This window comes from Streptomyces gilvus, from assembly GCF_022513565.1.
Taxonomy (GTDB): domain Bacteria; phylum Actinomycetota; class Actinomycetes; order Streptomycetales; family Streptomycetaceae; genus Streptomyces; species Streptomyces gilvus.
Window position 1 is genome coordinate 1 of the sequence record NZ_JAKWBE010000009.1, and the last position, 57357, is coordinate 57357.

A 57357-nucleotide genomic window follows, 5' to 3' on the forward strand; every position below is an offset into this window, starting at 1 on the left:
CCGCTTCCTTCGTACTCACCCGAGAGACTCTCAGGCTTTCCTCCGGGCGCTTCCCTTCGGTGTTCCAAACACTATCAGTGTTTTTCCGTCCCCCTGACCACTCTCCTGCGGGCATGCAGAAGGCGACCCCGAGATTAGGATCTGACAAGTTTGGTTCCTGCTGATTAAGCGCGCTCGTGCGCGTCGCTCGGCCTCAAGCAGGAGTACGACTGTACACGGGGCCTCGAAGGGCGTGCAAATCGATGGGGTTGGTGGTCTAGACCTCTACCCGGTACCTTCGTGCGGAACCGTCACTTCGTCTGACATACGCTGCTGCACAGCGTGCCGTCAGGGACGGACAGTGACGGCCCCTGTATGCAACTCCACTCCGGGAGGCTTCCCATGACCACCGTGACGTCCCCGCTGGCCGGACGCGCCATCGGACTGGCGGCAGTGCCTGATCCGGTCTTCTCCGGGGCCATGGTCGGCCCGGGCACCGCCATCGACCCTGTCCGTGAGCCCTCCGAGGCCGTCGCCCCCGTGGACGGGGTCATCGTCTCCCTCCATCCGCATGCCTTCGTCGTGGTCGACGAGCAGGGACACGGCGTCCTCACCCATCTCGGCATCGACACCGTGCAACTCAACGGCGAGGGTTTCGAGCTGCTCGTGAACAAGGGGGACACCGTGACCCGCGGTCAGGGTGTCGTGCGCTGGAACCCTGCCGCCGTCGAGGCCGCCGGCAAGTCAGCGGTGTGCCCGGTCGTGGCGCTCGAGGCCACGGCGGAAGCTCTCTCCGATCTTCGTGACAGCGGCGAAGTGAAGGCCGGCGACAGTCTCTTCCTCTGGAAGTGACGTCAGTGCCGTCGTATGACGGCCAGTAGGACAACCACCGCGGCGGCGGGACCCGCCGCACTATCGGAGACGGGTGAGATGGAGACAACGCTGCGAGGCGTCGGCGTGAGCCACGGTGTGGCGATCGGCGAGGTTCGGCACATGGGAACGGCGGTACTGGAGCCGCCTGCCAAGCAGATCCCGGCGGAGGACGCGGAGCGGGAGCAGGGGCGGGCCCGTCAGGCCGTGGAGGCTGTGGCCGCCGATCTGATCGCGCGCGGCAATCTGGCGGGCGGCGAGGCCCAGGCGGTGCTCGAGGCCCAGGCCATGATGGCGCAGGACCCCGAGCTGATGGCGGATGTCGAGCGGCGCATCGCCGTCGGCAGCACGGCGGAGCGCGCGGTGTACGACGCGTTCGCCGCCTACCGTGCCCTGCTGGCCGGTGCCGGTGAGTACCTCGCCGGTCGCGTGGCCGACCTGGATGACGTGCGGAATCGTATCGTCGCCCGGCTGCTGGGAGTGCCGATGCCCGGCGTCCCGGACAGCGACGAGCCGTACGTCCTGATCGCGCGTGATCTCGCGCCCGCGGACACCGCGCTGCTGGATCCCGCCCTGGTCCTCGGTTTCGTCACCGAGGAGGGCGGGCCGACCAGTCACAGCGCGATCCTCGCGCGGGCGCTCGGGGTGCCAGCCGTGGTGGCGCTGCCGGGGGCGGGCGAGCTCGCCGAGGGGACGTTGGTCGCCGTCGACGGCAGCACTGGTGAGATCTTCGTGAATCCCAGCGAGGAGAAGAAGGCGCAACTGGAGGCCGCGGCCGCCGAGCGGAAGGCCGCGCTGGCCGCCGCCACCGGGCCGGGTGCCACCTCCGACGGTCACAAGGTGCCTCTGCTGGCCAACGTGGGTGGTCCGGCGGACGTGCCGGCCGCCGTCGAGGCGGGCGCCGAGGGTGTCGGTCTGTTCCGTACGGAGTTCCTCTTCCTGGACGACAGCAAGAACGCCCCGTCGGAGGAGAAGCAGATCGAGGCCTACCGGCAGGTTCTCCAGGCGTTCCCCGAGGGCCGAGTCGTCGTACGAGTCCTGGACGCGGGCGCGGACAAGCCGCTGGACTTCCTCACGCCGGCCGATGAGCCGAACCCCGCGCTGGGCGTGCGGGGCCTGCGGACGCTGCTCGACCACCCGGAGGTGCTGCGCACGCAGCTGACAGCGCTGGCGAAGGCCGCCGACGGTCTGCCGGTCTACCTCGAGGTCATGGCTCCGATGGTGGCGGACCGTGCCGATGCAAAGGCTTTCGCGGACGCGTGCCGTGCGGCGGGGCTGCGGGCGAAGTTCGGGGCGATGGTCGAGATCCCGTCGGCCGCGCTGCGGGCCCGGTCGATCCTGCAGGAGGTGGAGTTCCTGTCGCTGGGGACCAATGACCTCGCGCAGTACACGTTCGCCGCGGACCGTCAGGTGGGTGCGGTGTCCCGGCTGCAGGACCCGTGGCAGCCCGCGCTGCTCGACCTGGTGGCCCTGTCGGCGGAGTCGGCCAAGGCCGAGGGCAAGAGCTGTGGTGTCTGCGGTGAGGCCGCGTCCGACCCGCTGCTCGCGTGTGTGCTGACCGGTCTGGGTGTCACCTCTCTTTCCATGGGTGCTGCGTCGATTCCGTATGTGCGGGCGACGCTGGCGAAGTACACGCTGGCCCAGTGCGAGCGGGCCGCCGCGGCCGCCCGGGCCACGGAGAGCGCCGAGGAGGCGCGCAACGCGGCTCAGGCGGTGCTGTCCGGCGAGTAGCCGGGCCGGACCGGTCGCCGGCTGTCGTCGAGGGGCGCTTCACCTGTGGGTGGGGCGCCCCTCAGGCGTCAGTGGCCGTGGCCCGGTGTCTGTCCTTCCTCTCCGAGGTCGGGCGGTACGCAGTAGTCGACGTCGGATTCCGGGGAGATGATGTCGCCGGATTCGATGTCGGTGCAGTAGGCGTCGAACACCTCGCCGGCGGTGAGGGGGCGCAGACCGTCTCCGCGCAGGCGCCAGCCGTAGACGCGGTCGGTGGTGCCGGGGCCGCTGGTGCGGATGACGAGTCCGCCGGGACTTTGGGTGGCGATGCCGAGGGCGAGGACGGTGGTGAACTCGAGCGCCTCGGCCTCGTCGAGTTGGAGGGCGCCGTGCTCGTCCTCGTCCGCGTGGAGAACGGAGACCAGTGTTTCGGCCGTTGCCGAGACGCTGCACACGAGGTGTCGGTTTCCTCCTCCGGCGGTGTCGAGGATGCGGACGAGCAGGCGGGACGCTCGCGTGAACGCGGCTCGGCCGATGTCCTCGCCGCAGGAGGCGCAGGCTCCCAGTCGGGCGAGGAGCGTCGAGGCGTACTCCCAGGTGGCCTGGCGTACGGCTTCGTCGACGAGGGCGGGGACGAGGTCGGACAGGGGCTGGCCCTCGTAGGGAAGGACGGGGCCCGTGCTCGCCAGTTCGGCGGTGAAGCGGGTGCGGCTGGAAGGGATGTCGGGGTCGAGGTCCGCCTCCGCGCAGAACTCGGCGTATTCCTGCGGGTCGAACAGGGCCACCGTGGTGTGACTGCCCTGGGCGGCGCGGACCTTGAGGAGAGCCTCGACCTGCTGGAGATAGGTCTGGTGGTCGTCGAAGGTGAAGCTGCGGTACCGCCGCATGGCGCGGAAGTCGTGCTCGTCGGTCAGCAGGCCGATGGTGCCCGCGATTTCGCGGCGCAGGACGCGTCGCATGGTCTGGTGGTCGGTGTGCGCCATCTTTCCCCCTGTGCGCGGTCGATCAATGCTCACTCACAGTAACCGGCTGCACTGACAACGGGGTCTGGGCGAGGCGATCGCGGACCAGACCGTGCTGGATGACGCAGGTCAGCGCGATGAAAGCGCCGAAGGCGGTCCAACCGCCCGGGCCGGTGGCGATGGCCGCGCTGACGGCGAGCGGCCCGACGCCGCGCTGGGCGGACTGCCAGGCCGTGGACGCCGAGAAAGGCGCCCTGGGCGGCGCCGGACGCGAGGGCGACGGACAGTTCCCAGGAGACGGTGGCGTGCAGCATCTCGGCCAGAGTGAAGGCGGCTACAGCGGCGATGAGCAGGAGGGGGGTGACGACTCCCGCGCCGGCCGAGAGGGCCATGGCGAGGCCGCCCAGGGCGAAGGCGGCGGACGTCCGACCTTGAAGACCGCGTCGTCAGGAAGACGGTCGCGCCAGGGGGTGACCGGCCTGGTTTCGGGCGTGCGGCGTTCTTCGAGGTGGTGACGATGCGCGAGGCGGCTGCGGCCACCTCCAGCCGGGGTTGGCGACGGTGCGGTGGATGGCCTGGTAGCGGACGGGGTGGGGTCCTGCGAGGCGGGTGGCGTAGAGCCCGGTGAGGACGCTGGCGGCGCGGTCTCCGAGGCTGCCGACGACCGGAAAGGCGAGGAGGAAGGCGTGGTCGCCGGTCGCGAGGAGTCCCAGGGAGGCGCGGCGCGCAGGAGTTGGACGGCGAGCAGGACGCGGGCGAGGGGAAATCGGTCGGCGCGCGGGGCGCGAGCGGGATGAATCTCTGGGTTCCGGTGCGGGACGAGTCGGCCGTCGTGAACGGTCTGCGGTGGTACGGCTGTTGGGGGGCGGCGGGGGCCAGGTTCCGGCCGTCGTCGGCACCGGGAGTACGGATCTCCGTGGCCGAGTCGGAGCCGGCCGACGGGACGCGGCCGGCCTCGGACTTCGCCGCCGTTCTGGGTGAGTCCGAGGCCACCTACGGGGGCTGACCGTCAGGCGCGCTTGCGGGCGAGTTCCTCGTAGAAGTGCAGCAGGTCGAGGTTGTCGATGGAGCCCGGGTTGACCGCCTTCTCCATCGGGGTGCCCTGCAGGAGGCGCTTGACCGGGACCTCGATGCGCTTGCCGGTGAGGGTGTGCGGCACGCCGGGCACCTCGATGATCTCGTCCGGTACATGGCGAGGGGAAAGCTGTTCGCGGATCGTCTGCTTGATGCGGCCCAGAAGGTCCTCGTCCAGGGTCGTGCCGGGCACCAGGTGGACGAAGAGCGGCATCCAGTAGCCGCCGTCGGGCTGCTCGATGCCGATGACGAGGGACTCCCTGATCTCCGGAAGGCGCTCGACGGCCTCGTAGATGTCCGCGGAGCCCATGCGCACACCCTGGCGGTTGAGCGTGGAGTCGGAGCGGCCGTGGATGACGACGGAGCCCCGGGAGGTGACGGTGATCCAGTCGCCGTGCCGCCACACACCGGGATACGTGTCGAAGTAACTGTCGTGATAGCGGCTGCCGTCGGGGTCGTTCCAGAAGTAGATCGGCATGGACGGCATGGGGTTGGTGACGACGAGTTCGCCGACCTCGTCGATCAGGGGCTTGCCGCTCGGGTCCCAGGACTGCAGGTCGGTGCCGAGGCCCGGGGCCTGGAGTTCGCCGATGTGGACCGGGAGGGTGGGTACGGCGCCCGCGAAGCAGGAGCACACGTCCGTGCCGCCGCTGACGGATGCGATCCACAGGTCGTCGCGCACCTCGTCGTGCAGCCAGCGGAAGCCGTCCGGCGGCAGCGGTGATCCGGTGGTGGCGACGCACTCGACCTTGGAAAGGTCGAAGTCGCGTCCGGGGTGCACGCCCGCTTTTCGGCAGGCCATGACGTACGCGGCCGAGGTGCCGTAGAGGGTGGCGCCGGTGCGTTCGGCGATCCGCCACTGGGCCGCCGTGTCGGGGAAGCCGGGGCTGCCGTCGTAGAGCACGATCGTGGTGCCGGTGAGGAGGCCGGAGACGAGGAAGTTCCACATCATCCAGCCGGTGGAGGTGTACCAGAAGAAACGATCCTCGGGGCCGAGGTCGCAGTGCAGGCCGAGTTGCTTGAGGTGCTCGACGAGGATGCCGCCCTGGGACTGGACGATGGCCTTCGGCAGGCCGGTCGTGCCCGAGGAGTAGAGCACCCACAGCGGGTGGTCGAAAGGGACCTGTTCGAAGACGGGTTCGGTGTCCGCACCGGTCAGGGCCGACCAGTCCAGGGCGCCCTCGGGCGCGTCGGTGCCGAGGAGCGGGATGTGGACGACGGCACGCAGCGTGGGCAGTTCGCGGCGCAGCTCGGCGACGATCTCCCGGCGGTCGTGCTCCTTGCCGCCGTAGCGGTAGCCGTCGACGGTGAACAGGACGACCGGTTCGACCTGCTGGAAACGGTCCAGGACGCTGCGGGCCCCGAAGTCGGGGGCGCAGGACGTCCAGACACCGCCCACGGCCGCCGTGGCGAGCAGGGCGACCACGGCCTCCGGGATGTTCGGCAGATAGCCGCTGACGCGGTCTCCGGGGCGAACGCCGAGGGCGCGCAGCTCGGCAGCCAGGGAGCCGACCTGGCGGCGGAGCTGCGACCAGGTGACGGGCCGTGCTTCGTGGGTCTCGTCGACATACAGGAGGGCCGGTTGGTCCGCGCGGGTCGCGGCCGCGCGCAGGGCGTGCTCGGCGTAGTTGAGGCTCGCCCCGGGGAACCACTCGGCGCCCGGCATCGAGCGGTCGCCGAGCACGCGTGCGTAGGGCGTCGAGAAGCGGACGTCGAACCACTCCGTGACGGCCTGCCAGAAGGTTTCCAGTTCGGCCACGGACCAGCTGTGCAGTGCCGCGTAGCCGCCGTCGGCGGGAGCGCCGTGGCGTTCGGCCGCCCAGGCCTGGAACCTGGTGACCTGTGCCTGTTCGATACGTTCCTGATCCGGCTGCCAGAGCGGCTGGGGGTTCACGGTCGACATGGGGGCGGCTCCCGGACTGTGCGCGTCGTGTGCGTCGGTCGCGCACGGGCTGGGGTGTGCGCGTGACGCGGCTGACAGGGACGATGCCATGTGATCGACTTCTACACCAGGGTGCGCCCCACATAGTCCGTGTCGTAAAGATGTGCTCCCACCACGGGTGAACGGCAGTTGAACGGCACGCGCGTGTGGGGCGGTCAGTGGCAGGGTGAGCAGCATGGACGGTCGTGACCTGGTGCGTTCGATAAGGGTGGTCGGTTCGGTGGGGGCGTTCCAGGGGTTGCGGGCCGTGAGGGCGGCATGGCGCAGGAGGCGCGCGGACGCCACCGCGCTGCCCCCACGGGGTGCCGAGCGCGCGCGGGTGCCCGGGCGCGTCCTGGAGGTGGAACCGGCCGCGGGTGGCGGTGTCGTGCGGTTCGGCCGCTCGGAGCTGAGGATCATGGTGACCGTCAACGGGGCGGTGTTCTGGGGCTGGGACGGGGCCGGTCCCGAGCCGTCGTACGCGCTCGCGGGCCGCTGTCCGGAGCCCGATCTCCGGGCGGTCCTGGAGCCCGACAAGGACGGCGGCTGGCGGGTCGTGGCCGAGCGGGTGACGGTCGTCGTATCGCGGCACGGCGCGGTCGAGGTGCGTACGCCCGGCGGAGTGACCCTGCGGCGGGATCTGCCGCCCCGGTGGTGGGAACCGGTCGGAGGAGGGCCCGCGCGCTGGATGCAGCGCTCGGAGGTGGCGGCGGACGCGCGGTTCTTCGGGCTGGGGGGCCGCTCGTCGGGCCCGCGGCTGCGGGAGGGGACGTACCGGCTGTGGAACACGGACCCGGGCGGCAGTTTCGCTCCCGGGGACGATCCGCTGTACATCACCATGCCGGTCCAGATGGTGGTGTCCGACGCGGCCACGCATCTGGTCTTCCACGACTCCTCCTGGGACGGCACGGTGTCGCTGCGGGAGGGCGAGGAGGGCGCCGGTTCCGGGCACGACCGGCCGGGCATGAGCGAGCTGCGGATGGACGGCGGCCCGTTGCGCTGCTGGGTGATGGTGGGCACCCCCGCGCGCGTGCTGCTCGCCTGGGCGTCGTTGACCGGCGCGCCGGCGCTGCCGCCCGCGTGGGCGCTGGGACATCACCACGCGCGCTGGGGCTTCGGCAGCGAGCAGGAGGTCCGGCGGATCGTCGCGGGCTACCAGGAGCGGGGGCTGCCGCTGGACGCCGTCCACCTGGACATCGACCACTACGACGAGCACCAGGTGTTCACCGTCGACCACGAGCGCTTCCCCAAGCTGCCGGTGCTGGCGGAGGAGCTGCGCCGGGACGGGATCCGGCTGGTGTCGATCGTCGACCCCGCGGTCAGCGCGGAAGAGGGCGACGTCGTGTACGACGGCGGCACGGCCGAGGACGCGTTCGTCCGGGACGCCTCGGGACGGGTCGTGCACGGAGTCGCGTGGCCCGGGGAGGCCGTTTTCCCGGACTTCACGCACGCGCGCGTGCGGGAGTGGTGGGGCGGGCTCTACGCGGAGCGGCTGGCTCAGGGGTTCTCGGGTTTCTGGCACGACATGAACGAGCCCACGTCGTTCACCGCGTTCGGGGAGAAGACGCTGCCCCGCTCGGCCAGACACTCCCTGGAGGGGCGTGGCGGCGATCATCAGGAGGCGCACAACGTCTACGGCCTGTGCATGGCCAGGGCGGGCTACGAGGGTCTGCTGGAGCTGGCTCCCCATGAGCGGCCGTTCCTCTTCTCGCGCTCGGGCTGGGCCGGCCTGCAGCGCTACGGGGGCACCTGGTCCGGCGACGTGGCCACGGGCTGGCCCGGACTGCGGGCCTCGCTGTCGCTGGTCCTGGGCCTCAGTCTGTGCGGGGTGCCCTACTCGGGACCGGACATCGGCGGCTTCGACGGAAGTCCGTCTCCCGAGCTGTATCTGCGGTGGTTCCAGCTGGGCGCGTATCTGCCGCTGTTCCGTACGCACGCCGGTCTGCGCGGGGGGCGGCGGGAGCCCTGGGAGTTCGGTCCGGAGGTGCTGGAGCACGCGCGCGTGGCGCTCGAGGAACGCCGGCGGCTGCTGCCGTATCTCATGACGCTGGCGCATCTCGCGCGGCGCACCGGAGCGCCCTATGTACGGCCGCTGTGGTGGAACGCGCCCGAGGACCGCGCGCTGCGCGACTGCGAGGACGCCTTCCTGCTGGGCGACTGTCTGCTGGTGGCACCGGTGCTCGACCCGGGCACGGACCGGCGTGCGGTCCAGCTGCCGCGGGGCCGCTGGTACGACGCGGTCAGCGAGCAGGTGTACGAGGGGCCGGCGCAGGTGCTCGTGGACGCCCCCCTGTCCCGGATCCCGGTGCTGGTACGCGCGGGTGCCGTCCTTCCCGTGCGCGGCAGCGACGGCGGGCTGGAACTGGAGGCGTGGGCGCCGGCCCAGAGCCGCACGGGGGGCGGGCTGGTGGTGCCGGACGCGGGTGACGGGTGGGACGAACCGGAACTGGAGCGCTACGTCACCCGGTGGCAAGGGCCCGGGCTGGTGGTCGAGCTGGAGGGTGAGGGCGGCCCGTCCGAGCCGCCCTGTCCGGTGCGTGTACGTGGCCTCGGGGAGGCCGGGGCTCAGACGTAGCGGCCCTCGAACCAGGCGCGCACGGCCAGCGTGTGCAGGGGGAAGGCGAGTTCCTCCGGCCGGCGCAGCAGGTGCCGGCCCTCCGTCTCGTCGGTGGCGGCCGACTGCGGCAGCCCCTCGGCGGGCCGTTCGGGGAGCAGACCGAACAGCAGCAGATGGCCGTCGGGGGAGCTCATGGCGTCGACGAGGCGGACGTCGCGGCCGGCCGCGTCGATGCCGGTCTCCTCCTTGAGCTCGCGCACGACGGCCTGCCGCCAGTCCTCGCGGTCGTCGATGAACCCGCCGGGCAGGGGCGACGCCCCCGCGCGCGGGAGCGACGGTTCGGGTGATGACGACCAGGGCGGTGCCTTTGGTGTCGTACACGGGCTGGAGTGCGACCGCGACCGGCAGCGGGTTGCGGTAGGCCACGGTGTGGCAGGCCGGGCAGGTACGCGGCCAGCCGGAGACGCCCTCTCCGTAGGGCGCTCCGCAGCTCGAACAGTGTGAGTCGGGCGCGGAGTTGGGGGTGGAGGCTTGAGTTTCGGACACGGAGCGGAATGTATCCGATCGGGTGAAGGGCGTCTCGCGGAGGTTGCTCAACGGCGGCCGCCGAGCGACTTCCAGGACACGGGGAAGTTGAAGTAGGTGTCCGGGTAGGGCTCGGGCCGGTATGTGTAGTGCCACCACTCCTCGGCGAGGTTGACGAAGCCGAGGCCCTCCATGGTGTTCTTCAGGAGGAGGCGGTTGGCGCGCTGTCGGCCCTGGATACGCGGGTCGAGGGTGTGCGCGAGGGTGTCGAAGCAGTCGAAGCCGGTGCCCATGTCGACGGAGTTGTCGGGGAAGCGTTCGTCCTGGGGTGCGAAGCAGGGCACGAGCGGCTCTCCGGGGTGGTAGGGCCGGGTGGGCCTCGCCGGGAGCTTCACGATGGTGAGGTCCATGGTCGAGCCGCGGCTGTGGCCGGATTTCTCCGCGATGTAGCCGTCCGCGAACAGCCGGGTCTTGTCGACGTTCGGATAGAACTCGCCCTTCATCGCCTGGTCGTCGAGGTCCTCGGCCCAGCGCACGAAGTGGTCCACGGCGCGCTGCGGCCGGTAGCAGTCGTACACCTTGAGCGTGTAGCCCTCGCGCAGGAGCTTCCGCTGGACCTTGTGGAGGGCTTCGGCGGCGGGGCGGGTGAGGATGCACACCGGTTGCTCGTAGCCGTCGATGCGTTCGCCGACGAAGTTGTGCGGGGTGAAGTAGCGCATCTCCTGGATGATCGTGGGGTCCACGGTTCTCAGGGCGACGAAGTCCGTCGGCGCCTCGCTGTCCGTCTCGGCCCGGGCGGGTGCGGAGGCGGCGGTCACGGCCAGCAGGGCGGCGAGGGCGGTGACGAGACCGCGTACTGCGCTGGTGAGTCGTGTCATGTCTCCTGCACTGCCCAATTCCGGACGCGCGTGACACACTTCTGACGTTCCGTCAGATTCGGCGTCGGGGAGGGACTGTGACTCGTGCACGAACACCTGTGGTCGACGGATGGTTCACCGGGGACGGTGACGGCTTCAGACTCCTCGGCACCCGCTGCGCCGCCTGCGCCTCGGTGTTCTTCCCCCGCGAGGACGGCCACTGCCGCAATCCCGGGTGTCCCGGCGGAGACCTCGAGGAGGTTCCCCTCTCGCCGCGCGGGCGGATCTGGTCCTACACGGACAGCCGATACCGGCCCCCGTCACCCTATGTGACGAACCCGGAACTTCCCTGGGAGCCGTACGCGTTGATCGCTGTGGAGCTGGCGGCCGAGCGGATCGTGGTGCTGGGCCAGGCGGCTCCCGGGGTCACCGTCGCCGATCTGACGGTGGGCATGGAGGTGGAGGTCGTCCCCGGTGTGCTTCACGAGGACGCGGAGACGGCCTGGACGACGTGGCACTGGCGGCCGACGGGGGGTGGGGCATGACGGGCGAGGTGGCGGTGCTCGGCGCGGGGATGCATCCGTGGGGCAAGTGGGGTCGCAGCTTCGTCGAGTACGGGGTGGCAGCGGCGCGAGCGGCGCTCGCCGACGCGGGGATCGCGTGGCGTGACGTCGGCTCGGTGGTCGGCGCGGACACCGTGCGCGGCGGCTATCCGGGCTATGTGGCCGGCGCGACCTTCGCCAAGGCACTGGGCTGGCAGGGAGCGCGGGTGACGAGCGTGTACGCGGCGTGCGCGTCGGGAGCGCAGGCCGTCAACACCGCGCGGGCGCAGATCCTCGCGGGTCTGGCGGACGTGGTCCTCGTGGTGGGCGCGGACGCGGCGCCCAAGGGGTTCTTCCGGCCGGCCGGCGGCGACCGGCCCGACGACCCCGACTGGCTGCGCTTCCGGGTCCTGGGCGCGACGAATCCGACGTACTTCGGGCTGTACGCGCGCCGGCGCATGGCCGTGCACGGGGACACACCCGAGGACTTCGCGCAGGTCAAGGTGAAGAACGCGGCCCTGGGGGCGCTCAATCCGAACGCCCGCTACCGCAAGCGGGTCACCGCCGAGGAGGTCGCCGGCTCCGCGGTGGTGGCCGATCCGCTGCGGCTGCTCGACATCTGCGCGACGTCGGACGGCGGAGCGGCCCTGGTGCTGTCCAGCATGGAGTTCGCGCGGCGGCACGGGCCGGCGGAGCCGGTGCGGATCAGGGCGGTATCGACGGTGACACCGCGCTACCCGAGCACCGTGCTCGATCTGCCGGACATCGCGACGGACTCCGCGGTGGCCGTCGAACCCGCCGCCGAGACCTTCCGGGCCTCCATCGCGCGAGCCGCCTACGAGGAGGCGGGCATCGGACCGGAGGACCTCTCCCTGGCCGAGGTGTACGACCTGTCCACCGCACTGGAGTTGCAGTGGTACGAGGACCTGGGGCTGTGCGGCGAGGGCGAGGGCGCGAAGCTGCTGCGGGAGGGCGCGACGGCCCTCGGGGGTCGTATACCGGTGAACACGAGCGGCGGGCTGGCCTCCTTCGGGGAGGCGGTACCGGCTCAGGCGATCGCCCAGGTGTGCGAGCTGACCTGGCAGTTGAGGGACCAGGCCGGTGACCGGCAGGTCGCGGGGGCCCGCGTCGGGATCACGGCCAACCAAGGGTTGTTCGGGCACGGGTCGACGGTGATCGCCGTGCGCTGAGAGGCGGGCCGTGAGCGCCCGCGGTGAGGCCGGGCGCAGGTCCGGGCTCCCACGCTGCGTGATCACCCCGAATCCTGCGTGAACGTCTCATGAACTGGGCTTGGGTGTGCGCCGGTGGAGTCATCATGCTGCCGTGCTCTCCTGGACGGACACTCTGCGCTTCGCCTTCCAACCAGTGGTCAACCTGGCGACCGGAGCAGTCGCGGGATTGGAGATACTCGCCCGCCCGGAGACCGGGGACATCCTGGCCGAGGCCCGTCGCGATCCCGAACTCGACGGCAGGCTCGCGGTGCTGGCCATCCGCGCGGCGGCGAGCAAGGAAACGCTGCTGCCGCTGCACGTCAACGTCTTCGCGGGCACCCTCGCCGACCTCGGCGGCCTGACCCCGCTGCGCGACGCCGTGCGCCAGGCGGGACGGCTGCCCTGGGAGGTGATCGTCGACGTCGGACCGCCCTACACGCACGTGCCCCAGCCGGCCCTGCTGGAGGCGGTGGGCGCGGTTCGGGCCCAGGGCTTCCGGATCAGCGCCGACGGCATCGGGGACGGGGACGTACCCCTGCGGCTGCTCACCGACCTCGCGCCCGACCTGGTGAAGCTCGACGCCTCGCTGCTGGCCCGGCCGGCGGCGGTGCGGGCGATGCGGACACTGTGCGAGGAGCTGGGGGCCCTCCTGTCCGTCGAGGGCGTGGAGACGGAGCTGCAGTTCGCCGCCGCGGTGACGGCCGGTGCTCAGCTGGCGCAGGGCAACCTGTTCGCGCCCCCGACGAGGCTGCCCGCGGCGGACGTATACGTTCCGCCCCGCTCCCCCGGCGCCGTGGCGGTACCCCGGTCCGGGCCGTCGGTGCGCGAGTTCGTGCGGCCGGCCGCCCTGCTGCCCGCGACCGCGTCCGCGGGCCAGGTGCGGGCGCTGCTGACCGGGGCGCCCGAGGTGTCCGGGGTACTGCTCGTGGACCCGCACGGCGTCCCGGTCCGCTCGGTGCACCGCTCGCGCTTCCTGCTGTCGATGTCGGGCCGCTACGGACACGCCCTGTACGCCGACCGGCCCGCGGCCAAGCTCGGCGATCCCCCGCGGACGGTGGGCGTCGACGCCACCGCCTGGGAGGTGCTGGACGTGGTCGCCGTCGGCGCCCGTGACCGCACGTCGGACGACGTGGCGGTGGTCGACCGGTACGGGCGGTGCGTGGGCGTCGTACGCCTCGCCGACCTGGTGCGGGCACTGGCCGAGAGCCGGGTCGAGGAGGCGGCCGGGCTCAATCCGCTGACCCGGCTGCCCGGCTCGGACGTGATCACCTCGGAGGTGGACCGGCGCATCGCGGACGGCCGGGCGTTCGCGCTGAGCTGGCTCGACGTGGACCACTTCAAGCAGGTCAACGACGGGTCCGGGTTCGCGGCGGGCGACGAGCTGATCCGGTCGGTGGGACGGGCACTGCAGCAGGCGGCGACCGGCAGCACGCGCGTGGGTCACATCGGCGGCGACGACTTCCTGGTGCTCGCCGATCCCGAGGGGCTGGATCCGCTGGCCGCCACCGTGCTGGACGTGCCGTGGTCGGCGGGCGGGCGGCCCGTCACGCTGTCCCTGGCCACGGTCCTGTGCCCGCCGGGCAGCGTGGCGGACCACCGGCAGGCCGCGGCCGCCCTGGCGCCGCTGAAGAAGGCCGCCAAGGCGCTGCACGGGGCCAGCTGGGTGCTGGGACAGGCGGGACTGCCTGGTCATGAGATCGTGCGCGGCACGGGGGCGCCCGCCCCGGCGGGCTGCGCGGTGGCGGAACCCGGCCTAGGCTGATCTGGTGTCGCCGCGCCGAAGCGTCTCCCGTACGGAGTTCAGGCGGCTGTCACCGTTGGTGTCCGCGACCTTGACGCTCTCTGGGCGCCGGTGAACACTTCCGGTGTCGGCCGACATCGCCGTACATACACGGTGTAACCAGGCACACGCCGCGCGGGCCCCCGCCTGCAGAACAGACCCATTCCCCCACGGGCGATTCGGCTGCGACGGCACGCTCGTCACCGCACCCTGCGCGCAGGGCCGGGGCCTAGGAGCCGACATGAGCAACGGAAACACGGTCGTACTGAGCCACTGCGTCGTCGCGTTCGACCGGGGCTTCGGGGCGCCGACCCGTGCACTGGCTCATCCTCCGCGCTGCCTTCTCATCGAGCAGCCTTCTGAAGGAACGACGAAGGGGACGTCATGACGGACAAGTTCGTCGCCGCTATCGACCAGGGCACCACCTCGAGCCGTTGCATCGTCTTCAACCAGGACGGCGCGATCGTCGCCGTCGACCAGCGCGAACACCGCCAGATCTTTCCCAAGCCCGGCTGGGTCGAGCACGACGCGACCGAGATCTGGTCGAAGGTGCAGGCCGTGGTCGCGGGGGCGATCGCCAAGGCCGGACTGCGCGCCGACCAGCTCAGCGCGCTCGGCATCACCAACCAGCGCGAGACCACGCTCCTGTGGGACCGCGCGACCGGCAAGCCGGTGCACAACGCGATCGTCTGGCAGGACACCCGCACGGACGCGCTGACCAGGCAGCTTGGTGGTTCGGACGGGCAGGACCGGTTCCGCGAGCAGACCGGACTGCCGCTCGCGACCTACTTCTCCGGCCCCAAGGCGGCCTGGCTGCTCGACAACGTGCCTGGGCTGCGGGCACGCGCAGAGAACGGCGAGATCGCCTTCGGCACCATGGACTCCTGGCTCATCTGGAACCTGACGGGCGGCACCGACGGCGGGCAGCACGTCACCGACGTCACCAACGCCGGCCGGACGATGCTGATGAATCTGGAGACCCTGCAGTGGGACCAGTCCATCCTCTCCGCGATGAACATCCCCGAGGCCGTGCTCCCCGAGATCAAGTCCTCCGCCGAGGTGTACGGCACCGCCGTGGGCCAGCTGGCCGGGGTGCCCGTGGCCTCGGCCCTCGGCGACCAGCAGGCGGCCGTGTTCGGACAGGCCTGCTACGACGTGGGCACGGCGAAGAACACCTACGGCACGGGCTCCTTCCTGCTGCTCAACACGGGCAACCGGCCGGTGACGTCGAAGAGCGGCCTGCTGACGACGATGGGGTACAAGATCGGCACTGAGGCGCCGGTCTACTGCCTGGAGGGCTCCATCGCGATAACGGGCGCGCTCGTCCAGTGGTTCCGCGACCAGCTCGGGATCATCCGCACCGCGGACGAGATCGAGCCGCTGGCGGCGAGCGTCGAGGACAACGGCGGCGCCTACATCGTCCCCGCCTTCTCCGGCCTGTTCGCGCCCTATTGGCGTTCCGACGCCCGCGGCGTCGTCACCGGCCTGACCCGGTACGTCACCAAGGCGCACCTCGCGCGGGCCGTGCTGGAGGCGACGAGCTGGCAGACACGCGAGGTCGTGGACGCCATGTACCAGGACTCCGGGGTGCACATCACCACCCTGAAGGTGGACGGCGGCATGACCAAGAACAACCTGCTCATGCAGCACCAGGCCGATGTGCTCGACGTGCCGGTGGTCCGCCCGAAGGTCTCCGAGACCACCTGCCTCGGCGCCGCCTACGCGGCCGGACTCGCCACGGGTGTGTGGAACGACCTCGACGAGCTGAAGGCCCACTGGCAGAAGGACGTCGAGTGGACGCCCTCCATGGACGCCTCCGTCCGCGACCGGGAGTACCACAACTGGCGCAAGGCCGTGGAGAAGAGCTTCGGCTGGCTGGAGGACGACGCGGACTGAGCACCCACGCGCGCGTTTCCCCGGGACTGCGGCCCGTACCCCGGTCGGCGAGGGTACGGGCCGTACGCGTGCCCGTCTCAGGTGGTGACGGTCTGCCGTCGCTCGGCGGCGTGGTCCATCGCGTGCCGGACGACGCCGATGAGGATCTCCTTGACCGACTCGCGGTCCCGGGCGTCACACAGCAGGAGCGGTACGTCGTCGTCCAGGTCGAGCGCCCGGCGGATGTCCTCGGCCGGATAGCGGGCGGCGCCCTCGAAGCAGTTGACTCCGACCAGGAACGGTATGGAGCGCCGCTCGAAGTAGTCGACGGCGGCGAAGCAGTCCTCCAGGCGCCGCGTGTCGGCCAGCACGACGGCTCCGAGCGCGCCCTCGGAGAGCTCGTCCCACATGAACCAGAACCGTTCCTGCCCGGGGGTGCCGAACAGGTACAGCACCAGGTCCTCGCGCAGGGTGATACGCCCGAAGTCCATGGCCACCGTCGTGGTGCTCTTGCTCGCCACGCCGCTCGTGTCGTCGACCGGACGTCCGGCCTCGGTGAGCAGTTCCTCGGTGCGCAGCGGCCTGATCTCGCTGACCGCCCCGACCAGGGTGGTCTTGCCCACCCCGAAGCCGCCGGCCACCAGGATCTTGAGCGTGACGGGCTCGACCGGGGGCTTGCCGCGCTCAGAACGCCCGAAGATCATCGATCTGTTCTCCTGCTTGATGGGGGTGGGGCGCCGGCGGGCCGTAGCCTCCGCCGCCAGGGGTTTCGATGACGAGTACGTCGCCGGGAGAGACGTCCGCCGAGTCGCTGCCGGCGAGGACGGTGACCGTGCCGTCCGCGCGCTCCACGCGGTTGGCGCCCAGCGCGCCGGGTTGGCCGCCCGCCATGCCGTACGGCGGAACTCTGCGGTGCTGGGAGAGGGTGGAGACCGTCATGGGCTCGTGGAAGCGGATCCGGCGTACGGCGCCGTCCCCGCCGCGCCACCGCCCGGCGCCTCCGCTGTCCCGGCGGACGGCGAACTCGTCGAGTCGCACGGGCAGCCGCCACTCCAGGACCTCGGGGTCGGTGAGCCGCGAGTTGGTCATGTGGGTCTGTACGACGGGGGCGCCGGGGAAGCCGTCGCCCGCGCCGGATCCGGAGGCGACGGTCTCGTAGTACTGGTGGCGCTCGTTGCCGAAGGTGACGTTGTTCATGGTCCCGGAGCCCTCGGCCTGGACGCCGAGGGCCGCGTACAGGGCGCCGGTGATGGCCTGCGAGGTCTCGACGTTGCCCGCGACGACGGCGGCCGGTGGCTCCGGCGCGAGCATGCAGCCGCGCGGTACGACGATGTCCAGGGGGCGCAGACAGCCGTCGTTGAGCGGGATGTCGTCGGCCACGAGAGTGCGGAAGACGTACAGGACGGCCGCGTTGACCACGGCGAAGGGGGCGTTGAAGTTGCCGGCCAGCTGGGGTGACGTGCCGGTGAAGTCGACGGTGGCGGAGCGGTTCTCGCGGTCCACGCGCACGCGTACCCGGATGACGGCTCCGGAGTCGGTCTCGTAGGCGTACTCGCCGTCGTCGAGGGCGTCGATGACCCGGCGGACCGCTTCCTCGGCGTTGTCCTGGACGTGCTTCATGTAGGCCTGGACGACGTCGAGTCCGAAGTCGTCGATCATCCGGGCGACCTCGTCGACGCCCTTGCGGTTGGCGGCGATCTGGGCGCGCAGGTCGGCGAGGTTGGTCGCGGGGTTGCGGGAGGGGTACGGCGCCTCGGTGAGCAGGCGTCGGGTCTCCTCCTCACGGAAGCGGCCGTTCTCGGCGAGGAGCCAGTTGTCGAAGAGGACGCCCTCCTCCTCGATGGTGCGGCTGTTCGCCGGCATCGAGCCGGGGGCGATGCCGCCGATCTCCGCGTGGTGGCCGCGGGAGGCGACGTAGAAGAGGATCCGGTCACCCTCCGTGTCGAAGACGGGGGTGATCACGGTGACGTCGGGCAGATGGGTGCCGCCGTGGTACGGATCGTTGACGGCGTAGGTGTCACCGGGCCGCATCGACGGGCCGCGCCGCCGGATGACCTCCTTGACGCTGGTGCCCATGGAGCCCAGGTGGACGGGGATGTGCGGGGCGTTGGCCACCAGGTTTCCGTCCGGGTCGAAGAGCGCGCAGGAGAAGTCCAGGCGCTCCTTGATGTTGACGGACTGCGCGGTGGACTCCAGCCGTGCGCCCATCTGTTCGGCGATCGACATGAAGAGGTTGTTGAAGACCTCGAGCAGAACCGGGTCGGCTTCCGTGTCGAGTTGGGAACTCTGCGTAATCGCCGCACGTTCCATGACCAGATGCCCGTCGTCTCGCGCCACGGCCCGCCAGCCGTCGTCGACGACGGTCGTCGCGCTGGCCTCGGTGATGATCGCCGGGCCGGTGACGGTCTCGCCGGGAGGGAGATCCTCCCGGCGGTGGAGGGGTACGTCGCGCCAGGCGCCGCCCGTGTGGAGACGGACGGTGTCGGCGGCGGCGGGTCGGCCTTCGTACGGGGCGAGGGCGGAGAGATCGGGGGGTTCGGTGATGCCGGTGGCTTCCACGGAGAGGGCTTCGACGACGATCGGGCGGTCGAGCGTGAAGGAGTACGTGGCGCGATGACGTTCTTCGAAGGCGTGACGCATGGCGCCGGGCTCGGTCAGCTCGACGGTGAGGGTGGTGTCGGTGCCGTCGTAGCGGAGCTGGGCGCGGCGGGTGACGCGGATGCGGGCGGCGGGGACGTCCTCGGCGAGGAGTTCGGCGCGGGCCGCTCCTTCGAGGTCGTCGGCCGTCTTGAGGACGGCGGGCATCGAGGCGGGCTCCAGGGGCGCCTCGACGGACTGTTCGCGCATGGCGGTGGTGTCGGCGAGGCCGATGCCCAGGGCGGACAGGACGCCGGCCATGGGCGGGACGAGGACGGTGCGGATGCCGAGCGAGTCGGCGACCATGCACGCGTGCTGGCCGCCCGCACCACCGAAGGTGGTGAGGGCGTAGCGGGTGACGTCGTGGCCCTTCTGGACGGAGATCCGTTTGACGGCGTTGGCGATGTTGGCGACGGCGATCTGCAGGTAGCCCTCCGCGACCTGCTCGGGTGTGCGCTCGTCGCCGGTCCGCTCGCGGATCTCGCGCGCGAGAGCGGAGAAGCGGTCCCGGACCAGTTCCTCGTCCAGGGGCTGGTCGCCTTCGGGGCCGAACACCCGCGGGAAATGGCCGGGTTGGACGCGGCCGAGCATGACGTTGGCGTCGGTGACGGCGAGCGGGCCACCACCGCGGTAGCACGCGGGACCGGGGTCCGCACCCGCCGAGTCCGGCCCCACGCGGTAGCGGGAGCCGTCGAAGTGGAGGACCGAGCCGCCTCCGGCCGCGACGGTGTGGATGTCCAGCATGGGCGCGCGCAGCCGGACACCGGCGATGAGAGTGGTGAAGACGCGCTCGTACTCGCCGGCGAAGTGCGAGACATCGGTGGAGGTGCCGCCCATGTCGAAGCCGATGACCCGGTCGAAGCCGGCCAGCTGCGACATGCGGGCCATGCCGACGATTCCTCCGGCGGGCCCGGACAGGACGGCGTCCTTGCCGCGGAACTGCCCGGCTTCGGCGAGACCGCCGTTGGACTGCATGAACATCAGCCGCACGTCCTGGAGTTCACCGGCGACGTGCCGCACGTAGCGGCGCAGCACGGGCGACAGGTAGGCGTCGACGACGGCGGTGTCCCCGCGCGGCACGAGCTTCATCAGCGGGCTGACCTCGCTGGAGAGCGAGATCTGCGGAAACCCGATGCGGGCGGCAAGCTCGCCGACGGCGTGCTCGTGGGCGGGGTGCAGATGACTGTGCATGCAGACGACGGCGACGGCGCGGATCCCGTCGTCGTACGCCTCCTGAAGAGGCCCCGCGAGGGCGTCCAGGTCGGGGGCGCGCAGGACGGTGCCGTCCGCGGCGATGCGCTCGTCGACCTCCACGACCCGCTCGTGGAGCAGTTCGGGGAGTTCGATACGGCGGGCGAAGATGTGCGGCCGGTTCTGGTAGGCGATGCGCAGGGCGTCGCGGAAGCCGCGCGTGACGACGAGGAGGGTGCGTTCGCCCTTGCGCTCCAGGAGGGCGTTGGTGGCGACCGTGGTGCCCATCCGGACGGCGTCGATCGGCTCCCGGGAGCCGTCCAGCAGGGCCCGTACGCCCGCCACGGCCGCGTCGGAGTACCGCGCGGGGTTCTCCGAGAGCAGCTTGTGCGTGAGCAGGCGGCCGTCCGGACGTCGCGCGACGATGTCGGTGAACGTACCGCCCCGGTCGACCCAGAACTGCCAGCCAGTCACGTCAGTACCCCGCTTCCGCGCCGCTCAGAGCGCCCGGAGGCCGTTGATCACGTCGCGCAGAATACTCTCGTCGACCAGCTCGGCAGGGGGTACGGGCCGGTTCACATGGACGAATTCCGCCGCCACGAGGTCGCCGACGAGGACCCTTACCACCCCGATGGGCAGATCGAGCCCGGCGGCGAGCTCGGCGACCGACTGGGGGGCGTCACGGCACAGGTCGACGATGTCGACGTGCTCGGGGGACAGCGTCGCGTCGGCGTCCGGGTCGTCCGCGTGGGGTTCGGCGACGACCACCGCGATCAGGTCGAGGCGGTGCTGGCCGGGACTGGAGGTGCGGCCGCGCGTCATCGCGTACGGACGGACGACCGGTCCGGCCTCGTCGTCGAACCAGTGGCTTCTTCCCTGACCGTCTGCGCTCATGACATCCCACTACCCGCCTGCGGGCAGATCGGTGCGCGCGGCGGTGCCCAGATGCACGCCGACCCGCTTCACGAGCAGCGTCATCTCGTACGCGACCTGGCCGACATCCGAGTCGGCGTCCGAGAGGACGGCGAGGCAGCTGCCGTCGCCGGCGGCCGTCACGAACAGGAAGGCCTCGTCGAGCTCGACGACGGTCTGCCGGACGTTGCCCGCCTCGAAGTGCCGGCCGACGCCCTTGGCGAGGCTGTGGAAGCCGGAGGCGACGGCGGCGAGGTGCTCGCTGTCCTCCCGGCTGAGGTCCTTGGACACACCGGTCGGCAGGCCGTCGCCGGAGAGCACGAGGGCTTTGCGGATGCTCGCGACGCGGTCCACCAGTTCGTCCAGGAGCCAGTTGAGCTCGCCGGAGTTGGTCGCTGTGTGGCCGGTCGCCTTCGGTGCGGTCATCGACCGTCCCCCTTTGTCGTTCCGTGTGGTGCTGTGCCGCTGTGGGCGTTGTCGCCCGCGGCGTTCTCCTCGCGGCCGCGCTGCCAGCCGCGCTGGAGCGAGGCCATGCGGCTGCGTACCTCGTCGGCGTCCCGCTCCGCGAAGTCCGTGCTGTCCTGCTCGGGCCGACCGGCGCTCTGCTTGAGCTGCGGTGCCAGGTTGGCCTGGCGCACCCGCCGGGGCAGCGGGCCGATGCCGCCGCCCGAACCGCCCGGCGGTTGTGCCCCGGGGCGCCTGCCGCCGGCGTCCGCGCCGCCCGGTGTGATGGCGGCGGGACGGGCACGTGCCGGGAGGACGGGGGTCTGCGGGGCCTCACCGATGCCGTGGTCGTCGGCTGTCCGGGCCGCGCCGGACTCGCCGAACCCCTCGGAGCGGCCCATGCCCGGGCGCAGCGGTGAGGCACCGCGCCGACGGGTGGGCAGCGGCGGCGTGCCGTCCTGGCCCGGCCGGCCGTGGCCGTCGGCCGCAGGCTGGTCGTCCGCTCGGCGACGGGCCGCCGGCGGCGCCGCGCCCTGGGGCTCGGATCGTCGGGCCGCTGCCTGCGAGCCGTCCGGCGCCTCCTCGCGGCGGGACCGCTGCTCGGTGACCGGGCGTCCGTGCGAGCTGACCAGCTTCGGGGTCCCGCGCCGGGGCAGCGAGACCGGGGCGCCCATCTGGTCGTCCGCGCCGTCCCGGGTGTGGCTGACGTCGTCGCGGAGGTGCTCACCATGACGGCCGGTGGCCTCGTCCTCGACGCGGGCGATGGAGCGCCGGGGGCGGAAGAGGCCGCCCTCCTCGCCGTCCTCCTCCAGCGCCGCCGGGAAGTCGTCGACGGCGTCGAGGTCGACGGGCGCCTCCAGCTCCACCGGGCCGTCCAGGAGCGAGGCGGGCAGGCCGGGCAGCTGCGCGGGCACGCGCGGAAGCGCGGTCCGGCGGCTCTCCTCCAGTTCGGCCTCCTTGGAGGGGTGGGGCCGGTCGAGGCGGAAGCCGATGCCGTTGGTGTCGGGCACGTCGTCCGTGAGCAGGGCGTCGGGGATGAAGACGACGGCGGTGGTGCCTCCGTAGGGGGAAGGCTGCAGGGAGACCCGGACGTTCTGCCGCTGGGCGAGCCGGCTGACCACGAACAGGCCGAGCCGGTCGGTGTCGGACAGTTCGAACTCGGGTGTTTCGGCGAGCCGGAGGTTGGCGTCCAGCAGCGCGTCGGCCGCCATGCCGAGGCCGCGGTCGTGGATCTCCAGGGTGAAGCCGTTGGCGACCCGTTCGCCCACGACCTGGACGGCGGTGTGCGGCGGGGAGAACACCGTGGCGTTCTCCAGGAGTTCGGCCACGAGGTGAGTGAGGTCGGCTACGGCCGGGCCGGTGACGGCGACCCGGGGCAGCCGGCGGACCTCGATGCGCTCGTAGTCCTCGACCTCGGCGACGGCGGCCCGTACGACGTCCATGAGCTGGACGGGTTTGCGCCACTGCCGGGACGGGGCCGCCCCGGAGAGGATCACCAGGCCCTCGGCGTGCCGGCGCATACGGGTGGTCAGGTGGTCGAGCCGGAAGAGGTCGGCGAGTTCGTCGGTGTCCTCGGTCCGCCGCTCCATGCTGTCCAGCAGGGTGAGCTGCTTGTGCAGCAGGACCTGGCTGCGGCGGGCCAGGTTGACGAACACCTCGGAGACACCGGCCCGCAGCTCGGCCTGCTTGACGGCCGCCTCGACCGCGGCCCGCTGCAGGGTGTTGAGGGCCTGGCCGACCTCGCCGATCTCGTTCTTGTCGTACTCGAGGCGGGGGACCTCGGTCTCCACGTCGACCTGTTCGCCCGCCGACAGGCGCCGCATCACGCTGGGCAGCCGGACGCCGGACGCCTCGTGCGCCTCCAGGCGCAGTTGCCGCAGGTCGCGGATGAGGGTGCGGCCGACGCGCACCGACAGGAACAGCGAGAGCAGCAGGGCGACCAGACCGAGGACGCCCGCGATGGCCGCCTTGGCGATGACACCGACGGCGACCGGTCGGACGCGATCCTGATAACGGTCGCTCGCCTGGTCGTTGAGGGTGCCGAGCTTGGCGAGCACGCTTCCGGCTGCGGTGTCCCAGCTCTGCGCGGTGACCTCGCCGGGCCTGCCCGAGGTGGAGGAGATCGCCGCCTGCTCGTCCGCACGCAGCGGGGCGGTGGTGGCGTTCTTCCAGAAGCGCTGGTAGCGGTCGCGTTCGGACGAGGGCAGCAGCGGCAGGTTGACGTCGTACATCAGACCGCGCTGGGCCACGAGGTCGGTGATGTCACGGACTTCGCCACGGGTGAGCTTGCCGACGATCAGCGAGGAGCCGAGCAGGGCGTCCTCGCGGGAGAGCAGCTCCCGGGCGCGCGCGAGGTTGACCAGGGCGCGGTACTGCTTGTCCATCTCGACGTTGTCGACGACGTGCAGATTGGCGAGCAGGACGTAGCACGGGTCGACCAGGCTGTTGTAGAGGTCGAGGGCGTGTGCGCGGTCGACGGTGCCGTCCTCGACGCTGCGGCGCAGCGAGGCGAGACCGTCGAAGGTGTCCAGCACGGTGCTCAGGCGATCGCTGGTCGCTTGGCCCATGGCGTCGCGGACGTCCGGGTTCTTGGAGTTCCGCCGGATCTCGGCGATGGCCTCGTCCGTGGCGGCCCGGCTGCGCCTGAGGTCCGACAGTCCGTCGGAGGCCCGCGGGTCGGCGAGGTAGACCAGGGACTGACGGCGTTCCTGCTGCACGACGCGGACGGTGTCCTCGATCGGGTACGCGACCTTCTCGACCACGTCGGAGACGTTGAACAGGTCCTCCGCCTGGCGGCCCGTGAGTACCGTGGCGAAGCCCCAGATGGCCGTCAGGGAAACCAGCGGCACGAGAAGCAGCGCCACGATCTTCCGGCGGATGGACTTCCCGCGAAAGCGCATGGCCTCCCCCAGCTCGACCCCCACCGGCCGGGGGTACATATGCACGTCAACAAACGGCGCGAGCCTACTACCGACACAGAGGTAACTCGAAGAGCCGTCCGGAGGGTGAACTTCCGCCCGCCCGACGAGACATGGCGAGTTGTCCGGCCATGGGGGAGATTGCGTCCCTGTTTGCCCGCTCGGTGACGGGAACTCATCCACCGGGTGCACTTGGTCTGTTGGCCGAAATTTTTCGCTTCTTGGGAATCTTCGGGGCACGTCGTTCGTCCTTCTTGATGGGAAACGGGGACGGAATCGGCCACATGAGCCGCATCCCGCACCCGGGCGGCGTAAAACAGCGCAAGCCGGGCAACCACAGGGGAACCGTGCCGTCGGGCACGGGCGAGCGGTCTGCTGGCGGTGGGGAGTGACACGTTGATGGGCACGGCGGAGCGGCGCGAGGCGCCCCGGGACGGTATGGCGGCGAGCCTGGTCGAGGACCGGGTTCCCGAAGCACTGGATCCCGACATTCCGGCAGCCAGGAGCAGGGTCGCGCGAGACGAGGAGCGGGAGCAGGGCTATCGGCCCCTGTGGGTCGAGGAGCCGGCGAGGCGCCGCCGCCTGCCGGATCCGGTGCGTAGGGCGGCGGTGCGGGCGGGCCTGATCATCGCTGTGACGCTGCTTCTGGCGATGGTGGCCTTCCTGTGCACCATGGCCGGGTCCTGGGCGGCCTTCCCCATGGTGATCAGCGCCGTGGTGAGCACGGTGGTGGCCACCTGGAGCGCTCTCGACGTCTGGGTGACCCGCCAGGTGTGGAACCAGCGCAACGGCGTGGTGTCGACGCCGAGCAGCACGGCCCGGGCCCTGCGGCGCGAGAAGCGCCGGACCCGGCGACAGGCGAAAGCCACCGAGCGGGCCCAGGCGCGAATACGCCGACGCGGCGGCGCCGGGCAACTCTCGCACCCCTGAGAAACGCCGGTTCGGTAAGGCGTCGTCGGTATCGGGGCGGCTGGGACGCGGGTCGGCTACAGCTCTGGGCGGCTTGGGCGCGGGGAGATCACGGCGCGGCCGGTGCCGGGCGCTTGAACATCCGTGTCGCGGTGATCTCGCTGTGCCCGGCCTCCCCCGCGGGGGCCTCGCTCGGCAGGCCCGGCCGCAGGTGTTCCTCCACGCTGATGTACTTCAGCCCGGCCCGTAGGTCAGCGTCGTTGCGCAGCCGGATGACCAGGGGGAACTCGGCCAGCGCGGTGGTGTCGAACAGACCCGTGGTGTACAGGAGCTGGACGCCCAGCGCGTCGGACACGGCGCGCTGGAGCTCCAGCAGATACGTGGCGTTGGCCCGGCCGATGGGGTTGTCGAGGAACAGCGTGCCGGCGTGCCGGTGCCTGTCGCGGCCTCGGTCGTTGGAGCGCAGTGCCGCCATCGTGCAGTACAGGGCGATGGCGGCGGTGAGCAGCTGGCCGCCCGAGAACACGTCGCCCATCTGCCCGACGGGCACGCGCTCGGCGCGCAGCACGGCGTCCGGCTTGAGGATCTCCACGGAAACGCCCTTGGGCTGCAGGGCGGCGCCAACGCCCCGCAGCAGCAGGGACATGCCGTCGCGGCGCAGGTCGGAGTTCTTCTTCACGGCGGCCCGGGTCGCCTCGTCGATGACCTCGCCGAGGCGCTCGGTCAGGGTGGCCTGGTCGGGTTCCTCGAAGCGGATCCGCAGGAACTCCTGACCGGACCATTCACCGAGCCCCTCGGGCAGCCGGGACAGCCGCTGCGCGGAGCGGAGGGTCGCCAGCGCCGACTCGACCAGCCCACGCAGCCGGTCGACGATCGAGTCGCGGTTGCGCTCCAATTGAGCCAACTCGTCGGTGAGGACCCGGAGTCGGGGGGCGAAGGCGTCCGCCCACTTCTGCGCGTGCTCGGGCAGTGCGGAGGCGGGCAGTTCACGGATCTGCTGGCGGGCGGGGGTGCGGACCTGTTCGTAGCGCGTGGAGTTGGCGTGCCGGACGAGGACGTCACTGGCCTCGCGGACGGCGGCCTCGGCGGCGGACAGGTCGGCGGCACAGCCGCGCAGCGACCGACGGGCCTCGGCGGCCGACTGGCGGGCCTCGTCCAGGGTGCCGGGGTAGGGCTCCGGTTCCTCCTGGTCGTCCTCCATAGTGTGCTCGCGCAGCAGGTCCCGCAGCATCGCGGCCGTCTCGTCGAAGCCGCCGGCCGCGTCCTCGGCCGCGCGGTGGGCGTCGAGCAGGTCGGCGTGGGCTTCCCGGGCCTGCGTCAACGCCTCGGTGCGGGAGGCGAGTTCAGTGGTTGCTGTACGCAGCAGGGCCTGGGCGTGCTCGGCGTCGCGCGGCTGGAGCTCCTCGGGCAGCTCGGTATGGGCCTCGCCGTCCTCGGGGGCGTGCCGTTCGGCCTCGCCGCGCAGCCGGCCCAGCTGCTCGCTCGCGCTGGACATCCGGGTCTCCAGGAGCTGCACCAGCTCCTCGGCACGGGCGGCGGCGGCCTGCCGGGACGGCCCGTCGGAGCCGTCCGGGGACTGCAGCAGCTGCTCCGCGCGGGTACGGACCTTGTTGCTGAGCCGGTCCAGTTCGGCGCGGGCCGCGCTCTCGTCGCTCTCCGCGCGCGCCTGCTCGGCCCGCAGGTCGGCGCCGACGCCGACCTTCTCGTAGACCTGGGAGGCGGCCCGGTAGGCCTCGCGCAGGGCGGGCAGGGACGCCTTGGGGGCGCCCGCGTCCGCGTCGGTGTCGGGTACGTCGTCGGGGGCGCCGGCGATCTCCGAGCGCTCGGCGCGCAGCGCGCGGGCGGTGCGGCGGGCGTCGTCGGCGGCGCGCTGGGCGGCGCGCCGGTCCTCGTCGGCGGCGCGGGCGCGTTCCAGGCAGGCCTGGGCGCGGGCCTCGGACTCGGCGCCGTCGTCGGCCAGTTCGCGCAGCTTCACCTGCCAGCCGGCGCGTTCGCGCAGCCGGAAGGCGAGCCCGGCGAGGGCGTCGGCGGCGCGGCGTGCCTTCTGTGCGGTCTCCTGCCGCTCGTCCCGGACCTGCGCGGCCTCGGCGGCGGTCTCGTCCGCCTCGGCCCGTACCGTGCGGGCCTCGGCCAGCTCGGCCTCCGCCTCCTCCGCGAACGTACGCGCCTCCTGGGCGGCCCGTGCCAGTTCGACCAGCCGTCCGGCCGGGCAGCCGGTGCGCCAGGAGGCGAGGCGTGCCGCCAGCTCGCGGTCCTTGCCGAGGCGGGCCGCGAGCGCCCGGATCTCCTCGTCCCGCGCGGCCGCCCGGGCCCTCAGGGCCTGCCGTTCCTCGTCGGCGGCGTGTTCGTCGTGCATGGCCGGGTTCGGCGGGACGAGGAAGACGTCACCGCTCCGGGTGTCGGGGGCCGGCGTCGGCGCCAGCAGGGCGGCGGCTGTGCCGACGGCGACGGCGGACCGCGGGAGCAGGGCCGCGTCGGTGAGCGCGTCACGGGCCCGCGCGTGCGTGGCCGGATCGGTGATGATGACGCCGTCGACCAGTTCCGGACGGGCGGCCAGCACGCGCGCGTGGTCGGCGGGGTCGACGGCCTGGGCGAGGTAGCGCCAGCCGGGCAGGGCCGGGATGCCGTGCTCGCCGAGGAACTCGACGGTGGCCAGCACGTCCGGCCCGGGCGGCAGGAGCCCGCCGTCGCCGAGCGCGCCGAGGATCCGGGAGTCGTCGGCCGCCACGGTCCGCAGTTCGAAGAGCTGGCGTTCGGCGGAGGACACGGAGTCATCGAGGAGTTCGCGCAGTTCGTCCGCGAAACGGTCCAACTCCTCGGGAGTGAGCGCCGCTTCGTCGTCGTCCGTCTCGTGGCGGGGCTGCGGGACGGCAGAGCGCGTCCGGCCGCCGCCGGACAGGCTCAGCAGCTCCGCCAGCCGTTCCTCGGCCGCCAGCGACTCGGCGATACGCAGCTCGGCCTCGTAGGAGCGCTGGGTGGCCGTGGCCGCGTCCGCCGCGCGGGCGGCCGTCAGCTCGGCGCGGGACTCCGCCGCGGCCGCCTCGCGGGCGTGCTCCGTGGCCTTGCGGGACGCCTCACGGGCCGTGTCCCAGGCGGCGACGGCGCTCTTCTCGGCGTCGCTGGCGGCGAGGGCGGCACGGGCGGGGTCGGCGTCGGGCGCGCTGTCGTCGAGCCAGCCGGCGCGCACCGCCTCCGCGGTCTCCTGTTCCACCTCGCTGAGGCGCTGGCGGAGGTGGCCGATCTCGCTGCGGGCACGCTGGGCTTCCGTGGCGGCGGCGGTCGAGTCGCGGTAGGCAGCCTCACCGGCCTCCTGGAGTGCGGCGGAGCGCTCCTCCTCCTCGTTGGCGAGGGTCTCGGCGCTCTCGGCGGCCCCGTGCAGGGCCCGTACGAGGTCCACGGCGGCCTTGGCGCGGGCGGCGAGCGCGGGGGCCGCGTCCCGCTCGGCCTCCTGGATCGCGGCGGCCACGCGCGCGACCCGGTCGGCGGCGGCGCGGTGGCGCAGCACCGCCTCGGCGGCCTGCCAGGCGGAGTGCAGGGTGCGCGCGTCGGCCAGCTCGCGTTTTTGTCCGGCGGCGGACTTCTCGGCGGCGGCCAGAGCCAAGGAGGCGTTGCGGAAGGCGAGTTCGGCGGCGATCAGCGCGCTGCGCTCCCGGGCCGCCTCGGAGTGCGTGACCGCGTACGCGGCGGCCGTGACGCGCTGGGCGAGTTCGGCGGCCCGGACCCGCTCCTGGCTGCCCCGCGCCGACAGACGGCGAGCGAGCGTGCGGGTGCGGCGTTCGGCGCCGGCGTGGATGTCACGCGCGCGTGAGCGGGCCTCGGCGGCCTCGACGATCCGTCCGAGCAGGTCCACCGACCCGGCGGTGAAGTCCCGTTCGGCGATCAGCTCGGCGCGGCGGCCCAGCTTGTTGCCGAAGCCGCTGACCAGGTCGGCGAGTCCGTCGGTGTCCCGGGTGTCGGTGACGGCGCGCAGCAGCAGGTCGGTGAAGTCGGAGTCCTTCTTCACCGCGAAGAGGCCGGCGGCCTCACCCTCGTCGGCGTTCATCTCCCGCTGGTAGCGGAAGAGTTCGGGGTCGAGACCGAGGTCGCCGAGGTGTTCGATCCACCGGTCGTGGATCTCCTCCCAGTGCACCTCCAGGTGCGGATACGCCTTGCCCGCCTCCGTGATGGCGTCCCGGAAGCCCTTCATGGTGCGCCGGCGCCCCTGCGCGCCCGACTGGCCCTCGACGGACGGCCGTACCGAAGTGGCCTCGGCGACCGGCAGGTTGTCCAGGGACAGCCCGGGGCCGGGCCGGAAGGAGTACCAGGCCTCGGCGAACTTCCGCGGGTCGTTGGAGACCTGGCGCCCGCGCCACTCGCTGACCTTGCCGACGACGACGCACTCGCCGGTCAGCGTGTGCTGCCACTCCAGGGCGACGTGCCCGCAGTCGTCGGCGAGCAGGAACTTGCGCAGCACACCGGAGCTGGCGCCGCCCAGCGTGTTGCGGTGCCCCGGCAGCATCACCGAGAAGATCAGCTTCAGCAGCACCGACTTGCCGCCGCCGTTCTCCAGGAAGAGCACGCCCGCGGGCGCCGGGCGGCGCGGCGGGCCGACGGGCTCCTCCTCGAAGAACTCCGCCTGGGTGGGGGCGGGGTCGGGCACCGGCTCGCCGACGCCCCGCAGGTCGAGCACGGTGTCGGCGTAGCGCGCACCGGCGGGACCGATGGAGTAGAGGCGGATCCGGGACAGCTCGTACATGGCGGACTCTCGTAGGTCTTCGGGCAGGTCAGGGGTTCAGGAGGGCGTGGAGGAGTGGAACGGCAGCCCGGCGTCGGCCGCCAGGTCCAGGTCCTCGCCGTCCTGGGGCGGCAGCAGGCTCGGTGTGCCATCCGTCACCGGGACCACGCCCAGCTCCAGCAGTTCGGCCATCGCGGCGCTGCCCGCCATGTCCCGCACCTGGAGCTGGTAGCGGGCCGTCGTGCGGTACGTGCCGCCGTTGTCGTCGCCGGTGCGCTGCAGGAAGCCGGAGTCGGTGAGGAAGGCCACCGCCTTGCCGACGATGCCGGTCGTGGAACCGGCGAGTCTGCGGGCGTCCTTGGTGGCGCCGGCCGCGCTGCGTCTCACCCAGATCCGCCACGCGGCCTCCAGGCCGGGCGCGTCCGTGGCCGGGTCGGTGTTCTCGCCCTGTTCCTCGGCCCGTTCCTCCAGCCGCCGGCACGCCTGCCGTACGAAGGCGTCGACGCCGTTGACCGTCACGCGCCCGATGTACCCGTCGTCGGCCAGGTCCTCCGGGCGCGGGAACGCCATGGCGGCGACGGCGAGATGGGCCAGCCCGTGCAGGAACCGGTCTCCGCCGTCGGCGGACGTACGACGCGCGTAGTCGCCCATGCGAACCGCGAACACCGAGTCCTCGGCGGCCGTCACGGCCATCCCCGCGCGCGGGGAGACCTCCAGCACCACCAGCCCGAGCCCGGCGGCCACGGCGTCCGCGAGCCGGGCGAACGCCGGGTCCTCCCGGTGGCGCCGCAGCAGTTCCGCGTACTCCTGGTCACGCGCCGGCTGCAGCTTGGGCTGCAGCCCGAAGGCGACGAGCCGGGCCGCGTCGGCGGCGTCGGCGGGCGTGACGGCACTCGGGGCCGACGGGGCCGGGGCCTCCGTGTCACTCCACTCGATGTGCTCGGTCACTGCTCGGGCTCCTTGTCGCACTGTCGTCCACTCATGCCGCTTCCGTCCGGTCCGCCGCCATCCCGGCCGCGTCCAGCAGGGCCGTCCCCACGATCAGGTCGGCGCCGCCGAACTCGGGATCGTCCAGTTCCGTCCCGTCGTCCACGGCGAACAGGAGTTTCTCCTCGCCCTGCCGGTAGGCGGTGCCGACCGGCGGACTGGCCGCGTGCACCGCCAGGAGAGCCACCAGGTAAGGCAGTTCGGGGTCCAGCCGACGCGCCTCCGCGAGCAGCCCCGACAGCCGGCGGGGCGCGTCGGCCGGCAGGTCCAGCAGCTCCTTCGCCGCCGCCAGTTGCTCCTCGCTGAACCGGCTGTCGTCCGGGGTGGCGATCAGATCCGGCTCCGGCATCTCCGCGCCGAGGTGCTCGCGCTCCACGGGAGGCGTCAGCAGTATGTCGACGAGGTCGCCCACCCGCACCGACACCGGCGTGCGCAGTCCCGTGCCGCGCGCGAAGAACGCGTCCGTGACCCGGACCGCCTGCTCCAGCGGCAACGGCAGCACGGGGGCGACCAGATGGCCGTAGAGGTCGATCCCGGAGGACGTCATGGGCGTCGCGAACGCCTGCCGGTCCTGCTCGGCGCGGAAGAGCGGGCCCGCCTCCAGCAGTCGCGACTGCAACTGCGTGTGCCGTCGGATGCAGTCCTTGACGATGTCGACGAGTTCGGCGGCCCGCCGCTTGTGCTCGGCCTCCTCCGTCTCGTCCCGCGCCTTGCGGATGTTGGTGAGGATCGCGTTCTCGTGGCGGTAGCGGTCGGCCACGTGGTCCAGCGCCTCGGCGATCATGTCGGGCACGGAGTTGAGCCAGTCCACCGCGCGGACGTTGCGCCGGGTGGCGTCCAGGGCGCGGCGCAGGGTCTCCGAGTACTGCACGGTCCGGTAGCGGGCCTGTTCGGCGGCGAGCTGGGCGTCCGCCAGGCGCCCCCGGCTGATCAGCACCTCGAGCTTGACCTCGGCGGCGATCTGGGCGCTGGTGACGTCGGTGTCCAGGGCGCCGACCAGGACGTTGACCGCCTCGTCCGTGGTCCGGAGATAGACCGTGCCGCCGGGGCCGGGCACCTCCTCGATGAGCTTGAAGTCGTAGTCACGGCGGACATAGCTGCCGTCCGTCGTGAAGGTGCCGTACACCGCACGGAAGCCGCGGTCGACGCTGCCGACGTTGATCAGGTTCTCCAGGACCCAGCGGGCCACGCGCTCGTGCTCGCCGACCGGCCGCTGCGGGGCCTGCGCGGCGATGCGCGGGATGAGCCGGGCGACGATCTGGTCGTGGTCGGCGCCCGTGTCGAAGTCCATGTTCAGGGTGACCAGGTCGATGGCGGCCAGGGCGACCTCCGCCATGCCGTAAACCGAGTACTCGCCCGCCAGGTTGGCCTTGCGCGCGTCCAGGTCGTGCAACGGCGCGGTGCAGGCGAGCGCGCGCAGCCGCCGCGCCAGTCCCTCGTCGGCGGCCGGGCCCGGCGCGGGGCGCGGCGCCGCGCTGAACTGGGGCGGAACGCGGTCCGTCGATGCAGGCGAAGTCACGGTGCACAGACTAGGTGGTGGGTCTGACAACTCCCCAAACGGCGAGTCCGGCCACCCGGCGCACCCACACGTCGTGACAGCTCCGCGGCCCTGGAGGGCATCCTCCGCACCTAGACGGCGTCCTCCGCGCCGACCCTTCTCCGGTACACCTCGACCACTCGTTCGAGTGAGTCGGTGAGATAGACGGCGAGCAGTTCCTCCGCCGCTGCCCTGTCGCCCGCCTGGAGCGCCCGCAGGATCTGCTCGTTACGGGTGAGGTACGGCTCGTGGAGGGCCCTGGGGTCGTCCACGACGTGGAAGGCGAGGCGGAGTTCGGCGAAGACGCTGCGCATCAGTTCGTCGGTGCGGGCGCTGCCGGCCAGGGACACCAGTTCGCGGTGGAAGTGGATGTTGGCGGTACCCACCGCTTTCCAGTCACCTTCGCGCGCCGCGTGCCGCCCCTCGTCCACGGCCTCGGCGAGCGCGTCGAGGTCGTACGGCGGGTCGCCGAGGCCGCGTACGACGGCGCATTCGACGAGCCCGCGGGTGCGGTAGATGTCCTCGACGTCCTCGACGGTGAGCACCCGGACGAAGACGCCCCGGTTGAGTTCGTGGATCAGCAGGCGTTCATGGGTGAGCAGGCGGAACGCCTCGCGCAGGGTGTTGCGGGAGACCCCGAGGGCGCCGCCGATGCTGTCCTCCGAGAGCCGCGTGCCGGGCGGGAAGAAGCCCTCGGCGATCCGGCTCCTGAGGATGTCCGAGACCCGTTCGGCGGTGCTGGTGCGACCGAGGAGGGCGCGGTCGTCGGCCAGTCCGCTCAACTGCTCTGCCATGCCCGGAATTCAATCGCACACAGGAGAACGAAACAACGGGGGTATTGAAGGATCGTTGAACGATCCTCTACCTTGCTGCTCACTGCACCGCTCAGCTCCGCACCCTCCGTCCTCCCTCTGCGAGGTGCCCATGAGCACGACCCCTCCACCGCAGGCCCTGTCCACCGGCGCTTCGGGCGCCCAACTCACCGAGCACGACGGCCCGTTGGGCTGGCTGCGCGCCCTCGGTCCGCGCGGCCGGCGTGCGTTCGCCGGCGCGTTCGGCGGCTATGCCCTGGATTCGTACGACTACTTCACGCTGCCGCTGAGCATGGTGGCGCTGTCCGCGTACTTCGGCCTGGACAGCGGGCAGACCGGGCTCTTCACGACGGTCACGCTGGTGGTCTCCGCGGTCGGCGGCGCCGTCGCCGGTGTGGTGGCGGACCGGTTCGGCCGGGTCAGGGCCCTGATGATCACCGTGATCACGTACGCCGTCTTCACCGTGGCCTGTGGCTTCGCGCCCTCCTACGAGACGCTGCTGGTCTTCCGTGCGCTGCAGGGTCTCGGCTTCGGCGGCGAGTGGGCGGTCGGCGCGATCCTGGTGGCCGAGTACGCGAGCGCGCGGCACCGGGGCCGCACCCTGGGGGCGGTCCAGAGTTCGTGGCCGTGGGCTGGGCGCTGGCCGCCGTCGTGTACACCCTGGTGTTCTCGTTCGCGGGGGACGACCTGGCCTGGCGGATCATGTTCTGGACCGGCGCGCTGCCTGCCCTGCTGGTGATCTGGATGCGGCGCCGGGTGCACGACGCCCCGCAGGCGGTCGCGGTCCGGGAGAGGAGCGCGGAGAAGGGTTCGTTCGTCGCGATCTTCAAACCAGATCTGCTGCGCACCACGGTCTTCGCCGGGCTGCTGTCGACGGGCGTTCAGGGCGGCTACTACACGCTGGCCACCTGGGTGCCGACGTATCTGAAGACCGACCGGGGCCTGTCGGTGGTCGGAACCGGCGGCTACCTGACGTTCCTGATCTCCGGCGCCTTCCTCGGCTATCTGACCGGCGGCTATCTCACCGACCGGCTGGGGCGCCGACGCAACATCTGGCTGTTCGCGCTGCTGTCGGCGATCTGCATCCTGGCCTACGCGAACATCCCGCACGGCGCCAACACCCTGCTCCTGGTGCTCGGTTTCCCGCTCGGGTTCTGCATGTCGGCGATCTTCAGCGGCTTCGGCTCCTATCTGAGCGAGCTCTACCCGACGGCGGTGCGCGGCACGGGACAGGGCTTCACGTACAACACCGGACGCGCGGTGGGCGCCGTCTTCCCCACCGCTGTCGGTTTCCTGGCCGACAGCTGGGGCGTGGGCGGTGCGCTGGTCTTCGGCGCGATCGGTTACGGCCTCGCGGCGCTGGCGCTGCTGGGCCTGCCGGAGACGGGCGGGAGGGAACTGGCGTGAACCGGACCGAGGACCTCAGCTCGACCGTGACCGACGACCGCCCTCTGGTGCTCATCGACGAGCACGCGCACGCGTGGAGCCCGCGAACCGCCCGCGCCCGCTTCCGGGAAGGGCTCTGCGGACCGACCGCCGGCGTCGCGGCCGGCTACACCCAGGTCAACCTGATCTCGCTGCCCGCCGACTGGGCGTACGAGATGCTGCTGTTCGGCCAGCGCAACCCCAAGCCCTGCCCGGTGCTCGAGGTCACGGACGCCGGGTCCTGGACCAGCACGCTCGCCGAGGGCGCGGACCTGCGCACCGATCTGCCGCGTTACCGGGTGTGGCGGGACGGCGAGTTGGTGGACGAGCCGACGGACGTGCGCGGCTACTGGCGCGAGGACCTGGTGTCGTTCCTGATCGGCTGCAGCTTCACCTTCGAGTGGGCGCTGGCCGAGGCGGGCGTCCCGATCCGCCATGTCGAGCAGGGCCGCAACGTACCGATGTACGTGACGAGCCGTCAGTGCCGTCCGGCGGGGCGGCTGCGCGGCCCGATGGTGGTGTCCATGCGGCCGGTGCCTCCCGAGCACCTGGCGGCGGCGATCCGGGAGAGCAGCCTGCTCCCGGCCGTGCACGGCGGCCCCGTCCACTGCGGTGATCCGTCGGCGCTCGGCATCTCCGACCTCGGCCGCCCCGACTTCGGCGCCCCGGTGGAGATGGCACCGGACGACATCCCGGTGTTCTGGGCGTGCGGTGTGACCCCGCAGGCCGCGGTGACGGCCTCCCGCCCGCCGTTCGCCATCACCCACGCCCCGGGGCAGATGTTCCTGACCGACGCCCGCGACACGCAGTACCGCGTGCTCTGAGAGAACCGTCCGCTCCACGGGACGAAGCGTCCACTCCGCGAGAACCACGAGAACTGGAAGGATCCATGACCTCGATCGATCTGAACGCCGACCTCGGCGAGGGCTTCGGCCGCTGGCGGCTGACCGACGACGAGCGGCTGCTGTCCGTCGTCACCAGCGCCAACGTGGCCTGCGGCTTCCACGCCGGAGACCCGGCCACCATGCGGCGGGTGTGCGAACTGGCCGCCGAGCGCGGTGTGCGGATCGGCGCCCAGGTCTCCTACCGGGACCTCGCGGGCTTCGGACGCCGCGCGATGGACGTGCCGCCCGCGGAACTCACGGCCGAGGTCGCCTACCAGATCGGCGCCCTGGAGGTCTTCGCGCGCGCGGCCGGCACTCGCGTGTCGTACGTCAAACCGCACGGCGCGCTCTACAACCGCGTCGTGCACGACGAGGAGCAGGCCGGCGCGGTGGTGGACGGCGTACGGCTCGCCGACCCGTCCCTGCCCGTGCTCGGTCTGCCGGGTTCGCGGCTGCTGGAGTACGCCGGCAAGGCGGGTCTGCCGGCCGTCACGGAGGCGTTCGCGGACCGCGCCTACACCGAGCAGGGCACACTCGTCCCGCGCGGTCAGGACGGTGCCGTAGTGACCGACCCGGAGGCCGTGGTGGAGCGCTCGGTGGGCCTGGCCCGCGACGGAGCGGTGACCTCGCACTCCGGCACGCGTGTGGACGTACGCGCGCGTTCCCTGTGTGTGCACGGGGACACACCGGGCGCGGTGGAACTGGCCCGGCTGGTCCGGCAGCGCCTGCGGGAGTCCGGCGTCCGGGTGGAGGCCTTCGCATGAGGGCGCTGCCCGTGGGCGACGACGCCCTGCTCGTCGAGGTCGCCTCCGGCGAGGAGGCCCAGGCCCTGCACGCGGATCTGCTGCGCCGACGCGCGGAGGGCACGCTGTCGGTCCGCGAGATCGTCCCCGCTGCCCGCACGGTCCTCCTCGACGGCCTCACCGACCGCTCCCGCCTGGCCGCCGAACTGACCGCCACCGATGTCCCGGCCGCTCCCCCACGCGCGCGTGAGGTCGTCGAGATCCCGGTGCGGTACGACGGCCCCGACCTCGCGGATGTCGCCGCGCACTGGGGCGTGAGCGAACGGGAGGCGGCCCGCGTCCACGCCGACACCGAGTTCAGCGTCGCCTTCTGCGGTTTCGCCCCCGGCTTCGGCTATCTGACCGGCCTTCCGCGGCGCTACGACGTCCCGCGCCGGGCCACCCCGCGCACGGCCGTCCCGGCGGGCTCGGTCGCGCTCGCGGGCCCGTACACGGGCGTGTACCCGCGGTCGTCGCCGGGCGGCTGGCAGCTGATCGGCAGTACGGACACCGTCCTGTGGGACCACGCGCGCGTACCGGCCGCGCTGCTCTCGCCCGGCACGCGCGTCCGCTTCGTCCCGGTGTCCCGCTCATGACCGACCGCGCACTCGTCGTCGCACGGGCCGGGGCCCTGACCACCGTCCAGGACGAGGGCCGCCCCGGACACGCCCATCTCGGCGTCCCCCGCTCCGGCGCCCTCGACGCCCCCACGGCGGCCCTGGCCAACCGCCTGGTCGGCAACCCGCCCGCCGCGGCCGTCCTGGAGACCACGGTCAACGGCTGCGCCCTGCGCCCCCGTTCGACGGTGACCGTGGCGGTCGCCGGGGCACCCTGCCCCGTCACGGTGGACGGCCGCCCGGCCGCGTGGGGCGCTGCGGTGCGCGTGCCCGCGGGCGCGCTGCTGGAGGTCGGAACCGTCGTCTCCGGAGTGCGCTGTTACGTGGCCGTCTCCGGAGGCGTCGCCGTGGAGCCGGTGCTGGGCAGCCGTTCCACGGACCTCCTCTCGGGGCTGGGCCCGCCGCCACTCACGGACGGCACGGTGCTGCCCCTGGGCACGCCCGCCGCCGCCCACGCGCGCGTGGACGTGGCCCCCCAGCCGGCGCCTCCGGCGGAGCTCGTACTGCGAGTGTCCCTGGGGCCGCGCGACGACTGGTTCACCCGCGCGGCACTCGACACCTTCACCTCCCGCACCTACCGCGTCTCCCCCGCCAGCAACCGCATCGGTCTGCGCACGGAGGGCCCCGCCCTGGAACGGGCCCGCCTCGGAGAACTCCCCAGCGAGGGCATGGTCCTGGGCGCGGTCCAGGTCCCCCCGGACGGCAGGCCGGTGGTGTTCCTGGCCGACCATCCGACGACCGGGGGCTACCCGGTCATCGCGGTCGTCCGCGCACCCGATCTCCCGGCGGCGGCCCAGGCGGCACCGGGCACCCCGGTCCGCTTCGTGAGGACAAGCGGCCGCTGAGGCCCGTTGCGGAGGCCCACCGACCCGAGGGTTCAAGCGGCATCCGGCTCCGAGATCGACACCGCGGCCAGCGCCGCCGAGACCGCTGCGGCGGCGCGCACGTCCAGCCGCGCGCTCGTCCCCCGGGCCCGGTGCCGCAGCTCGTCCGCGGCCAGCCGCAGCAGCTGCGGCAGCAGGTCGGTGCACCGCCGGGCGACCCAGGCCGTGCCCGCCGTGGCCAGCCACAGCAGGCTCGCCGACCTGGTCGGTGCGGGGAACTCCGGTTCGGGCGAGGGGGCGATCCCCGTGGCCCGGTCCGTCTGGGCCAGCAACGCGTGGAAGCGCAGTGCCAGTTGCCGGTGCCCCTGCTCCCCCGGATGCAGCCGGTCCGCGCTCCACATCGCGCGATCCGTGATCCACTCCTCCTCCGCCGCGTGCAGATGGACGGCCCCGTAGCGGTCGGAGAGGGCGTGCACCACCCGGTTCACCGCCCGCTGCCGCCGGGCCAGTGGACGGGCCAGGGAGCCGGGCAGGCCGAGCATCGAGCCGGGGTCGGGCAGACAGGCCGTCAGCAGCGTGGCCCCCTGTCCCGTGAAGGCCGCGTACACCTTGTCCAGCCGCTCGGCGACGGCATGGATGTCGAAGGTGCAGCGCAGCGTGTCGTTGACGCCGATGACCACCGACACCACGTCCGGCGTCAGCTCGAGAGCGGCCGGAGTCTGCACCTCCAGCACCTCCCGGGTCTGCGCGCCGCTGACCGCCAGGTTGGTGAACTCCACGGGTTCCTCGGCCAGCCCGCCGGCGAGCAGCGCGGCCCAGCCGCGCCACCCCTCGCCGACGGGATCGCCCACGCCCTCGGTCAGTGAGTCGCCGAGGGCTACGAAACGCACCGCTCTCATCCCACGCCCCCGGGCACGAAACGACGCACGGGTACCGTCGCGTCGTGTGCGGCGAGGAAGGCGTCCACGGCGGTGTTCCAGCCGAAGCACTCCGCACGCGCGCGTGCCGCCTCCCGCCGCTCCCGCTCGGGGAGTTGGAGCATCATGTCGACGGCGTCGGCGAAGGCTTCCCCGTGGTCGGCCGCGACGGCGCCCGCCGACCCGACGACCTCGGGCAGCGCGGACGACGTGCTCACGACGACCGGCGTGCCGCAGGCCATGGCCTCCAGCGCGGCCAGCCCGAACGTCTCGGCGGGCCCGGGGGCCAGGCACACGTCGGCCGAGGCCTGCAGCGCGCCCAGCGCCTCGCGGTCGGAGACGTGCCCGAGGAAGGTCACCGGCAGTCCGCGCTCACGCGCCCGCAGTTCGAGCCGCGCCCGCAGCGGCCCGTCCCCGGCCACCACCAGCACGGCCTTCCTGCCGCGGCGCAGCAGCGCCTCCAGGGCGTCCAGCGCGGTGCCGGGCCGCTTCTCGACGGACAGCCGGGTGCAGGTGACGATCAGCGTCTCGTCCACGCGCGCGTACCGGGCGCGCAGCTCCGCGTCGTACAGCGCGGGATGCCGCTCCACCAGGTCGACGCCCAGCGGGGCGCGGACGACGTTGCGGGCGCCGATCCGCACGAACTCCCGCTCGGCGAACTCGGTCGTGCACACCACGCGCGCGTACGTGTGCGCCGTACGGAGGTTGAGGGCGTCGGCGGCACGCCGGGCGGCGTTCTCGGGCAGGCCCCAGGTGCGCAGGACGCCGTCGGCGGTCTCGTGGGAGACCATCACGGCGGGGACACGGGCCCGCCGGGCCCACTTGCCGGTCCAGCGCAGGGTGGTCCGGTCGGAGACCTCCAGGCGGTCGGGGGCCAGTTCCTCCAGCAGCCGGGTCACGCGCCGCTTGTCGGTCAGGACCCGGTAGCCGCCGGTGCCGGGAAGGAGCGGCCCCGGCAGCGTGATGACGCGGCCCTGCTCGGTGTCCCGGTCGTCGGCGCGCTCGCCCGGCACGATCAGGACGGGTTCGTGTCCGGCGGCCTTGTAGCCCTTGCCCAGCTCGCGCAGGGCGGTGCGCAGACCGCCGGAAGCGGGGGCGACGAAGTTGGCCAGTCGCACGATGCGCAGGGGGGTCATGCCGCCACCGCCGTCTTCCGGCGGGCGCCGAGGACCGCCCCGTAGTGACCGATCAGCTGGTCGCCGACGGCCGCCCAGGTGCGCCCCTCGACGGTGGCTCGTGCGGTGGCGCCGAAGGCGATCCGGCGCTCCGTGTCCGCCGCCAGGAAGCGCACGGCCTCCCGTACGGCGTCGGCGTCGCGGGGCGGGACGAGGAGACCGGTGCGGTCGTGGGCGACCAGGTCCAGGGGGCCGCCGACGGCCGGGGCGACCACCGGGACACCGCTGGCCATGGCCTCCTGGACGGTCTGGCAGAAGGTCTCGAAGGGCCCGGTGTGCGCGAAGACGTCCAGCGACGCGTAGATCCGGGCGAGGTCGTCGCCGGTGCGGCGGCCCAGGAAGGCCGCGCCCGGCAGCACCTCTTCCAGGCTCGGCCGGCTCGGGCCGTCACCGACGATCACGACCTTCACGCCGTCCAGTCCGCAGACGCCGGCGAGCAGCTCGATGTGCTTCTCGGGGGCGAGCCGGCCGACGTAGCCGACGATCAGCTCCCCGTTCGGGGCGAGTTCGCGGCGCAGGGCGTTGTCGCGCAGGTCCGGGCGGAAGCGGACGGTGTCCACGCCGCGCGGCCAGAGCCTGACCCGGGGCACGCCGTGGGTCTCGAGGTCGTGCAGGGAGGCGCTGGAGGGGGCCAGGGTGAGGTCGGCGGCCGAGTGGACGGAGCGGATGCGCCGCCAGGCGGCGGCCTCGCCGGCGCCCATGTAGGTGCGGGCGTATCCGGCCAGGTCCGTCTGGTAGACGGCGACGGCCGGGACGCCGAGCCGGGCGGCGGCCGCCATGCCGCGGACGCCGAGGACGAAGGGGCTCGCCAGGTGCACGATGTCGGCACGGTGCTCGACGATCGCCGCGGCGAGGCGCCGGCTGGGCAGCGCCACGCGGACCTGGGGATAGCCGGGGAGCGGGAGGGAGGGGACACGGACGACGGGGCACGGCGCCGAGGCGTCGGGCCGCTTGCCGGCGGTGGGGGGCGGGGCCGGCGCGACGACGAGCGGGGAGTGACCGCGATCTACGAGGTGCCGGGCGGTCTGGAGCGCGCAGTGGGCCACGCCGTTCACATCGGGGGGAAAGGATTCGGTCACGATGACGACACGCATACCGGTGTTCTCGCCGGGCTGGACGTGGTCGCGTCAACGTGGATCTTTGCGAACGATGAACGTCCCGTGAGCGTTCCTTCGCACACCCGAGCAGGTCAGACCGTGTCCATGACCGTCTGACCCACGGGTCACCCGTCGTTCACCTGCCGGCCCCGAAAGGGCCCGGTGAACCTCTGCGTCTCCTCACACGGCGGGTCCGTCGGGGGCGATGCGGCTGCGTACGGCGGTCTGGACCTCGGCCTCCTCGGCCGGATCGGCGGCCAGCCTGCGGAGCTGTTCCACGACCCTGGCGTCACCGGTCTCGGCGTGCCGGGCGGCGATCTCACGGGTGGACTCCTCGCAGTCCCAGAGGCATTCCACGGCGAAGCCGGCGGGGAAGGAGGGGTCGGTGGCGGCGAGGGCGCGGGCGGCCCTGCCGCGCAGATGGGAGGAGGCGGTCTCGCGGTAGATGTGGCGCAGGACGGGAGCGGCGCAGACGATGCCGAGCCGTCCGGTGCCGTCGACGAGGGTCCACAGGGTCGGGGCGTCGGGTCCCTCGCCCCGTACGGCCTCCCGCAGCGCCCCCAGGACGAGGTCCTTGTCCTCGGTGCCGCCCCGGCAGGCGAGCATGCGCCCGGCCGCGGCGCCCAGGGCGTCGGGCCGGTGGGCCCAGCCGCGCGCGCGGTCGACGGCGGCGATGCTGCGCATCCGTTCGAAGGCGTCGACGGCGGCTTCCACGACGACCGTCGGCCCGGTGGTCACGGCGCCCTCGATCAGGTCGAGGGCGCTGGGATCATTGCTGTCGGCGAGGTAGCGCAGGGCGGTGCAGCGGGCTCCGTCGCTGCCGTCGACGGCGGCCCGCAGGATCTCGGGACGGTCCTCGGGGCCGGCGACGGCGACGAGACAGCGGGCGGCGGGGACGTGCAGCGCGGCACCGCGCTCGACGCCCTGCTGGGCCCACTCGAACACCGCTTGGACGCTCCACCCCGGACGGGGCCCGGTTGGTCGCATCTGGCGTTGCCATCGGTCGAAGCAGCCGGCCTCCTGGGCGGCACGCACGCGTGTGGCGATCGATTCGCGGGAGTCCTCCGCCCACAGCCGCCAGGGCCGTGGCTCAAAAGCGTCGCGTACGGCGGCGGCCAGCTCGGCCTCGCCCTCGGCGTCGGTGGCGAAGCGGGCGAGCACGGGCGTGGCGAGGGCCCGTAGGCCGGCGTCGTCGTCGCGCAGCGCCAGCTCGTCCAGGGCCCAGGCCCAGTTGGAGCCGCTCGCGGCGTACCTGCGCAGCAGCGCGAGCGCGTCCAGCCGGCCGTAGGAGGCGAGGTGGCCGAGGACGGCCAGGGCCAGGCCGGTGCGGGACTCCTCGGTGTCGAAGGCGTCCTCGACGTCGAAGAGGTGCGCCTCGATCTCGTCCAGCTCGCCGTTCAGGTCGAGGTAGAGACGGGCGTAGTACAGGGAGCGGTTCTCCACCTGCCAGTCGTGGCGGGGGTCGCGCAGCACGCAGTGGTTCAGGGCCGCGAGCGCCTCGGCGCGCGGGGCGGTGAGAGCGTGCAGCGTGCCGTCGCCGCGGCCCCGCTGGAGCAGGCCGAGCAGCGTACCGCTGGGCGCTATGACCGGTTCGAACATGGGAAACAGCCTCACATCAAGCGTCGACGCAACCGGGGGTCCTGCTTCACCTGGCCGCGTGACAACACGTCGGGGCGCCCGCCGTTTCCTGCTTGCTGTAGACCATCTTCCTCTGCCTCTCGTCAGTGGGCCCGTGCGGACCGCATCACGGTCCGCGCGGTGCGGCAACCTCTGCCCAGCCATCGCGTCCGTGAATCACGACGTCATGATGACTCGGCACTTCGACCTGCCGCGACCGAAATTTCGGCGGCCCTGTACCGCCTCCCCCGTTTTCTGTGTTTTCGCTGGTCAGAACATGCGTATCAGTGTGCGCCGAACAATTCGAGCAGATCTGTCTTGCCGAACATCCGGGCGGTGTCGACGGCCGACGGAGTCCCCAGGGAGGGGTCGGCGCCACCCTCCAGAAGGACCTTGATGACGTCCGTCTCACCCTTGAAGACGGCACCGGCGAGCGGGGTCTGACCCCGGTCGTTGACCTCGTCGGCGGGGGCGCCCCGGTCGAGCAGCGCGCGGACCGCCTCGGCGTGGCCGTGATAGGCGGCGAGCATCACGAGCGAGTCGCCCCGGTCGTTGGTGAGGCTGGCGGGAACACCCGCGTCGACGTACGCCACGAGCGCCTCGGTGCGCCCCTGCCGGGCCAGATCGAAGATCTTGGTCGCCAGCTCCACGACCGCCGGGTCGGGGGCTTCAGTCATCGGCCGGACCGCCTCTCATACAACCGTTCAGGTGAATCGCAAGGGTACTGGTTGTCGCCGCACATGGCCCGAAGCGCCGGAGGTAAAGATCACCACAGACCCGGTCGGACGCAAGTGTCCTGCTCAACCGGCCCTGGACAGCTCGGCCGAACTGGGGAAATCCACCAGATTTCACCCAGTTGCACCTTTTATCGTATGGATACATGCTGTGATCCTGGAAGTACTCATGGTGACTGTCCCCACGAACCAGGAGATCCCAAATGATCCTGTCCATCTCAGGCGTGGTCCTGCTCGGCATCGTCGTGTTCCTCTTCTTCCGCAAGGACGGCCTGAAGGCGTCGCACGCGATGGTCTCGGCCCTCTTCGGCTTCTACCTGTCGAGCACGGCGATCGCACCGAGCATCAAGGCCGGCGGCGAGAGCCTGGCCAGCCTGCTCGGCGGCATCAAGTTCTGACGCCGCCCGTCCCGTCCGTACGCACCATCAGGAGACAGCCGTGGCCCGCCGCCCCCTCCCTCGCATCCTGAGCACAGGCCGCGCGCAGATCGCCCGGAGCCGGGAGCTGGCCCGGACGGCGGCCGACAGCGCCACCGACGTCCTCCATCCGCTGATCACGATCACGCGCGGTCTGCGTCGGCTGGCGGGGGCCGGGCGGCGCAGATGGGTCGAGACCCCCAAGGACAAGCGCGGACCGGTGCTGTTCCTGGTGGCGTCGGTGGTCCTGGTCGTGGCGCTCGTGCCGTACGGCCCGCTGCTCGCCGCCATCGTGGTGATGGCGGCGGCGGCCTGGCAGGGCCGCGACCGCGAACCGCCCGCTCCGGACGGCCCCGACGAGTCGCGCACAGAGCGCCTCAAGTCGCTCTACGAGGCCCTGGTGCCGTACTTCTCGACCCCGGAGGACCCCGCCCCCCTCTACGCCCACGGCGGCGAGTGGGAGAAGGCCTTCCCGACCTACGAGTTCGACGAGTCCGGCCGGGTCACCGAGCTCGTGATCCGCTACCCCGCGTACTTCCCGGACGGCGAGGCCGGGGCCCGCGCGCGGATCGAGCAGCTGCTGCACGCCAAGTCGGGCCGCGGCCGCGAGTACCGCTTCGCCTGGGACGAGGAGGGCAACCAGCTCACGGTCACCGTCCTGTCCCCGCTGCCCACCGGCCTGTGCGCCCAGCGCTTCGTCACGGCACCGGGCGAGACGGTCCTCGGCTTCACCGACCCCTCCCAGGTCCAGCGCACGCTCCCCCTCACCTACGGTGAGGAACAGCGCGACGTCCCGCCGGTCGTCTGGCGCACCGGCGTCCGTTCCACCGAGCCGCACCTGCTGGTGATGGGCCAGCCGGGCAGCGGCACCTCCACCCTGCTGCGCTCCATCGCCCTGCAGGCCCTGCAGCACGGCGACATCGTCGTCGTCGACGGGGGCGGCACCGGCGAGTACGCGTGCCTGACCGGCCGGGACGGCGTACTGGCCGTCGAGTGCGGGCTGGCCGGGGCGCTGGCCAGCCTCGAATGGGCCGCCACCGAGACGGAGCGCCGGCTGATCGCCGCCAACCGCGCCCGTCAGGCGGGGCACCCGCCGCCGGAGGACACGAGGCGCCCGCTGTGGATCCTGCTGGACCACCCCACGGCCTTCAGCCACCTCGCCGCCGCGGACGGCCGCAAGGACCCGCAGGCCCTGCTCCAGGTCCCGCTCCGGCACGGCCGCGCCGCCAACGTCACGGTGGTGGTGGCCGACCAGTTCGACAACACGGACACGCTGACCGACGCGGTACGGCAGCACACACGCGCGCGTGTCGTGCTCGGACCGGCGACGGCCGGGCAGCTGGAGGCGGTGCTGGGCGCACCGCCGCACACGACGCCGGTCGCCGACGTCCCGCCCGGCCGCGGCTACGCGCGCCTGGGCGCCGGACCGGTGCACCGGCTCCAGGTCCCCGCCACTCCGGACCCCTACGACGACGCGACCAGCGAAGCGGACCGGCAGGCGGTGCTGGCCCTCCTGCCCCGGCGAACCGCCCCCGCCGACGCGGAGGGGATGGCAGCCGACGGGATCGAGGCCGAGGTGGTCGAGACGGAAGCGGCGACCGCGAAGGCCGTGGCAGCCGAGACGTCCTAGACCCCGGCGTCGCAGCGAGCGCGGGCGGCCGCCGGATCCCCCGCGCCGACTCCCGACGAACCCCGGTCACCCGGCGGCGCGGGCGGGAGCTACCTGCCCTGCGCCGACCACCGACAGCCCCGTCATGGGTGCATGCCACTCCCCGCACCGGCCGCCGGCAGACCCCGTCCCCGCCGCCACGAACCGACGCCACCCCTCCGCACAGATCGGCGACCAAACCCCCATCACCCGCCACCGCGGACAGGTGCCACTCCCAATCCGGCTGACGACAGACCCGACACCCACCGGCACGAGTGGATCCCACTCCCCCGCACCGGCCGACAGCACGCCCCGTCACCGGCGCCACTCCTCCACACAGATCGGCAACCGAATCCCCCATCACCCGCCACCGCGGACAGGTGCCACTCCCAATCCGGCTGACGACAGACCCGACACCCACCGGCACGAGTGGATGCCACTCCCCCCGCACCGGCCGACAGCACGCCCCGTCACCGGCGCCACTCCTCCGCACAGATCGGCAACCGAACCCCCATCACCCGCCACCGCGGACAGGTGCCACTCCCGATCCCGCTGGCGACAGACCCGACACCCACCGGCACGAGTGGATGCCACTCCCCCGCACCGGCCGCCAGCAGACCCCGTCCCCGCCGCCACGAACCGACGCCACCCCTCCCGCACCAGCCGGCGGCCGAACCCCATCACCAGCCCACCGCGGGCGGGTGTCACCCCCGCGCCGGTCGGCGGCAGACCCCCGTCACCCCGGCTACGCCACAAACGTCCTCGGTGTCTCCCCGCCGCCGGAGGCCCCCGTCTCCACCAGCTTCGCGGCCGCGGCCAGCCTTGCCGCCGCCTCGTCGGCCACCGCGCCGCCGACGGTGAAAGGCAGCCGCACGTACCCCTCGAAGGCGCCGTCGACCCCGAAACGCGGGCCGGAGGGGACCCGTACGCCGACCCGCTCCCCCGCCTCCGCCAAGCGGGACCCGGACAGACCCCCCGTGCGGACCCACAGCGTGAGCCCGCCCCGGGGTACCTCGAACTCCCAGTCCGGCAGCTCCCGCCGTACCGCCGCGACGAGGGCGTCCCGGTTCTCCCGGGCCTGCCCCCGGCGGATGTCGACCGCCTCGGCCCAGCCGCCCGTGTTGAAGAGCCAGTTCACCGCCAGCTGCTCCAGCACCGGCGTTCCCAGATCCGCGTAAGCCCGCGCGGCGACCAGGCTGCGGATCACGTCGGGGGCCGCGCGCACCCAGCCGATGCGCATGCCCGCCCAGAACGCCTTGCTGGCCGAGCCGACGGTGATGACGCTGGACCCGGCAGGGTCGAAGGCGCACACCGGCCGTGGCATCTCGACGTCCTCATCCAGCCACAGCTCGCTCATCGTCTCGTCCGCGATCAGCACCGTCCCCGCCGACCGGGCCGCCTCCACCAGCTGCCGCCGCTGGTTCTCGCCCGCGAGCGCGCCGGTGGGGTTGTGGAAGTCGGCGACGATGTAGGCGAGCCGCGGTGCCGCGTCACGCAGCACCTGACGCCAGCGGTCCAGATCCCAGCCTTCGAGCCCCTCGGCCATCGCGACCGGCACCAGCCGCGCCCCCGCCTCCCGCATCAGCTGCAGGATGTTGGCGTACGAGGGCGATTCGACGGCGATCCGCTCGCCGCGGCCCGCGAAGAGATGGCAGATCGCGTCGATGGCGCCCATGGCGCCCGTCGTGACCATGATCTGCTCAGGCATCGTCGGGATCCCGCGCGCGGTGTAGCGGTCGGCGATCATCGAACGCAGGGCTGGGAGTCCCGCCGGATAGTCGCCGTGGGTGTGGGCGTACGGCGGCAGTTCCTCCAGCGCGCCCTGCACGGCCCGGGTCAGCCACGGCTCGGGAGCGGGCAGCGCCGCGCAGCCCAGGTCGATCATCGAGCCGAGAGCCTCGGGGGGCAGCGGTTCCAGCCCGCGCGCGGGGAGCGGATTTCCCGCCGGTACGGCCGTCCAGCTGCCCGCGCCGCGCCTCGACTCCAGGAAGCCCTCGGTGCGCAGCGCCTCGTAGGCCGCGGCGACCGTCGTACGGCTCACGGACAGGGCGAGGGCCAGTTCTCGCTCGGCGGGCAGACGTGCGGCCACCGGGACGCGGCCCTCCAGCACCAGCAGCCGGATGCCGTCGGCCAGCGCCCGGTAGGCGGGCGGGCGGCGGGTGCCGGGGCCGGCCGGGCGGTCCTGCTGGGAGTTGAGCAGCCGAGCGAGCTGCGCGGCGCCCATCGCCGACGTCCAATGGGCCATGGGAATCAGTCCACCTTCCTCGAATTGGCCATGGATGATGCTTCCACCCACGCCCCAGGGTGACATGCACCAGGCCACTCCGACCACAGGGGGTACGACTTGAGGTCCGCGAAGTCCACGAAGGACCGTCCCGGGCGGCGCCTGATCCAGCTCTACGCCGGACTCGTCCTGTACGGCGTGAGTTCCGCGCTGCTCGTCGAGGCGGGCCTGGGCCTGGAACCCTGGGGCGTGCTGCACCAGGGGCTGGCCCGGCGCACCGGGCTGACGATCGGCGTCGTGTCGATCATCGTCGGCGCGGCGGTGCTGCTCCTGTGGATCCCCCTGCGTCAGCGTCCGGGCCTCGGCACGGTCTCCAACGTCTTCGTCGTCGGCCTCGCCATGGACGGCACCCTCGACCTCGTGCCCGACGTGCGCTCGCTGCTCGTGCGGATCCCGCTCCTCGGGGCCGGCGTCCTGCTCAACGGTGTCGCCACCGGTCTCTACATCTCCGCCCGCTTCGGGCCGGGTCCGCGGGACGGTCTGATGACGGGCCTGCACCGCCGTACCGGACGGTCGATCCGGCTGATGCGGACGGGGATCGAGGTGGCGGTCGTGGCCACCGGATTCGCCCTGGGCGGCACGGTCGGAGTCGGGACGGTCCTGTACGCGCTCTCCATCGGCCCGCTCGCCCAGCTCTTCCTGCGGGTGTTCGACGTCCCCGCGGCATCCGGCGGCAGCACGGTCGTTGCCGAAGGGCAACCGGAGGGAGCGATACTGCGACGGTGACCTCCCGGATACGCCACCCCTATCTCGACCATCCCGGCCCGATCGCCTTCGCTCACCGGGGCGGGGCCGCGGACGGTCTGGAGAACACCGTGCTGCAGTTCCGGCGGGCGGTGCAGACGGGCTACCGGTACATCGAGACCGATGTGCACACCACGGCGGACGGCAGGCTGGTCGCCTTCCACGACGCGACACTCGACCGGGTGACGGACGGAGCCGGGCGCATAGCCGATCTGCCGTGGAAGGAAGTGAGCCACGCGCGCGTGGCGGGCAAGGAGCCGGTGCCGCTCTTCGAGGAGCTGCTGGAGACCTTCCCCGAGGTGCGCTGGAACGTCGACCTCAAGGCCGAGGCCTCGCTCCACCCCTTCCTGGAGCTCGTCGAACGCGCCAACGCCTGGGACCGCGTCTGTGTCGGCTCCTTCTCCGAGGCACGGGTGATCCGCGCCCAGCGGCTGGCCGGGCCGCGCCTGGCGACCTCGTACGGCACCAGGGGCGTACTCAATCTGCGGCTGCGCTCCTGGGGTGTGCCGGCCGCGCTGCGCCGCTCCGCGGTGGCGGCCCAGGTGCCCGAGGCGCAGTCCGGCATCCAGGTCGTCGACCACCGCTTCGTCCGCGCCGCCCACGCGCGCGGGCTGCAGGTGCACGTGTGGACCATCAACGAGGCCGACCGGATGCACCGGCTGCTGGACCTGGGAGTCGATGGCATCATGACCGATCACATCGACACGTTGCGCAAGGTCATGGAGGACCGCGGCGTCTGGGTGCCCCACACCTGACCGCCCCGCACCACCGCCCCCTTGGCACGGCACCTTCGGCGGGGAAGCGAGGGCACGGGTGAGCACCGACACCGTGCGGGCGGAAGCCATCGGCCTGCGGCGCGAGCAGCGCGGCTGGTACTTCTACGACTGGGCCTGCTCCGTCTACTCGACGAGCGTGCTCACCGTGTTCCTGGGCCCCTGTCTGACGTCGGTCGCCAAGGCGGCGGCCGATGCCGACGGATACGTCCATCCGCTCGGGATCCCGGTCCGGGCCGGGTCGTTCTTCGCGTACTGCGTGTCCGCGTCCGTGATCGTGTCGATCCTGGTGATGCCGCTGGTGGGCGCCGCCGCCGACCGCACGGGACGCAAGAAGCCGTTGCTCGCCGCCTGCGCCTACGTGGGGGCGGCGGCCACGACCGGCCTGTTCTTCCTGTCCGGGGACCGCTATCTGCTGGGCGGGCTGCTGCTGATCGTCGCCAACTCCTCCGTCGCCGTCTCGATGGTCGTCTACAACTCCTATCTGCCGCAGATCGCCCCGCCCGAGGACCGCGACCGGGTCTCCTCGCGCGGCTGGGCCTTCGGCTACGCGGCCGGTTCGTCGATGCTGATCGTCAACCTGGTGCTGTTCACGGCACACGACTCCTTCGGCCTGACCGAGTCGACGGCCGTCCGCATCTGCCTGGCCTCCGCGGGCCTGTGGTGGGGCGCGTTCACCCTCGTACCGCTCAGGCGACTGCGCGACCGCCGTACGACCGCCGCGGCACCCGCCGTCCACGGCTGGCGGCAGCTCGCGTCCACCGTCCGGGACATGCGCACCAAGCCCCTCACCCTCTCCTTCCTGCTGGCCTACCTCATCTACAACGACGGCATCCAGACCGTGATCTCGCAGGCGTCGGTGTACGGCTCCGAGGAGCTCGGGCTGAGCCAGTCCACGCTGATCACGGCGGTGCTGATGGTCCAGGTGCTGGCGGTCGCGGGGGCGCTCGGGATGGGGCGGCTGGCGCGCACGCACGGGGCCAAGCGCACGATCCTCGGCTCGCTGGTGGCGTGGACGGTGACGCTGGCGGCCGGGTACTTCCTGCCGGCCGGGGCGCCGGTGTGGTTCTTCGTCCTGGCGGCCGGCATCGGACTGGTGCTCGGCGGCAGCCAGGCCCTGTCCCGTTCCCTGTTCTCGCATCTGGTCCCGCCGGGCAAGGAGGCCGAGTACTTCTCGGCGTACGAGATGAGCGATCGGGGTATGAGCTGGCTCCGTCCGCTTCTGTTCGGGATCACCTACCAGCTGACCGGAAGTTATCGGGACGCGATCATCTCGCTCGTGGCCTTCTTCGTCATCGGATTCGCCCTGCTCGCACGGGTTCCGGTGCGGCAGGCGATCAACGACGCGGGGAATCCCGTTCCCGAGAGGATTTAGCGTCGGCGGCGAAAGGGCTGTAGTGTACGCGTTTGGCCTGCCAGGCGTACCGTTACTGCGCGTCAAAGATGACGAAACGCTGGGTGACATCTGCTAGCAGATGTGACAAACCGGGCGACGGTGGGTACAACAAGGGGCGGCTACGACGGCGACGCATGACCCGGAACGGGACTCGGAACGGGAATCTTTACCGCCGACCGGACGTTGACCGGATGACGACGACAGCGACACCTGTCCTGTGGGCGACAAGCCCGGGAGGCACGATTCATGAGTGAGCGAGCTCTTCGCGGCACGCGCCTCGTGGTGACCAGCTACGAGACGGACCGCGGCATCGACCTGGCACCGCGCCAGGCCGTGGAGTACGCATGCGAGAAGGGGCACCGCTTCGAGATGCCCTTCTCGGTCGAGGCGGAGATCCCGCCGGAGTGGGAGTGCAAGGTCTGCGGGGCCCAGGCACTCCTCGTCGATGGCGACGGCCCGGAAGAGAAGAAGGCCAAGCCCGCGCGTACGCACTGGGACATGCTGATGGAGCGGCGCACCCGCGAGGAACTCGAAGAGGTCCTCGAGGAGCGTCTGGCCGTTCTGCGTTCGGGGGCGATGAACATCGCCGTCCATCCGCGGGACAGCCGCAAGTCGGCCTAGTCCCTCCCAGGGCCGGGCGCACGACAACGAAACACACGACTGCGGGCGCCCCACGTGAGTTCACGTGGGGCGCCCGCAGTCGTGTGTTCACGGCGCGCTCAGCGCGTCAGCGGCGGGCGCGGTCCCTGCGGAGCGTCACCGCGCGGCTCGTCGTCCCGGACGACCTCGCCCTGGACGACCTTGCCGTCGGGGCGGTGGATGCGGACCTGCTGGAATGCGTCGCCGAAGCTGCCCGGGGCGGCCTCGCGCAGCTTGCGGTCGAAGGTGCGCTCCGCGCTGCGGCTGAGGGCCTTCTGGACCGGCGGGACGAGCAGAAGCAGGCCCACCGCGTCCGAGATCAGACCGGGGATCATGAGCAGCAGGCCGCCCAGCATCAGCAGGCCGTTGCCACCGCCGCGCTGTGGGGTTCCGCCGCGCTGCAGCGCCTCGTTGAGGTTCTGGAAGGCACGCCGGCCCGCCTTCTTGATCACCGCGCCGCCGAGCACGAACCCGGCGAGCAGCAGCAGGAACACCACGAACCCGCTCGACGCCCCGGCGACCACGGTCAGCAGCCAGATCTCCAGCACCAGCCAGACCGCGACGCCGAGCGGCAGGAAGGTACGCAGCCGGGAGCGCCGGGGCCGGGCGGGATACGTGGGGGTCGGAGCACCAGTCGTCATGCGTCCAGTGTGCCTGGCCCCGGCTCAGAGCGGGATAAACGAACGATCAGGCAGGCCCGCCAGCCGTACGCCCGTGGCGATCAGGCCTTCTTCTCGCGGCCCAGGACCCTGGCGACCCGCTCGGAGGCGCCCCACGCGGTGACCCGCCACAGGGCCTCGACGAGGATGTCGCGGCTCATCTTGGAGTCGCCCAGCTCGCGCTCGACGAAGGTGATGGGGACCTCGACGACGTGGTAGCCGGCCTTGACCGCGCGCCGGGCGAGGTCAACCTGGAAGCAGTAGCCCTGCGAGGCGACCTGGTCGAGGCCGAGACCCTCCAGGGTCTCGCGGCGGAAGGCGCGGTAGCCGCCGGTGATGTCACGCAGCGGCAGGTCGAGGGCCAGGCGGGAGTAGAGGCTGCCACCGCGGGAGATGAACTCGCGGGACTTGGGCCAGTTCACCACGCGGCCGCCGGGGACCCAGCGGGAACCGAGGACCAGGTCGGCGCTCTTGAGGGCGATGAGCAGCCGGGGCAGTTCCTCGGGCTGGTGGGAGCCGTCCGCGTCCATCTCGACGATGACGCCGTAGTCGTGGTCCAGGCCCCAGCGGAAGCCCGCGAGGTAGGCGGCGCCCAGGCCCTCCTTGCCCTTGCGGTGCATGACGTGGACGTGATCGTCCTCGGCGGCCAGCTCGTCGGCGAGCTTGCCGGTGCCGTCAGGGCTGTTGTCGTCGGCCACGAGGACGTGCGCCTCGGGAACGGACTTGCGGACCCTGCCGACGATCTTCTTGATGTTCTCCGCCTCGTTGTAGGTCGGGATGATCACCAAGGCCGTGCCGAGCGGGCCGAACTGCCTCTTGCCGGCCTGTGCCGCGAGGGTTCCGTCGCCGTCGTTCACTGCTGCCCCTTCGTGTCCGTACGCAGGACGTCCACCATAGTGGCCGCGGCCTGCGCAGACGTGACAGGACGTTCGTATGGTGGTGTCGATTCCACAAGAGTGGGGTAAGAGTGCCCTTTCAGGCCTTTTGCCCCCGTGGCGTCCTCGCATGCCTGGCAGGGACATGCTGCGGATGGGGGCCCGGCGCCCTTCGGGCCGACCTGGGACCCGCTGGCTGCGGGTCGACCGAAAGCCGTTGTCTACTGAACGACCGGGCCCCACCCGGGTCACACCTCCCCGACCGGCCCGAACGTTCCCTCGCCGCGTCGCGGGCGCTGAGCCTGGCTCCCAGTGGCGGTGCCCCGGTGCGGCACACCGTCCCTGACCCAGCGGCGCCGCGGGCGAGTGCGCGGAAGTTCCCCGGTAGGGCGTCCGGTGGTGGACTCGGCCGAACCTATCGGCCCCGTGCGGCCGCCTGTCAACAGCCGTTTGACCTGCGGCTATTCGATCAACGACCTGGTCAGCGGGGCGCAGGCGCAGGTCGCGCGACGAGGCCCGGGGCCCCGTTCGGACCTGCGCCACCCCGGGAGATCACTCGCCCGGCCGTACGAACACCGTCCGCCCCCCGACCACCGTCCGCAGACAGACGGGCAGGTCACGGCCCGGGGTGAGGTCGGGCAGGCCCGGGGTGCCGGAGCGGGGATCGGTGGACCAGCGGGCGACCCGGTCGTCGGGGGCCTGCACGACCAGTTCGTCGGTACGCCAAACGGCGTAGTCGGCCGGCGCGCCCGGGACGAGCACGCCCGCGTCGTCACGGCCGATGGCGCGCCAGCCGCCGCGTGTGTGGGCGGTGAAGGCGGCGCGCACGGAGACACGGTGCTCCGGCGTGCGGTGGAAGGCGGCCGCGCGGACCGTGCCCCAGGGATCGAGCGGGGTGACCGGGCTGTCGGAGCCGAAGGCGAGGGGTACCCCGGCCCGCAGCAGGGCGGCGAAGGGATTGAGTGTGCGGGCCCGCTCCGTGCCCAGCCGCTGGGCGTACAGGCCGTCCTCGCCGCCCCACAGGGCGTCGAAGGCGGGCTGCACCGAGGCGGTCAGGCCGAGTTCGGCGAAGGCGGAGATCGTCTCCGGCGTCAGCATCTCGGCGTGCTCGACGCGGTGGCGGGCGGCGCGGATCCGGGCGAGGCCCAGCTTCTCGGCGGCGGCCCGGACCCCGTCGACCACGGCGGTCACGGCCGCGTCGCCGATCGCGTGGAAGCCCCCCTGGAGGCCGGCCTCGGTGCAGGCGACGACATGGGCGGCGACGGCGGCCGCGTCGAGGTAGGCGGCGCCCGTGTGGTCGGCGTCGGTGTACGGCCGGTGCAGACAGGCGGTGTGGGAGCCGAGGGCACCGTCGACGAAGAGGTCTCCGGCCGCGCCGGCCGCTCCCAGCTCGCGGGCCTTCTCCACGTCCTGTTCGGCCCAGTAGCCGACCACCCGGGGTGCCGGCTCCTCGGCGGCGAGCCGCAGCAGACCGGTGAAGTCGCCCTCGGAGGAGATCTCGGGCCCACCGCACTCGTGGACCGAGCCGATGCCGAGGGAGGCCGCGCGGGCGAGGGCCGCGCGCTGCGCCTCGGCGCGCTGCCGCGGCGTCACGGCTGCGAACGCGGCCGCGCGGACGGCGTGGTGGGCATCGGCGGTGAGCGGTCCGTCGGGGGCGCCGAGCCCCTGGACCAGGTCCAGCAGGGCCGTGGCCACCACCGCCGAGTGGACGTCGATCCGGCTCAGATACAGAGGACGCCCCCCGGTGGCCTCGTCCAGCTCCGCGCGCGTCGGCGGCCGTCCGCCTGGCCACCGTGAGGCGTCCCAGCCGTGCCCGAGCAGGACCCGGTCCTCGGGCCGACCTGCGGCGAACTCGCGTACGAGAGCGAGGGCCGCCTCCAGGGTGGGCGCACCGGACAGATCCAGGCCGGTGAGCGCGAGCCCGGTGGAGGTGGTGTGCACATGGGCGTCGGTGAAGGCGGGGGTGACGAGGGCGCCGTCGAGATCGACCACGTCGTCGACCCCGTCCGCGAAGGCGTCGGCGGCCCCTTCGGATCCGACCCAGGCGACCTGTCCGGCCTCCACGACCATCGCGGTCGCGAAGGGGTCGGCGGGGCTGTGGACCTCGCCGCGGCGGAGGAGGACGGTGCTGGGCTCGGGGCTGCGCTCGCTCATGGGGACAGTCTCCCGTGCCCCCGCGCGCACGCCGCACACGGGGGCGGCGCCCGCGCGGTCAGATCCTCGGCGGACGGGCCTCGTAGGGCGTGGAGAGAACCACCGTCGTCCGTGTGGAGACCCCGGCCAGCGTGCGCAGCCGGGCCAGCAGCTCCTCCAGCTCGTGGGGGGTGGCCACCCGGACCTTGAGGATGTAGTTCTCGTCGCCCGCGACGCTGTGGCACGCCTCGATCTCGGGAACGCCGGCGAGGCGTTCCGCGATGTCGTCCGGCGCGCTGGGGTCGAAGGGTTTCACCGAGATGAACGCGGTCATGGGCAGCCCGACGGCCTCGGGGTCGACCACCGCGGCATAGCCGCGGATGACGCCACGCTGTTCCAGCCGCCGCACCCGCTGGTGCACGGCCGACGTGGACAGGCCCGTGGCCTTGCCCAGGTCTGTGTAGCTCATCCGCCCGTCCTTGACGAGCAGCTGCACGATCTGACGGTCCAGCTCCTCCATGCGGCAGAACCTACAGTGCGGGTGATCTCCTCGGATACCTGAGCAGCCCAGGTCATACCCGGTTTGTGATGTGGGCGAGAGCGGTCTGTGAGCCGTTCGGGCGACAGACGGTCCGCCAGGGGCACCTGCGAGCGGCATGTGACGAACGCCACATACGCCGAGACATCTCCGTGATGTTCTCGTGATTACCTCCGAGAGCGGACGGGAAGTGCTTGCTGTGGTCGAGGCCGCAGCGCCTTCACGGCCCCAGCCCAAGGGGGAGTTATCCATGCAGAGTCTCAAGCGCCCTGGTCGCACCGCGTCCAAGCGGCTCCAGCCGGTCGTCGAGCCCGAGCCGGAGGGCGTCGAACCCGACGCCTACGACGACGAGGAACTCGACGCGTACGACACCTTCGAGATGTACCGGGTGGTCTGCCCGGACTGCGCGCAGCCCATCGCCCTGCTGGCCGACGAGGAGGTCCTGCCGGAGCACGCGCTGTGCGCCTCGCCGTGGAACCCGTTCGGCCTGACGGTCTGTGCCGGCACGGGCCGCAGGGCCGCCGAGGCCCGCTCCGCGGACGACTCCGCCGAGGCCCAGGAGCAGGACACCGCCCTGCTGTTGACGCTCCCTCAGGGGCTCGACTGGCGGACGCAGCCGTTCTCGCACGTCGGCGGCCCGGGCTCGCGCCCGATGCGCGTGCCGGTGATGCGCCGTCAGGCCGCCTGAACCGCCTCGCTCAGTCCCAGTAGCTGCCCTGCACCATGGCTCGCAGGCTGCCGTGGTGCAGGATCAGTGTGTCCGGGTCCGCCGGGACGGCCGCCTCGCCGAAATGCACCTGCCGGTAGGCGATGCGCAGCATCACGATGGCGTGCCGCAGGGCCGCGTACAGGGTGTGGAAGTCCATGTCGCGCGGTGTGTGACCGGTGAGTTCGGCGTAGCGGGCCTCGACGCGGTCGCGGCGCAGGAAGTCCGGCAGTCCGGGCTGGCCGAAGGCGACCGTCAGGTCCTGGAAGAAGCGGTGCAGGTAGACGGTCCAGCCGAGGTCGACCTCGCGCGGGGCCAGGGCCGCCATCTCCCAGTCGAGGACGGCGGCGGGCTCGAAGCCGTCGTAGACGACGTTCCCGATGCGTGCGTCACCCCAGTTGAGGACCGGCGTGCCCGGATCCTCGGGCCAGAGGTCCTCCAGGCGCTCGAACGCGGCCTCGATGAGCGGTGAGCGGGCGTGTCCGTCCACCACCCAGTCGTAGTAGGCGCGTTGGGCGATGACATGGCGGCGCAGCGTGTCGCCGTCGCCGGGCAGGGCGAGGAACTCGGCCGCCTCCGGCGGCACTTGGTCGTGCAGCCGGGCCAGGAGTCCGACCGAGGCCGCCTCCAGCCGCTCGCGCTCGGCGTCGCTCGCCGCGTGCAGCCAGTTGCCCTGGTAGGTGTACGGCATCACGTCCGGCGGCACGCGCCCCGCGACCCGCTCCATCACGAAGAACGGCGCCCCGAGCGGGCCGGGGTCCTCCTCCAGCCACAGCACCTTCGGCACGGGCAGGTCGGTGTGCTCGGCCACGACGCGCATCGTGCGGTACTGGCGCGGCATGTCGTACACCGGGAAGACGGTGTACGCCGCCGGGTCCGCCGCCAGCCTCAGGGCGCAGGAGACGACCGGCGGGCGGGGGTGCTCGATGTCGAAGAGCAGGGTCTCGCTGGACAGTCCGTTGGATTCGGGGACGCTGACGCCGACCGCCTTGGCACCGGGCAGCCGGGTGCCGAGCCAGGCGGTGAGGCGACGGGCGAGCTCCTCCGGGTCCCGGGTGGTGGTGCGGGGGCGGGGTGCCGTGGCCATGTCGTGAACCCCCTTACGGTGCGACCGAGGTGAAGTCCCTGAAGCCGCTCGGGTCGTGCCGCCCGAACGAGCCGTGCTCGAAGATGCCGTGGCCGACCTGCCCGTCGAGCCGGAAGCGCGCCGCGTGGTCGGTCACGCCGTACGCGGCGAGGGGGTGGGGCTGTGTCAGGTCGTAGGTGCGCCGGTCGGTCCAGTCCCGTCCCTGCCAGGTGCCGTGCTGCCAGTCGTCGGCGGGCGGATAGCCGGCGCCGATCGCGAGCGGGGACGAGGTGAGGATCTCGGCCTCCAGCTCCTGCGGCTTGCGGAGGTCGCCGAGGTGGACGACGGCGCGTTCGGGGTGACGGGTGCCGGAGCGGTAGGTGATCTCGGGCTGCGGCCAGCCGAGTTGGCGGTCGCGGTGACCGGGGCGGACGAGGGTGGCGTCGTTGAGGGAGCGGTAGCCGTCGGCGTCCTCCTGGACGAT

The 57357-nt window shown here is 72.3% G+C and carries 44 protein-coding genes and 2 pseudogenes (1 of these 46 only partly in view); 21 read left to right on the forward strand and 25 right to left on the reverse strand.

What is annotated here, in order from left to right; translation table 11 throughout:
- Positions 1–381 precede the first annotated feature (381 nt).
- Both MKW14_RS15835 and ptsP read left to right on the forward strand, forming a co-directional pair.
- On the forward strand, positions 382–831 hold the full coding sequence (locus MKW14_RS15835; RefSeq protein ID WP_133044767.1) for a PTS sugar transporter subunit IIA: 450 nt from the start codon (positions 382–384) through the stop codon (positions 829–831).
- Between the two features lie 78 nt (positions 832–909).
- On the forward strand, positions 910–2580 hold the full coding sequence (gene ptsP / locus MKW14_RS15840) for a phosphoenolpyruvate--protein phosphotransferase (protein ID WP_240863195.1): 1671 nt from the start codon (positions 910–912) through the stop codon (positions 2578–2580).
- A gap of 68 nt (positions 2581–2648) precedes the next feature.
- Here ptsP and MKW14_RS15845 read toward each other — a convergent pair whose 3' ends face one another.
- Positions 2649–3542: a DUF8829 domain-containing protein gene (locus tag MKW14_RS15845; protein WP_240863196.1), complete on the reverse strand. Its 894-nt coding sequence runs from the start codon at positions 3540–3542 to the stop codon at positions 2649–2651.
- 98 nt (positions 3543–3640) lie between these two features.
- Between MKW14_RS15845 and MKW14_RS40900 the strand changes: the two genes are divergently transcribed.
- Entirely contained in the window at positions 3641–4036 is a 396-nt protein-coding gene (locus tag MKW14_RS40900; protein ID WP_276620794.1) for a hypothetical protein, read from the forward strand.
- Positions 4037–4530: 494 nt separating this feature from the next.
- Here the strand turns inward: MKW14_RS40900 and MKW14_RS15860 are convergent, their stop codons facing one another.
- A complete protein-coding gene (locus MKW14_RS15860; protein WP_240863197.1) occupies positions 4531–6498 on the reverse strand; it encodes an acetoacetate--CoA ligase in 1968 nt (655 codons plus the stop codon).
- Between the two features lie 214 nt (positions 6499–6712).
- Here MKW14_RS15860 and MKW14_RS15865 point away from each other — a divergent pair, with 214 nt between their 5' ends.
- On the forward strand, positions 6713–9091 hold the full coding sequence (locus MKW14_RS15865) for a glycoside hydrolase family 31 protein (RefSeq protein ID WP_240863198.1): 2379 nt from the start codon (positions 6713–6715) through the stop codon (positions 9089–9091).
- Here MKW14_RS15865 and MKW14_RS15870 read toward each other — a convergent pair.
- Positions 9082–9619 (reverse strand): annotated as a pseudogene (locus MKW14_RS15870) (NUDIX domain-containing protein). The gene MKW14_RS15865 and the pseudogene MKW14_RS15870 sit on opposite strands and share 10 nt — an antisense overlap.
- 47 nt (positions 9620–9666) lie before the next feature.
- On the reverse strand, positions 9667–10476 hold the full coding sequence (locus MKW14_RS15875) for a M15 family metallopeptidase (RefSeq protein WP_240863199.1): 810 nt from the start codon (positions 10474–10476) through the stop codon (positions 9667–9669).
- Positions 10477–10574: 98 nt separating this feature from the next.
- Between MKW14_RS15875 and MKW14_RS15880 the strand changes: the two genes are divergently transcribed.
- From MKW14_RS15880 to glpK, 4 genes are all read left to right on the forward strand, one after another.
- Positions 10575–11000, forward strand: coding sequence for a Zn-ribbon domain-containing OB-fold protein (locus MKW14_RS15880; RefSeq protein WP_240863409.1), 426 nt, complete (start codon positions 10575–10577; stop codon positions 10998–11000).
- Positions 10997–12187 (forward strand): lipid-transfer protein, encoded by a 1191-nt coding sequence (locus MKW14_RS15885; protein WP_240863200.1) that lies wholly within the window; start codon positions 10997–10999, stop codon positions 12185–12187. Before MKW14_RS15880 ends, MKW14_RS15885 begins: the two co-directional genes overlap by 4 nt.
- A 133-nt stretch (positions 12188–12320) precedes the next feature.
- Entirely contained in the window at positions 12321–13970 is a 1650-nt protein-coding gene (locus MKW14_RS15890) for a GGDEF domain-containing protein (protein WP_240863201.1), read from the forward strand.
- Positions 13971–14372: 402 nt separating this feature from the next.
- On the forward strand, positions 14373–15884 hold the full coding sequence (gene glpK, locus MKW14_RS15895) for a glycerol kinase GlpK (RefSeq protein WP_240863202.1): 1512 nt from the start codon (positions 14373–14375) through the stop codon (positions 15882–15884).
- A 77-nt stretch (positions 15885–15961) separates the two neighbouring features.
- Here the strand turns inward: glpK and MKW14_RS15900 are convergent, their stop codons facing one another.
- From MKW14_RS15900 to MKW14_RS15920, 5 genes are read right to left on the reverse strand one after another with little or no spacing between them, the layout of a single operon-like run.
- Positions 15962–16567 (reverse strand): GTP-binding protein, encoded by a 606-nt coding sequence (locus MKW14_RS15900; protein WP_240863203.1) that lies wholly within the window; start codon positions 16565–16567, stop codon positions 15962–15964.
- The gene (locus MKW14_RS15905; RefSeq protein WP_240863204.1) at positions 16548–20165 is read right to left on the reverse strand and encodes a hydantoinase B/oxoprolinase family protein; all 3618 of its coding nucleotides are present in this window, start codon (positions 20163–20165) and stop codon (positions 16548–16550) included. The genes MKW14_RS15900 and MKW14_RS15905 overlap by 20 nt, the downstream gene beginning before the upstream one ends.
- 24 nt (positions 20166–20189) lie before the next feature.
- Entirely contained in the window at positions 20190–20585 is a 396-nt protein-coding gene (locus MKW14_RS15910; protein ID WP_240863205.1) for a DUF742 domain-containing protein, read from the reverse strand.
- A gap of 9 nt (positions 20586–20594) precedes the next feature.
- Positions 20595–21029, reverse strand: a complete 435-nt coding sequence (locus tag MKW14_RS15915) for a roadblock/LC7 domain-containing protein (RefSeq protein ID WP_240863206.1) — start codon at positions 21027–21029, stop codon at positions 20595–20597.
- Positions 21026–23947, reverse strand: a complete 2922-nt coding sequence (locus tag MKW14_RS15920; RefSeq protein WP_240863207.1) for a nitrate- and nitrite sensing domain-containing protein — start codon at positions 23945–23947, stop codon at positions 21026–21028. The genes MKW14_RS15915 and MKW14_RS15920 overlap by 4 nt, the downstream gene beginning before the upstream one ends.
- 417 nt (positions 23948–24364) lie before the next feature.
- On the opposite strand from MKW14_RS15920, the gene MKW14_RS15925 reads away from it, so the two are divergent.
- On the forward strand, positions 24365–24895 hold the full coding sequence (locus MKW14_RS15925) for a hypothetical protein (protein ID WP_240863208.1): 531 nt from the start codon (positions 24365–24367) through the stop codon (positions 24893–24895).
- An 88-nt stretch (positions 24896–24983) separates the two neighbouring features.
- Here the strand turns inward: MKW14_RS15925 and MKW14_RS15930 are convergent, their stop codons facing one another.
- The 4 genes from MKW14_RS15930 to MKW14_RS15945 all read right to left on the reverse strand — a co-directional run bounded on the left by MKW14_RS15930 (position 24984) and on the right by MKW14_RS15945 (position 32906).
- A complete protein-coding gene (locus tag MKW14_RS15930) occupies positions 24984–29609 on the reverse strand; it encodes a hypothetical protein (protein ID WP_240863209.1) in 4626 nt (1541 codons plus the stop codon).
- Between the two features lie 36 nt (positions 29610–29645).
- Positions 29646–30536 (reverse strand): hypothetical protein, encoded by an 891-nt coding sequence (locus tag MKW14_RS15935; RefSeq protein WP_240863210.1) that lies wholly within the window; start codon positions 30534–30536, stop codon positions 29646–29648.
- A gap of 31 nt (positions 30537–30567) precedes the next feature.
- Complete coding sequence (locus tag MKW14_RS15940) at positions 30568–32094, reverse strand: hypothetical protein (RefSeq protein WP_240863211.1); 1527 nt, start codon at positions 32092–32094, stop codon at positions 30568–30570.
- A 110-nt stretch (positions 32095–32204) separates the two neighbouring features.
- Positions 32205–32906, reverse strand: a complete 702-nt coding sequence (locus MKW14_RS15945) for a GntR family transcriptional regulator (RefSeq protein ID WP_240863212.1) — start codon at positions 32904–32906, stop codon at positions 32205–32207.
- Positions 32907–33036: 130 nt separating this feature from the next.
- Between MKW14_RS15945 and MKW14_RS15950 the strand changes: the two are divergent.
- From MKW14_RS15950 to MKW14_RS15970, 5 genes and pseudogenes are all read left to right on the forward strand, one after another.
- Positions 33037–34331, forward strand: a pseudogene (locus tag MKW14_RS15950) (MFS transporter).
- Complete coding sequence (locus MKW14_RS15955) at positions 34328–35173, forward strand: putative hydro-lyase (RefSeq protein ID WP_240863213.1); 846 nt, start codon at positions 34328–34330, stop codon at positions 35171–35173. Before MKW14_RS15950 ends, MKW14_RS15955 begins: the two are co-directional and overlap by 4 nt.
- Positions 35174–35238: 65 nt before the next feature.
- Positions 35239–35997, forward strand: coding sequence for a LamB/YcsF family protein (locus MKW14_RS15960; protein WP_240863214.1), 759 nt, complete (start codon positions 35239–35241; stop codon positions 35995–35997).
- Complete coding sequence (gene pxpB / locus MKW14_RS15965; RefSeq protein ID WP_240863215.1) at positions 35994–36611, forward strand: 5-oxoprolinase subunit PxpB; 618 nt, start codon at positions 35994–35996, stop codon at positions 36609–36611. Before MKW14_RS15960 ends, pxpB begins: the two co-directional genes overlap by 4 nt.
- Complete coding sequence (locus tag MKW14_RS15970) at positions 36608–37477, forward strand: 5-oxoprolinase subunit C family protein (RefSeq protein ID WP_240863216.1); 870 nt, start codon at positions 36608–36610, stop codon at positions 37475–37477. Before pxpB ends, MKW14_RS15970 begins: the two co-directional genes overlap by 4 nt.
- 32 nt (positions 37478–37509) lie before the next feature.
- Here MKW14_RS15970 and MKW14_RS15975 read toward each other — a convergent pair whose 3' ends face one another.
- The 5 genes from MKW14_RS15975 to MKW14_RS15995 form a co-directional block, all read right to left on the reverse strand.
- Entirely contained in the window at positions 37510–38355 is an 846-nt protein-coding gene (locus MKW14_RS15975; protein WP_240863217.1) for an SGNH/GDSL hydrolase family protein, read from the reverse strand.
- On the reverse strand, positions 38352–39509 hold the full coding sequence (locus MKW14_RS15980; RefSeq protein WP_240863218.1) for a glycosyltransferase: 1158 nt from the start codon (positions 39507–39509) through the stop codon (positions 38352–38354). The genes MKW14_RS15975 and MKW14_RS15980 overlap by 4 nt, the downstream gene beginning before the upstream one ends.
- Positions 39506–40642 carry a glycosyltransferase family 4 protein gene (locus MKW14_RS15985; protein ID WP_240863219.1) on the reverse strand — a complete coding sequence of 379 codons (1137 nt, stop codon included), beginning with the start codon at positions 40640–40642 and terminating at the stop codon, positions 39506–39508. The genes MKW14_RS15980 and MKW14_RS15985 overlap by 4 nt, the downstream gene beginning before the upstream one ends.
- A gap of 183 nt (positions 40643–40825) precedes the next feature.
- The gene (locus MKW14_RS15990) at positions 40826–42244 is read right to left on the reverse strand and encodes a HEAT repeat domain-containing protein (protein WP_240863220.1); all 1419 of its coding nucleotides are present in this window, start codon (positions 42242–42244) and stop codon (positions 40826–40828) included.
- Between the two features lie 302 nt (positions 42245–42546).
- Complete coding sequence (locus tag MKW14_RS15995) at positions 42547–42939, reverse strand: ankyrin repeat domain-containing protein (protein WP_240863221.1); 393 nt, start codon at positions 42937–42939, stop codon at positions 42547–42549.
- A 260-nt stretch (positions 42940–43199) separates the two neighbouring features.
- Between MKW14_RS15995 and MKW14_RS16000 the strand changes: the two genes are divergently transcribed.
- Both MKW14_RS16000 and MKW14_RS16005 read left to right on the forward strand, forming a co-directional pair.
- On the forward strand, positions 43200–43394 hold the full coding sequence (locus MKW14_RS16000; protein ID WP_058926570.1) for a hypothetical protein: 195 nt from the start codon (positions 43200–43202) through the stop codon (positions 43392–43394).
- Between the two features lie 40 nt (positions 43395–43434).
- Positions 43435–45042, forward strand: a complete 1608-nt coding sequence (locus tag MKW14_RS16005) for an ATP-binding protein (RefSeq protein WP_240863222.1) — start codon at positions 43435–43437, stop codon at positions 45040–45042.
- Between the two features lie 763 nt (positions 45043–45805).
- Here MKW14_RS16005 and MKW14_RS16010 read toward each other — a convergent pair.
- Positions 45806–47305 carry an SCO1417 family PLP biosynthesis transcription factor gene (locus tag MKW14_RS16010; protein ID WP_240863223.1) on the reverse strand — a complete coding sequence of 500 codons (1500 nt, stop codon included), beginning with the start codon at positions 47303–47305 and terminating at the stop codon, positions 45806–45808.
- 99 nt (positions 47306–47404) lie between these two features.
- Here MKW14_RS16010 and yczE point away from each other — a divergent pair, with 99 nt between their 5' ends.
- From yczE to MKW14_RS16030, 4 genes are all read left to right on the forward strand, one after another.
- Positions 47405–48070 carry a membrane protein YczE gene (yczE, locus tag MKW14_RS16015; protein WP_240863224.1) on the forward strand — a complete coding sequence of 222 codons (666 nt, stop codon included), beginning with the start codon at positions 47405–47407 and terminating at the stop codon, positions 48068–48070.
- Positions 48067–48843 carry a glycerophosphodiester phosphodiesterase family protein gene (locus tag MKW14_RS16020; protein ID WP_208782128.1) on the forward strand — a complete coding sequence of 259 codons (777 nt, stop codon included), beginning with the start codon at positions 48067–48069 and terminating at the stop codon, positions 48841–48843. Before yczE ends, MKW14_RS16020 begins: the two co-directional genes overlap by 4 nt.
- 58 nt (positions 48844–48901) lie before the next feature.
- Positions 48902–50236: an MFS transporter gene (locus tag MKW14_RS16025; RefSeq protein WP_240863225.1), complete on the forward strand. Its 1335-nt coding sequence runs from the start codon at positions 48902–48904 to the stop codon at positions 50234–50236.
- Positions 50237–50503: 267 nt separating this feature from the next.
- Positions 50504–50878, forward strand: coding sequence for an RNA polymerase-binding protein RbpA (locus MKW14_RS16030; protein WP_003977404.1), 375 nt, complete (start codon positions 50504–50506; stop codon positions 50876–50878).
- Positions 50879–50976: 98 nt separating this feature from the next.
- On the opposite strand, the gene fxsA is transcribed toward MKW14_RS16030, so the two are convergent.
- The 4 genes from fxsA to MKW14_RS16050 all read right to left on the reverse strand — a co-directional run bounded on the left by fxsA (position 50977) and on the right by MKW14_RS16050 (position 55083).
- Complete coding sequence (gene fxsA, locus MKW14_RS16035) at positions 50977–51537, reverse strand: FxsA family membrane protein (RefSeq protein WP_240863226.1); 561 nt, start codon at positions 51535–51537, stop codon at positions 50977–50979.
- Positions 51538–51617: 80 nt separating this feature from the next.
- Complete coding sequence (locus tag MKW14_RS16040) at positions 51618–52412, reverse strand: polyprenol monophosphomannose synthase (protein ID WP_240863227.1); 795 nt, start codon at positions 52410–52412, stop codon at positions 51618–51620.
- Positions 52413–52982: 570 nt separating this feature from the next.
- Positions 52983–54584: an amidohydrolase gene (locus tag MKW14_RS16045; RefSeq protein WP_240863228.1), complete on the reverse strand. Its 1602-nt coding sequence runs from the start codon at positions 54582–54584 to the stop codon at positions 52983–52985.
- A 58-nt stretch (positions 54585–54642) separates the two neighbouring features.
- Positions 54643–55083, reverse strand: a complete 441-nt coding sequence (locus MKW14_RS16050; protein ID WP_020138156.1) for an Lrp/AsnC family transcriptional regulator — start codon at positions 55081–55083, stop codon at positions 54643–54645.
- A gap of 268 nt (positions 55084–55351) precedes the next feature.
- On the opposite strand from MKW14_RS16050, the gene MKW14_RS16055 reads away from it, so the two are divergent.
- Positions 55352–55789: a hypothetical protein gene (locus tag MKW14_RS16055; RefSeq protein WP_240863229.1), complete on the forward strand. Its 438-nt coding sequence runs from the start codon at positions 55352–55354 to the stop codon at positions 55787–55789.
- A 10-nt stretch (positions 55790–55799) separates the two neighbouring features.
- On the opposite strand, the gene MKW14_RS16060 is transcribed toward MKW14_RS16055, so the two are convergent.
- Positions 55800–56894: a phosphotransferase family protein gene (locus MKW14_RS16060; protein ID WP_240863230.1), complete on the reverse strand. Its 1095-nt coding sequence runs from the start codon at positions 56892–56894 to the stop codon at positions 55800–55802.
- 13 nt (positions 56895–56907) lie between these two features.
- Positions 56908–57357, reverse strand: the 3' end of a protein-coding gene (locus MKW14_RS16065) for an Rv3169 family protein (protein ID WP_240863231.1). Its footprint extends 651 nt past the window's final position; the window shows 450 of its 1101 coding nt (coding positions 652–1101); its start codon lies off the right edge, out of view; its stop codon occupies positions 56908–56910.

Coding starts and splice junctions, on each gene's coding strand:
- MKW14_RS15975 (WP_240863217.1), bottom strand. CDS start 38,355: ATGAGAGCGGTGCGTTTCGTAGCCCTCGGCGACTCACTGACCGAGGGC.
- MKW14_RS15970 (WP_240863216.1), top strand. CDS start 36,608: ATGACCGACCGCGCACTCGTCGTCGCACGGGCCGGGGCCCTGACCACC.
- MKW14_RS15860 (WP_240863197.1), bottom strand. CDS start 6,498: ATGTCGACCGTGAACCCCCAGCCGCTCTGGCAGCCGGATCAGGAACGT.
- MKW14_RS16060 (WP_240863230.1), bottom strand. CDS start 56,894: ATGGCCACGGCACCCCGCCCCCGCACCACCACCCGGGACCCGGAGGAG.
- MKW14_RS15985 (WP_240863219.1), bottom strand. CDS start 40,642: ATGCGTGTCGTCATCGTGACCGAATCCTTTCCCCCCGATGTGAACGGC.
- MKW14_RS15865 (WP_240863198.1), top strand. CDS start 6,713: ATGGACGGTCGTGACCTGGTGCGTTCGATAAGGGTGGTCGGTTCGGTG.
- MKW14_RS16050 (WP_020138156.1), bottom strand. CDS start 55,083: ATGGAGGAGCTGGACCGTCAGATCGTGCAGCTGCTCGTCAAGGACGGG.
- fxsA (WP_240863226.1), bottom strand. CDS start 51,537: ATGACGACTGGTGCTCCGACCCCCACGTATCCCGCCCGGCCCCGGCGC.
- MKW14_RS15885 (WP_240863200.1), top strand. CDS start 10,997: ATGACGGGCGAGGTGGCGGTGCTCGGCGCGGGGATGCATCCGTGGGGC.
- MKW14_RS15910 (WP_240863205.1), bottom strand. CDS start 20,585: ATGAGCGCAGACGGTCAGGGAAGAAGCCACTGGTTCGACGACGAGGCC.
- MKW14_RS40900 (WP_276620794.1), top strand. CDS start 3,641: ATGACGCAGGTCAGCGCGATGAAAGCGCCGAAGGCGGTCCAACCGCCC.
- MKW14_RS15960 (WP_240863214.1), top strand. CDS start 35,239: ATGACCTCGATCGATCTGAACGCCGACCTCGGCGAGGGCTTCGGCCGC.
- MKW14_RS15835 (WP_133044767.1), top strand. CDS start 382: ATGACCACCGTGACGTCCCCGCTGGCCGGACGCGCCATCGGACTGGCG.
- pxpB (WP_240863215.1), top strand. CDS start 35,994: ATGAGGGCGCTGCCCGTGGGCGACGACGCCCTGCTCGTCGAGGTCGCC.
- MKW14_RS15945 (WP_240863212.1), bottom strand. CDS start 32,906: ATGGCAGAGCAGTTGAGCGGACTGGCCGACGACCGCGCCCTCCTCGGT.
- MKW14_RS15995 (WP_240863221.1), bottom strand. CDS start 42,939: ATGACTGAAGCCCCCGACCCGGCGGTCGTGGAGCTGGCGACCAAGATC.
- MKW14_RS15980 (WP_240863218.1), bottom strand. CDS start 39,509: ATGACCCCCCTGCGCATCGTGCGACTGGCCAACTTCGTCGCCCCCGCT.
- MKW14_RS15915 (WP_240863206.1), bottom strand. CDS start 21,029: ATGACCGCACCGAAGGCGACCGGCCACACAGCGACCAACTCCGGCGAG.
- glpK (WP_240863202.1), top strand. CDS start 14,373: ATGACGGACAAGTTCGTCGCCGCTATCGACCAGGGCACCACCTCGAGC.
- MKW14_RS15875 (WP_240863199.1), bottom strand. CDS start 10,476: ATGACACGACTCACCAGCGCAGTACGCGGTCTCGTCACCGCCCTCGCC.
- MKW14_RS16010 (WP_240863223.1), bottom strand. CDS start 47,305: ATGGCCCATTGGACGTCGGCGATGGGCGCCGCGCAGCTCGCTCGGCTG.
- MKW14_RS16055 (WP_240863229.1), top strand. CDS start 55,352: ATGCAGAGTCTCAAGCGCCCTGGTCGCACCGCGTCCAAGCGGCTCCAG.
- MKW14_RS16030 (WP_003977404.1), top strand. CDS start 50,504: ATGAGTGAGCGAGCTCTTCGCGGCACGCGCCTCGTGGTGACCAGCTAC.
- MKW14_RS15990 (WP_240863220.1), bottom strand. CDS start 42,244: ATGTTCGAACCGGTCATAGCGCCCAGCGGTACGCTGCTCGGCCTGCTC.
- MKW14_RS15845 (WP_240863196.1), bottom strand. CDS start 3,542: ATGGCGCACACCGACCACCAGACCATGCGACGCGTCCTGCGCCGCGAA.
- MKW14_RS16000 (WP_058926570.1), top strand. CDS start 43,200: ATGATCCTGTCCATCTCAGGCGTGGTCCTGCTCGGCATCGTCGTGTTC.
- MKW14_RS16045 (WP_240863228.1), bottom strand. CDS start 54,584: ATGAGCGAGCGCAGCCCCGAGCCCAGCACCGTCCTCCTCCGCCGCGGC.
- MKW14_RS15900 (WP_240863203.1), bottom strand. CDS start 16,567: ATGATCTTCGGGCGTTCTGAGCGCGGCAAGCCCCCGGTCGAGCCCGTC.
- ptsP (WP_240863195.1), top strand. CDS start 910: ATGGAGACAACGCTGCGAGGCGTCGGCGTGAGCCACGGTGTGGCGATC.
- MKW14_RS15920 (WP_240863207.1), bottom strand. CDS start 23,947: ATGCGCTTTCGCGGGAAGTCCATCCGCCGGAAGATCGTGGCGCTGCTT.
- MKW14_RS15930 (WP_240863209.1), bottom strand. CDS start 29,609: ATGTACGAGCTGTCCCGGATCCGCCTCTACTCCATCGGTCCCGCCGGT.
- MKW14_RS15925 (WP_240863208.1), top strand. CDS start 24,365: ATGGGCACGGCGGAGCGGCGCGAGGCGCCCCGGGACGGTATGGCGGCG.